Source organism: Paenibacillus sp. 10L310 (assembly GCF_056395745.1).
In genome coordinates, this window is the sequence record NZ_JBFTKC010000007.1 from 173,014 (window position 1) to 230,684 (window position 57,671).

The 57,671-nt window shown below is 46.5% G+C and carries 51 protein-coding genes (1 of these 51 running past the window's edge); 41 read left to right on the forward strand and 10 right to left on the reverse strand.

Going from position 1 to position 57,671, the window contains the following annotated elements; genetic code table 11:
• Positions 1 to 346: the 5' end (the start) of a glycosyltransferase family 4 protein gene (locus AC1DE7_RS17395; protein ID WP_307720256.1), read on the reverse strand. The gene continues 737 nt to the left of window position 1, outside the view; only the first 346 of its 1,083 coding nucleotides appear in the window; its start codon is at positions 344 to 346; the stop codon falls past the left edge of the window.
• A 453-nt stretch (positions 347 to 799) separates the two neighbouring features.
• Here AC1DE7_RS17395 and AC1DE7_RS17400 point away from each other — a divergent pair, with 453 nt between their 5' ends.
• From AC1DE7_RS17400 to AC1DE7_RS17440, 9 genes are all read left to right on the forward strand, one after another.
• On the forward strand, positions 800 to 1,942 hold the full coding sequence (locus AC1DE7_RS17400; RefSeq protein ID WP_477534871.1) for an ABC transporter ATP-binding protein: 1,143 nt from the start codon (positions 800 to 802) through the stop codon (positions 1,940 to 1,942).
• Complete coding sequence (locus tag AC1DE7_RS17405) at positions 1,939 to 2,655, forward strand: ABC transporter permease subunit (RefSeq protein ID WP_017692528.1); 717 nt, start codon at positions 1,939 to 1,941, stop codon at positions 2,653 to 2,655. The genes AC1DE7_RS17400 and AC1DE7_RS17405 overlap by 4 nt, the downstream gene beginning before the upstream one ends.
• Positions 2,656 to 2,659: 4 nt before the next feature.
• A complete protein-coding gene (locus tag AC1DE7_RS17410) occupies positions 2,660 to 4,054 on the forward strand; it encodes a GldG family protein (protein ID WP_127547120.1) in 1,395 nt (464 codons plus the stop codon).
• Complete coding sequence (locus tag AC1DE7_RS17415; protein WP_477534872.1) at positions 4,051 to 5,067, forward strand: DUF4340 domain-containing protein; 1,017 nt, start codon at positions 4,051 to 4,053, stop codon at positions 5,065 to 5,067. Before AC1DE7_RS17410 ends, AC1DE7_RS17415 begins: the two co-directional genes overlap by 4 nt.
• Before the next feature lie 266 nt (positions 5,068 to 5,333).
• Entirely contained in the window at positions 5,334 to 6,323 is a 990-nt protein-coding gene (locus AC1DE7_RS17420; RefSeq protein ID WP_477534873.1) for a YhcN/YlaJ family sporulation lipoprotein, read from the forward strand.
• A 357-nt stretch (positions 6,324 to 6,680) separates the two neighbouring features.
• Entirely contained in the window at positions 6,681 to 7,289 is a 609-nt protein-coding gene (locus tag AC1DE7_RS17425) for a type IV toxin-antitoxin system AbiEi family antitoxin domain-containing protein (protein ID WP_076211329.1), read from the forward strand.
• The gene (locus AC1DE7_RS17430; RefSeq protein WP_100529708.1) at positions 7,289 to 8,209 is read left to right on the forward strand and encodes a nucleotidyl transferase AbiEii/AbiGii toxin family protein; all 921 of its coding nucleotides are present in this window, start codon (positions 7,289 to 7,291) and stop codon (positions 8,207 to 8,209) included. The genes AC1DE7_RS17425 and AC1DE7_RS17430 overlap by 1 nt, the downstream gene beginning before the upstream one ends.
• A 172-nt stretch (positions 8,210 to 8,381) precedes the next feature.
• On the forward strand, positions 8,382 to 8,606 hold the full coding sequence (locus tag AC1DE7_RS17435; RefSeq protein ID WP_017692532.1) for a helix-turn-helix domain-containing protein: 225 nt from the start codon (positions 8,382 to 8,384) through the stop codon (positions 8,604 to 8,606).
• Positions 8,607 to 8,837: 231 nt separating this feature from the next.
• The gene (locus AC1DE7_RS17440) at positions 8,838 to 9,377 is read left to right on the forward strand and encodes a DUF4303 domain-containing protein (RefSeq protein WP_340018364.1); all 540 of its coding nucleotides are present in this window, start codon (positions 8,838 to 8,840) and stop codon (positions 9,375 to 9,377) included.
• A gap of 163 nt (positions 9,378 to 9,540) precedes the next feature.
• On the opposite strand, the gene AC1DE7_RS17445 is transcribed toward AC1DE7_RS17440, so the two are convergent.
• Positions 9,541 to 9,888 carry a hypothetical protein gene (locus tag AC1DE7_RS17445; RefSeq protein ID WP_477534874.1) on the reverse strand — a complete coding sequence of 116 codons (348 nt, stop codon included), beginning with the start codon at positions 9,886 to 9,888 and terminating at the stop codon, positions 9,541 to 9,543.
• Positions 9,889 to 10,033: 145 nt separating this feature from the next.
• Between AC1DE7_RS17445 and AC1DE7_RS17450 the strand changes: the two genes are divergently transcribed.
• From AC1DE7_RS17450 to AC1DE7_RS17470, 5 genes are all read left to right on the forward strand, one after another.
• Positions 10,034 to 10,897 (forward strand): MurR/RpiR family transcriptional regulator, encoded by an 864-nt coding sequence (locus tag AC1DE7_RS17450; protein ID WP_017692537.1) that lies wholly within the window; start codon positions 10,034 to 10,036, stop codon positions 10,895 to 10,897.
• 9 nt (positions 10,898 to 10,906) lie between these two features.
• Entirely contained in the window at positions 10,907 to 11,635 is a 729-nt protein-coding gene (gene nagB, locus AC1DE7_RS17455) for a glucosamine-6-phosphate deaminase (protein WP_076319846.1), read from the forward strand.
• Positions 11,632 to 12,852, forward strand: a complete 1,221-nt coding sequence (gene nagA, locus AC1DE7_RS17460; RefSeq protein ID WP_477534875.1) for an N-acetylglucosamine-6-phosphate deacetylase — start codon at positions 11,632 to 11,634, stop codon at positions 12,850 to 12,852. The genes nagB and nagA overlap by 4 nt, the downstream gene beginning before the upstream one ends.
• A gap of 164 nt (positions 12,853 to 13,016) precedes the next feature.
• Positions 13,017 to 13,388: a hypothetical protein gene (locus AC1DE7_RS17465; RefSeq protein WP_339284117.1), complete on the forward strand. Its 372-nt coding sequence runs from the start codon at positions 13,017 to 13,019 to the stop codon at positions 13,386 to 13,388.
• A 212-nt stretch (positions 13,389 to 13,600) separates the two neighbouring features.
• Positions 13,601 to 14,584, forward strand: coding sequence for a CgeB family protein (locus AC1DE7_RS17470; RefSeq protein WP_477534876.1), 984 nt, complete (start codon positions 13,601 to 13,603; stop codon positions 14,582 to 14,584).
• On the opposite strand, the gene AC1DE7_RS17475 is transcribed toward AC1DE7_RS17470, so the two are convergent.
• Positions 14,577 to 15,200: a polysaccharide deacetylase family protein gene (locus tag AC1DE7_RS17475; RefSeq protein ID WP_164783273.1), complete on the reverse strand. Its 624-nt coding sequence runs from the start codon at positions 15,198 to 15,200 to the stop codon at positions 14,577 to 14,579. The two genes, AC1DE7_RS17470 and AC1DE7_RS17475, sit on opposite strands and share 8 nt — an antisense overlap.
• A gap of 85 nt (positions 15,201 to 15,285) precedes the next feature.
• On the opposite strand from AC1DE7_RS17475, the gene AC1DE7_RS17480 reads away from it, so the two are divergent.
• From AC1DE7_RS17480 to AC1DE7_RS17500, 5 genes are read left to right on the forward strand one after another with little or no spacing between them, the layout of a single operon-like run.
• Positions 15,286 to 16,266, forward strand: coding sequence for a CgeB family protein (locus AC1DE7_RS17480; RefSeq protein WP_373865024.1), 981 nt, complete (start codon positions 15,286 to 15,288; stop codon positions 16,264 to 16,266).
• Positions 16,263 to 16,934, forward strand: a complete 672-nt coding sequence (locus tag AC1DE7_RS17485; RefSeq protein ID WP_477534877.1) for a polysaccharide deacetylase family protein — start codon at positions 16,263 to 16,265, stop codon at positions 16,932 to 16,934. Before AC1DE7_RS17480 ends, AC1DE7_RS17485 begins: the two co-directional genes overlap by 4 nt.
• Complete coding sequence (locus AC1DE7_RS17490) at positions 16,931 to 17,908, forward strand: CgeB family protein (protein ID WP_477534878.1); 978 nt, start codon at positions 16,931 to 16,933, stop codon at positions 17,906 to 17,908. The genes AC1DE7_RS17485 and AC1DE7_RS17490 overlap by 4 nt, the downstream gene beginning before the upstream one ends.
• A 37-nt stretch (positions 17,909 to 17,945) precedes the next feature.
• Positions 17,946 to 18,551, forward strand: coding sequence for a polysaccharide deacetylase family protein (locus tag AC1DE7_RS17495; RefSeq protein ID WP_477534879.1), 606 nt, complete (start codon positions 17,946 to 17,948; stop codon positions 18,549 to 18,551).
• A 36-nt stretch (positions 18,552 to 18,587) separates the two neighbouring features.
• A complete protein-coding gene (locus AC1DE7_RS17500) occupies positions 18,588 to 19,340 on the forward strand; it encodes a glycosyltransferase family 2 protein (RefSeq protein WP_477534880.1) in 753 nt (250 codons plus the stop codon).
• Here the strand turns inward: AC1DE7_RS17500 and AC1DE7_RS17505 are convergent.
• Positions 19,325 to 19,822 (reverse strand): cell wall hydrolase, encoded by a 498-nt coding sequence (locus AC1DE7_RS17505; protein WP_074096282.1) that lies wholly within the window; start codon positions 19,820 to 19,822, stop codon positions 19,325 to 19,327. The two genes, AC1DE7_RS17500 and AC1DE7_RS17505, sit on opposite strands and share 16 nt — an antisense overlap.
• Positions 19,823 to 19,927: 105 nt before the next feature.
• Between AC1DE7_RS17505 and AC1DE7_RS17510 the strand changes: the two genes are divergently transcribed.
• Positions 19,928 to 21,013 carry a UDP-N-acetylmuramoyl-tripeptide--D-alanyl-D-alanine ligase gene (locus AC1DE7_RS17510; protein WP_477534881.1) on the forward strand — a complete coding sequence of 362 codons (1,086 nt, stop codon included), beginning with the start codon at positions 19,928 to 19,930 and terminating at the stop codon, positions 21,011 to 21,013.
• 262 nt (positions 21,014 to 21,275) lie between these two features.
• Here AC1DE7_RS17510 and AC1DE7_RS17515 read toward each other — a convergent pair whose 3' ends face one another.
• The 3 genes from AC1DE7_RS17515 to AC1DE7_RS17525 all read right to left on the reverse strand — a co-directional run bounded on the left by AC1DE7_RS17515 (position 21,276) and on the right by AC1DE7_RS17525 (position 26,059).
• Positions 21,276 to 22,862: an oleate hydratase gene (locus tag AC1DE7_RS17515; RefSeq protein ID WP_477534882.1), complete on the reverse strand. Its 1,587-nt coding sequence runs from the start codon at positions 22,860 to 22,862 to the stop codon at positions 21,276 to 21,278.
• 155 nt (positions 22,863 to 23,017) lie between these two features.
• Entirely contained in the window at positions 23,018 to 23,695 is a 678-nt protein-coding gene (locus tag AC1DE7_RS17520) for a TetR-like C-terminal domain-containing protein (RefSeq protein WP_477534883.1), read from the reverse strand.
• A 1,008-nt stretch (positions 23,696 to 24,703) separates the two neighbouring features.
• Positions 24,704 to 26,059: a dipeptidase gene (locus AC1DE7_RS17525; protein ID WP_076253298.1), complete on the reverse strand. Its 1,356-nt coding sequence runs from the start codon at positions 26,057 to 26,059 to the stop codon at positions 24,704 to 24,706.
• A 215-nt stretch (positions 26,060 to 26,274) separates the two neighbouring features.
• Here AC1DE7_RS17525 and AC1DE7_RS17530 point away from each other — a divergent pair, with 215 nt between their 5' ends.
• From AC1DE7_RS17530 to AC1DE7_RS17560, 7 genes are all read left to right on the forward strand, one after another.
• Complete coding sequence (locus tag AC1DE7_RS17530; RefSeq protein WP_477534884.1) at positions 26,275 to 28,680, forward strand: AraC family transcriptional regulator; 2,406 nt, start codon at positions 26,275 to 26,277, stop codon at positions 28,678 to 28,680.
• Between the two features lie 347 nt (positions 28,681 to 29,027).
• A complete protein-coding gene (locus AC1DE7_RS17535) occupies positions 29,028 to 29,942 on the forward strand; it encodes an ABC transporter permease (RefSeq protein WP_074097016.1) in 915 nt (304 codons plus the stop codon).
• A gap of 12 nt (positions 29,943 to 29,954) precedes the next feature.
• Complete coding sequence (locus AC1DE7_RS17540) at positions 29,955 to 30,842, forward strand: carbohydrate ABC transporter permease (RefSeq protein WP_017692544.1); 888 nt, start codon at positions 29,955 to 29,957, stop codon at positions 30,840 to 30,842.
• Between the two features lie 18 nt (positions 30,843 to 30,860).
• Positions 30,861 to 32,366 (forward strand): extracellular solute-binding protein, encoded by a 1,506-nt coding sequence (locus AC1DE7_RS17545; protein WP_127548220.1) that lies wholly within the window; start codon positions 30,861 to 30,863, stop codon positions 32,364 to 32,366.
• A 33-nt stretch (positions 32,367 to 32,399) separates the two neighbouring features.
• The gene (locus tag AC1DE7_RS17550) at positions 32,400 to 35,852 is read left to right on the forward strand and encodes a glycosyl hydrolase (RefSeq protein WP_477534885.1); all 3,453 of its coding nucleotides are present in this window, start codon (positions 32,400 to 32,402) and stop codon (positions 35,850 to 35,852) included.
• A gap of 17 nt (positions 35,853 to 35,869) precedes the next feature.
• The gene (locus tag AC1DE7_RS17555; protein WP_127548224.1) at positions 35,870 to 36,691 is read left to right on the forward strand and encodes a polysaccharide deacetylase family protein; all 822 of its coding nucleotides are present in this window, start codon (positions 35,870 to 35,872) and stop codon (positions 36,689 to 36,691) included.
• Positions 36,692 to 36,781: 90 nt separating this feature from the next.
• Entirely contained in the window at positions 36,782 to 38,926 is a 2,145-nt protein-coding gene (locus AC1DE7_RS17560; RefSeq protein ID WP_477534886.1) for a glycoside hydrolase family 88/105 protein, read from the forward strand.
• Positions 38,927 to 39,116: 190 nt separating this feature from the next.
• Here AC1DE7_RS17560 and AC1DE7_RS17565 read toward each other — a convergent pair whose 3' ends face one another.
• Positions 39,117 to 39,992, reverse strand: a complete 876-nt coding sequence (locus tag AC1DE7_RS17565; RefSeq protein ID WP_477534887.1) for a DUF72 domain-containing protein — start codon at positions 39,990 to 39,992, stop codon at positions 39,117 to 39,119.
• A gap of 232 nt (positions 39,993 to 40,224) precedes the next feature.
• Between AC1DE7_RS17565 and AC1DE7_RS17570 the strand changes: the two genes are divergently transcribed.
• The 5 genes from AC1DE7_RS17570 (at position 40,225) to AC1DE7_RS17590 (ending at position 44,295) form a co-directional block, all read left to right on the forward strand.
• A complete protein-coding gene (locus tag AC1DE7_RS17570) occupies positions 40,225 to 40,968 on the forward strand; it encodes a class I SAM-dependent methyltransferase (RefSeq protein WP_477534888.1) in 744 nt (247 codons plus the stop codon).
• 27 nt (positions 40,969 to 40,995) lie between these two features.
• Complete coding sequence (locus tag AC1DE7_RS17575; RefSeq protein ID WP_477534889.1) at positions 40,996 to 41,979, forward strand: MBL fold metallo-hydrolase; 984 nt, start codon at positions 40,996 to 40,998, stop codon at positions 41,977 to 41,979.
• 174 nt (positions 41,980 to 42,153) lie between these two features.
• A complete protein-coding gene (locus AC1DE7_RS17580; RefSeq protein ID WP_076329054.1) occupies positions 42,154 to 42,570 on the forward strand; it encodes a hypothetical protein in 417 nt (138 codons plus the stop codon).
• A complete protein-coding gene (locus AC1DE7_RS17585) occupies positions 42,567 to 43,610 on the forward strand; it encodes an FAD:protein FMN transferase (protein WP_477534890.1) in 1,044 nt (347 codons plus the stop codon). Before AC1DE7_RS17580 ends, AC1DE7_RS17585 begins: the two co-directional genes overlap by 4 nt.
• A gap of 31 nt (positions 43,611 to 43,641) precedes the next feature.
• A complete protein-coding gene (locus AC1DE7_RS17590) occupies positions 43,642 to 44,295 on the forward strand; it encodes a ferric reductase-like transmembrane domain-containing protein (protein ID WP_477534891.1) in 654 nt (217 codons plus the stop codon).
• A gap of 160 nt (positions 44,296 to 44,455) precedes the next feature.
• Here the strand turns inward: AC1DE7_RS17590 and AC1DE7_RS17595 are convergent, their stop codons facing one another.
• Positions 44,456 to 45,022, reverse strand: a complete 567-nt coding sequence (locus AC1DE7_RS17595) for a phosphatidylglycerophosphatase A family protein (protein WP_017692570.1) — start codon at positions 45,020 to 45,022, stop codon at positions 44,456 to 44,458.
• Positions 45,023 to 45,294: 272 nt separating this feature from the next.
• On the opposite strand from AC1DE7_RS17595, the gene AC1DE7_RS17600 reads away from it, so the two are divergent.
• From AC1DE7_RS17600 to AC1DE7_RS17640, 9 genes are all read left to right on the forward strand, one after another.
• Positions 45,295 to 46,350: a GerMN domain-containing protein gene (locus AC1DE7_RS17600; RefSeq protein WP_047841205.1), complete on the forward strand. Its 1,056-nt coding sequence runs from the start codon at positions 45,295 to 45,297 to the stop codon at positions 46,348 to 46,350.
• 118 nt (positions 46,351 to 46,468) lie between these two features.
• Entirely contained in the window at positions 46,469 to 47,224 is a 756-nt protein-coding gene (gene rph / locus AC1DE7_RS17605) for a ribonuclease PH (protein WP_017692572.1), read from the forward strand.
• A 1-nt stretch (position 47,225) separates the two neighbouring features.
• On the forward strand, positions 47,226 to 47,849 hold the full coding sequence (locus AC1DE7_RS17610) for an XTP/dITP diphosphatase (protein ID WP_017692573.1): 624 nt from the start codon (positions 47,226 to 47,228) through the stop codon (positions 47,847 to 47,849).
• Between the two features lie 350 nt (positions 47,850 to 48,199).
• The gene (locus AC1DE7_RS17615; RefSeq protein ID WP_477534892.1) at positions 48,200 to 49,042 is read left to right on the forward strand and encodes an STM4015 family protein; all 843 of its coding nucleotides are present in this window, start codon (positions 48,200 to 48,202) and stop codon (positions 49,040 to 49,042) included.
• A gap of 3 nt (positions 49,043 to 49,045) precedes the next feature.
• Complete coding sequence (locus AC1DE7_RS17620; protein ID WP_477534893.1) at positions 49,046 to 50,311, forward strand: STM4014 family protein; 1,266 nt, start codon at positions 49,046 to 49,048, stop codon at positions 50,309 to 50,311.
• Positions 50,304 to 51,089 (forward strand): STM4013/SEN3800 family hydrolase, encoded by a 786-nt coding sequence (locus tag AC1DE7_RS17625; protein ID WP_339185924.1) that lies wholly within the window; start codon positions 50,304 to 50,306, stop codon positions 51,087 to 51,089. The genes AC1DE7_RS17620 and AC1DE7_RS17625 overlap by 8 nt, the downstream gene beginning before the upstream one ends.
• Before the next feature lie 47 nt (positions 51,090 to 51,136).
• On the forward strand, positions 51,137 to 52,525 hold the full coding sequence (locus AC1DE7_RS17630) for an STM4012 family radical SAM protein (RefSeq protein WP_477534894.1): 1,389 nt from the start codon (positions 51,137 to 51,139) through the stop codon (positions 52,523 to 52,525).
• Entirely contained in the window at positions 52,522 to 53,382 is an 861-nt protein-coding gene (locus AC1DE7_RS17635) for an STM4011 family radical SAM protein (protein WP_477534895.1), read from the forward strand. Before AC1DE7_RS17630 ends, AC1DE7_RS17635 begins: the two co-directional genes overlap by 4 nt.
• A 412-nt stretch (positions 53,383 to 53,794) precedes the next feature.
• The gene (locus AC1DE7_RS17640; RefSeq protein WP_477534896.1) at positions 53,795 to 55,492 is read left to right on the forward strand and encodes a methyl-accepting chemotaxis protein; all 1,698 of its coding nucleotides are present in this window, start codon (positions 53,795 to 53,797) and stop codon (positions 55,490 to 55,492) included.
• Between the two features lie 147 nt (positions 55,493 to 55,639).
• Here AC1DE7_RS17640 and asnB read toward each other — a convergent pair whose 3' ends face one another.
• The gene (asnB, locus tag AC1DE7_RS17645; RefSeq protein ID WP_339284081.1) at positions 55,640 to 57,484 is read right to left on the reverse strand and encodes an asparagine synthase (glutamine-hydrolyzing); all 1,845 of its coding nucleotides are present in this window, start codon (positions 57,482 to 57,484) and stop codon (positions 55,640 to 55,642) included.
• Positions 57,485 to 57,671 lie beyond the last annotated feature (187 nt).

Below are 57,671 nucleotides of genomic sequence, written 5' to 3' on the forward strand. Positions count from 1 at the left end.
CCATCTGTATCGTTTCCAGAGCTTGATCGCGTGCTCCGAGTCCCTGGGCTTCAAAAATAATTCGTCCGGTATAACCAAGTCCTCTCAAGCGGCCGGGCATAGCGATGTCTGAAGTGGCAATGATGGCATCATAATGATGAGTATGGATGATATGATGGATATCCTCGTCACTGGACGCGGTGAAAATAGGTGTATCACTGTTGTTCTGCAATCCCGAGCCTGTGCTGAGATACAATAGGTGCGCTTCAATGCCATGGCGTTTCAGAACAGCGGTGCGCAGTCGATTTAACGTATCCACGCCACCGCTCGGAACATAAAACGTGAATAATACTTTCACACGATTCACCCTCTGACTTTTGGTCAGGAGCACATTCTCCTGTACTCTATGTTACGTTGGCTTTAAGCGCAGGGTGTGGGTGTTGGTCAGAATGTTCACATTTTGGACATATATTTTTAAGCTGTCTTTTAAGTGTCATTAAGCTGAGGCTAGGATAGCTCACGTAATATACAAGGAACTTCCCGTGCCATCATCTATTACATAAGTTCAACGTATCATTTACACGATAACGGAGAGGGCAGAAATAACTTGAAGAAGCGAAGCGTTCGCCTAAAAGCTTTCTGAAAAGAAAGCTACATCGGAAGCATACGCTATCTCCGGATTTTTCCTTCTGAGAAGGAATCAAAAAAATCTGGGGATAACAGTAATCGGAAGGTTATTCTGTCATCGGAGTGCAAGTGTAATATTTTCAGTTGAATTTATATAACGAATGATGGTGCACGGGTATTTTAACGGGAAAGGATGAATGATGTGCTCGAAGTGAAACAGGTCAGCAAAGTCTACGAAGGACAACGCGGCGTACATCAACTGGATTTCACCATGGAACGTGGTGAGATTGTTGGCTTTCTCGGACCCAATGGAGCCGGGAAAACAACAACGATGCGTATGATTACGGGTTATGTGCATCCAACCGCGGGTTCCATTATGGTGGATGGAATGTCGGTGCATGAGCAGGGTCAGCGTGTTCGTTCCAAGATTGGGTATCTGCCTGAAACTCCGCCACTCTATCCGGATATGACCGTGCAGTCCTATCTTAAATTCGTAGCCAATTTGCGAGATGTCCCGGCACGTGAGGTTAAGCTGCGGGTCAGTGAGATGGTTAGCAGACTGGGACTTCAGGGTCGGGAAAGGCAAATGGTACGTGGGTTATCCAAAGGATACAAGCAACGCCTTGGGCTGGCAGGAGCCATTATTCACAAGCCGGATCTGCTGGTCCTGGATGAGCCAACATCGGGTCTTGATCCAAATCAGATTATCGAGATCAGAGATCTGATTCGAGAACTGGGGGAGAACCATACGGTCCTGCTCAGTACGCATATTTTGCCTGAAGTGAGCACGCTCTGTAATCGAATGTTGATCATCAATCAGGGACAGCTCGTGTTGGATGGTTCACCTCAGCATTTCGGATCAGCAATGGGGGATCAGTTCAAGGTATCGATTGAAGTGAAGGCCACTGCGGAGCAATTACATAATGTGCTGACACCATGGGAGAAGGTGCGGAGTGAAGTTATTCAAGCGTCGGATGTGAATACCAGCAAAGATACTTCACTTAATTCAGATTCGGCGAATACGGTTAAAATGCTGCTTACTGGAGAAAACTCGGAAGATTTCCGGGAGGAGCTGTTCTACCTTTTGTCAGGTGCAGGATTACCGATACTGGAGATGAAGAAGGAGAACCTGAGCCTGGAGCAAATCTTCCTGAAGCTGACCACAACCGAGGCAACAGACACGGACGCGATTTCGGCAGATGTGGATAAGGTTGTTGGGGCAGAGATGGATCAGGACGTAACTTCGGACATCGACTCGTCGAGTATATCGGGAACATCAGTCGGTACATCAGCCGATACTTCGCCCCAAGTTCGCAAAGGGGAGGACTCCAAATGAGACGAATGATGGCGGTATGCAATAAAGAGCTGCAAGCTTATTTTCTGTCACCAACGTCCTATTTTGCTTTTGCCGTATATGTACTGATGACCAGTCTGCTGTTCTATTCAAGCTTTGTATATTACCAGCCGAGTATTGTTGATTATCGTCTCGTGTTGGGCGATACGTTGTCCATGCTGCTGTTTGTCGTGCCATTGTTAACGATGCGACTGGTTGCAGAGGAATTTAGACAGGGAACGGATGAATTGTTACTGACTTCTCCGGCACGTGTAACAGAAATTATTTTTGGCAAATATCTTGCTTCTCTGGCCATTCTGGTTGTGCTCATCCTGTGCAGTCTGGTGTACCCTTTCATCATGTCATTTTATGGGACATTGGATATGACGACGGTATGGATGTCTGCGCTGGGGTTATTTTTCCTGGGCGGAAGTATGATGGCGATTGGACTGTTCGCTTCTACATTATCCCAGCATCAGATGGTGTCTGCGGTGGCGGGTTTTATTATTTTGCTCGTTTTGTGGATGCTTGATTCATTCGCAGGAAATACAGGTTCTGCTTTGCAACAGTGGCTGGACCCGTTTGCTCTGACCAACCGGTTCGACAGCTTCATGAAAGGTGTGCTTAGTGGGCCGGATATCTTGTATTATGTCACCCTTTCGGGTGTGTTTCTGCTGTTAAGCATTCAAATTGTGGAACGGAAGCGGTGGAGGTGAGAAGATGAAAAAATGGTTAAGTCATACCAACAGTACCGTGCTGTCCGTAGCGGTGATTGGCATCTTTATTTTGCTAACACTGTTCCTGAATTCACTTGGCGGCTTCCAGCTGGATCTGACCTCGAACAAACAATACACGTTATCTGACCAGTCTCTTACTGCGATCAAAAATGTGGAGGATGACGTCAACATTCTGGTGTTAACGGTCGAAAATGCCAACAACACCGTCCTGAACCGTGAGGTGACGGATATGGTCGAGGAATACACGAAACGTAACAGCAAGCTGAAAATAAAACAATATAATCTGACGCAGGAACCTGCGCTTGCATCCAAATATGGCATAACAGGCAGCTCCATTGTGCTGGAGCAGGGAGATCAACACAAAGTGATTGATATCGCCAGTTTGTTTACCGCGACAGGTGACGGCAGTGACGGATCATATCAGTTCACAGGTGAGGAAAAACTTACGCAGGCGCTCATGAATATGTCATCCACGGAGATGCACAAAATGGTCTTTTTGACTGGGCATGAAGAGCTGAGTCTCGCTCAGATGACTACGCTGCAATCCTCCTTGGAACAAAATAATGTGCAGACGGAAGAGTTGCAGCTGAATCAAGCCGGAAAGGTTCCGCAAGATGCAGATGTACTCGCCATTATTGGCCCACAACGCGATCTCAGTGATACGGAAATGAAAGCCATTCGTACATATCTGAGTAATGGAGGCAAGCTGTTATTATCCCTCGGATTTGTGGAAGATATGAAATCCAGTTGGAAAAACATCGATGCCCTCATGGCTGACTATGGCGTCGTTGATGAGCATGCGGTCATGGTGGATAATCAGCAAGCCAGTACGATGGGGCCACTCTGGGTGGTGCCGGAGTATGGTACACATGCAATTACGGACAAACTTGCTGCAAGTCAATTGTATCCGATGTTGTCGTTGTCGATTGCGTTGACCAGCAAAGAACAGGATAAATATACCCTTTCACCGTTAATGCATTCTTCGAATGACAGTTATGGGGAGACGAATATCGGCGGCTTATTGCAGAATGAAACAACCAATGATGCCGAAGAGGACATTCAGGGACCCGTTGAATTAGGATATGCAGCCGATACGACGGATGGTAAACCGAAGGCAGTTATTCTGGGCTCATCCATTTTCATGCAGGATTCGGAAATTGCGAATGGTGGCAATCGGGACTTTATTTTGAATACGGTAAACTATTTGAGTGAGAAAGAAAATGGATTGACGATTCGCCCACGTGTACAAGCTGGGTATGAGATGGCATACCTGAATGGCGAACAAGCCAGAACGATTTTCTTCGTGGCTATTGTAGCATTCCCACTCATCTTTGTTATCATTGGTGTACTCTTATGGTGGAGGCGCAGACGAGTATGAGAAAATGGGTTCCAACGATTCTGGTGGTCATCGTACTAATTGTGGGCTGGGTGTACGCGGCCAGTCAAAATTATTTTCGGGAAGAAGAAGCGGTTCAAGCCAAGTTGCTTGGTATTCAATCCGGGGATGTTCAATCTATTACAATACATGACACAACGGAGGAGACATCCGATGTAGCAGCAACTTCGACTTTAACGCTTGAAAATGGCGTATGGCAGATGGTTGAGCCAAAAGCCTATCCTCTGAACGGTTACAGTGTAAGCAGCTGGCTGGATGCTCTGAGTGGTGCAAATCAGGAACTGGTGGTAGAAGAAGAACCAACGGATCTGGATAAGTACGGATTAGGAACAGATGCTACACGTATGGATATCAAACTCAAAGATAATCGGGAGATCAAACTGGCTATTGGTGGCCAGCTTCCAGCAGATGATGCACGTTATGTGCGTGTTGATTCGGGCCCTGTGGTTGCCGTGCAGACAGAGGCGATTACCAGCATAGCTTTGTCTCGTCGTGATTTGTTGGACACTACACCTTTCAATATGGATGAGACAAATGTTGGGTCTCTGGAGTGGGAGGGTGAGGCAGCTACCTGGATGTTAAAAACGACATTGGAGAACGATGCGGCAGAACAGACCTGGACACTGAGTGGAAAAACGATTGAAGCCACAGATGCCGTATCTCTTATCGGCAAAATCAAAAACCTTTCGACAGCAGATGATGTGCGTAAAGCGTCCGAGCTGAAGAATTCGGTTCCACGATTCACCCTGTCTGTTGAACAGACGGTCAATGGGCAACAAGTTCGAGATGTGTATCGGGGACTTACGGTGCCATCCGAACCTGATCAGATCTGGGTCATTACGCCGGATGGTCAATGGGCATATGGCATGGATGCGACAAGTCTAACGGAAGCCGAGAAATTCCCGGATACAATTAAAGCATCAACAACTTCGTCGGAAGAGTCATCGAGTTCTGCAAATGACGCAACGACATCCTCATCAACAGACGGGAAATGAGCGGGGCGGAAGATAAGTGATATTATTGTGTTGAGATTCAAATATGATTTCGAGGCAGTGCTGCGAACAAGCAGCACTGTTTTTTTATTTTATATAGCGAAGAAACTCACGGTCCACAGATCAAAACCAAAGATCAATAAGCAAAGCCCAAAACCAGAATACCTGAATCTACAGGGTAAGGTACCATATCCTTTCAGCATATCGGTACGTACAGAAGCGCATCCTATCTTTGTGACCAAAACCAACATACATTGGAGGATGAGTACATGCCAGCAGTCAAAAAGGCAACAGCTATTACGTTATCATTATCTACTGCAATCTTTGTAATGGCCGGTTTGACAGGTTGTGGCACGAATCGGGATACCAACAATATGCATACGCAAAGTGTTCGTCAGCAAGCCAACGGCATTAACCGTTATGGTGTGGAAACAAATGGTATGGATGGCATCCGTGCGAAAAGTTATCGCATGCATAATGTCACTGACCTGAAATCCAGTGAAGAGCTGGCAAAACGTATCACGGAGATGAAGGAAGTTAAATCCGCCCGTGTTATGTTAACCGATCGTAATGCTTATGTGGCAGTTCGTTTGGCAGATGGTCATGCAGGCAAGTTGGAGAGCAAGTCCAATGGTCGTACGAGCATGCTGAATGGAACGATGCGTAATCATACCAGTGATACCATGCGTGGGGGCAACATGAATCACGATATGGGTGGTATGCGTGTGAATGGCGGTACGGGCACAATGTCTCCATACAGCACTAGCGGAATTGCTCCAGGACTGAACACAAATTCGGCAACGGATCGCAGCCATATGGGGAATGACCGTAGCATCTATGGAACCATGGGCACAGGCGCCGTTGGCATGATGCGTGGTCTGACAAACAGCGGCAAAGCACGTGGGACAGACGATGGGCATTATGGTATGAAAAGTGAAGGACAACGTGTAGATAGCACGGACGATAACACATCAGCTGAGATTAAGGGTAAGATTTCAGCCAAAATCAAGCAGTTTGCACCAAACATCGAGAATGTATATGTATCAGCCAATCCGGATTTTGTGGAGCATGTCGAGAACTATGCCACAGATATTCGTAACGGTAAGCCCGTTAGTGGCATGATTGATACGTTCCAATCGATGGTGGAGCGCATTTTCCCAACGAACGGAACAGATACGAATAACCGTGATGGCATCCTTGACGATGGCCTGATGAACCGTAATCACAACGGTGGTGTCATGAATCGAATGAATCGGTAGTTTTTTGACATGAACAAGTGTGCCTTTGCGCAGATGGTAACATCCGCTGCAGGGGCATGTTTGTTTTACATGATCTCAACAGGATTCACTTTGAATGTTTCTTCAATAAATTCAGAATATTTGTCTTCCATATAGACTAAATAGACTAACGAAATGAAGTACCATCTAATATTCTTGCGCTCCTAAAAGAATTATGTTCTGCTCTTACGTCTAAGTGCAGAGTTTTTAGTGAATAATAAAGGGGATTGAAATTAGGGTGTGGAATAGTTATGGATTAGAATGAACTTGGAAAGAAAATTCTGAACAGATCCAGATAAGGCAAGAAATGCACGCGCAAATGTGAATGGTGGTGAGTGTATGAACGAGAAAATTGTAGTTGCTGCAATGCGAGTATTTGAAGAACAGCATGGTTTTGCTCGAACAAAAGATTTTATAGAAGCGGGCGTATCCCCTTACTACATAAAAAAACTGGAGTCCGCTGGTGAAATTGAACGGGTAAAACAGGGGATTTACCGACAGTCTGGTCAATTTAATGAACCGCCCCATGAAATGGTTGAGGTATCCAAACTTGTTCCCAAAGGAGTTATATGTCTTCTCTCTGCGCTCTCCTTCTATGAACTGACAACTTACAATCCATGGGAATATCAGATTGCTATTCATCGTGGCGGTAAAAAGCCAAAGCTTCCAGACTATCCTCCTATTAAAGTAATCTATTTGGCAGATGCTCAATACAAAATTGGAATTGATGAAGTCTATATTGATGGCTCGGCAGTTAAAATTTATGATCGTGAGAAAACAATTTGTGATATGGTGAGGTATCGTGAGAAAATTGGAATTGATTTGATGAAGGAAGGGCTGAGGAATTACCTTCAATCCCCCCACAAGAATATAACAAGGCTTGTCTCCTATGCTGATAAGCTACGAATTCGAACGGTTTTGCAAAAGTATCTGGAGGTGCTGATCTAATGAGTGAAATTAAAAATATTCCCGCCTCTGTTTCTGAACGTTTGAAAAATATAGCAAAAAAATCAGGAAAAGCATTTGATACCTTGCTGTTGCTTTATTTTCAAGAGCGTTTCTTATATCGTTTATCCATTTCTGAGTACAGGGATAAATTCATTTTAAAGGGCGGGTTGTTTTTGTTCTCACAAACTCAATTCAAGGCACGTCCAACCAAAGACGTTGATTTTCTCGCCAGACAGATTGCTAATGAACTGGATTTATTAAGAGAGTCGTTTGTCTCCATTTGCTCAATAGCGGTTCCTACGGATGGTATTGCATTTCAGTTGGATGAACTGACAACGGAGAGAATTAAAGAAGATGCTGATTATGAGGGAGTAAGAATTAAAGTAACTGCTCTTTTAGGGCGGATGAGAAAAAGTTTGCAGTTTGATATCGGATTTGGTGATGTGGTGGTCCCGAAGCCCCAGCTTATTGAATATCCTGTTCTCCTGGATATGACAGCACCACAAGTTCAAGCCTACTCGAGGGAATCCGTCATTTCAGAAAAATTTGAAGCCATGATCACATTATCTGTGATGAATAGTCGGATGAAGGATTTTTATGATATTTATACGCTGTTAACAACGAACAACTTTGATGGTCGAATCCTTCACGAGGCAGTGTCCGAAACCTTCCAACAACGGGGCACAATATTTGAAAAAGAGCATCCTCTGTTTCATGAAGAATTTGCTGAAAATGAAGGTCGGACAAAACAGTGGCAGGCTTTTCTGCGTCGTTTAGGGGTTGAAGAACAACTTGCATTTCAGGATGTGATGGATGCTCTTGTTTCTTTTCTTGAACCTGTTTATCATTCAATAATTGATGAGAAAGAGTTTTTTAAGCGTTGGAGTTATACCGAAAGGGCTTGGAAGAACAATAACTGATTAATACATAATTTTTTGAACTATGCACCAACTATTTTAGAGGGATGTATGCAAATTACTGCCCATTTTTCTTATAAAACTGAACCAACGCCCTTGACCTGACATAAGATGAGTTGACTGTATCCCCTTAACCTTGTTACACCAACACAACCCGAGCAAGGAGGGGTGAACATTGAAGGGTATCGATCATAAAAGCAAATTTTTGTTGACCCACCGTGAACGCGAAGTATTCGAATTACTGGTTCAAGACAAAACAACGCGTGACATCGCAGGGCAGTTATTCATCAGCGAGAAAACGGTGCGTAACCATATTTCGAATGTGATGCAGAAACTCAATGTTAAGGGTCGTTCGCAGGCAGTTGTCGAGCTGATTAAGCTTGGAGAACTGAAGATTTAGTTGCGAATTACAGTTAGGATTAAGTAGCAGCATGAAAGCCTTTCTCTATTCTTTGTCATGAAGAATGGGGCAAGGCTTTTTTGCTGTGCTGGATCATGAATTTAAGAAAGATCCGAAACGTAGCATCGCTTGTTTTCATTATTTTAGTAGACCATAATGATTACATATATGAAACAGATAAGGTAGTAAGTAAGGCTTGAAATTGAAACAATGGTAGAAAGGATGATCTAAATGGACCTTTTCTTAAATGAATTTGAAGACCATTTTCGTGCGGGTTTTCTGCCCGATCTAGAACAAACGCTGGCTAAGGTTCAGGATGAGGAAGTATATGCTTGTGCATTTGGAACGGACAGTGATTGGGTAACGCTGTTCATGGCGGTAAATACAGAGGAATCCCTTGCTGGGCATATTGTGAGTATGAAAGAGCAAGGGCTATGTGATAGTGAGGAGGACGAGATCTATTACAGATGGGGCTGCTCCGAATATCAATATGGCGAGGATACACACTTTAACCACATCAGTCGATTGTTGTATGCAACAGAAGATGTCCAGAAGTATAAGGATGAGATCATTCGAATCATCGCCAAAGTTGTGAATGAGACAGCAGATGACGTTTTCGCCCGATATGGACAAACCAAAGCAGACATTACGTTTTTCGTTTCTCTCACAGATGATGATCTGGCGGAGGAGATTGAAAATCAATCGGTCCATCAAATGACAAACCCCAGCTTACTCAGCAAGTTTTTAAAACGATATGATGGCATCAATTAGAACGAGTTAACTTGAGTAGAGACTTGAATTTAATGGAAATTGAATCAAAAGAATTGAATCGTTGTACCGCGAAAGTCTTTCCTATTCTTTCATTCAAAGAAGGGAAGAGGCTTTTTTGTTTTACGTGAAAAAATGAAACAACCGCTCCATAATAATTTATCACCTATAGATTCCTATTCGACTGAATGAAAATTCTCCATCTTTTCTTCGAAAATGGCTGATAAAAGAGCTGCTCCAATTCCTCGAACTGTGCTTCATTCAGATGAAGATGGAGCGCTCTTTTCGCAATTTTGGCGGCAGGCTGGGAAGAAGATTTTCGGCCTCCGGCTTTTCGTTTGATCGGAATATGAAATTGCAGCAGGTCTTCGAGCTGATTCCAGCCCTCCCAACTCAGCCTACCTCCGCGTTTCCAGTCAATAGCATAGAGGGCATAATAGGCATGTCCTTCTGTTTGTTTGGTAGCAATAATCCAGGTGGAAGGAATGAACTTTCTCCGTTGTCTTCGATTCATTGAATTGCTCCTTCTTTTGATATTGCAAAAGTCATGTGAAATTCCTCTTGATTTGCAGGATCGTCTTGATTAGAATGAAGTTATAAAAATGATTTTCTTAATTTATTAAAAATAAATAAAAATAATTTTCATAAGCGAGGTCCTCATGGCAGCCATATTACGTGCGTTGCAGCAAGAACTGAATAACCTTCCGTCTCAGGAGCGACGTATCGCCGAAGTCATTATGCAATCTCCATCGGACATTCCCGGCTGGACGATTAGTCATCTGGCAGAGCAGAGTGGCACAAGTGCGGCGACGGTGACCCGCTTTTGCAAGTCGTTTCATTTCAAAGGCTTTCCTGATTTCAAAATGAAACTCGCCGCAGAATTGTCCCACGCATCTGATGAAACGGCGTATCAGGATATTGTAGCGGGCAATTCCCTATCCAAGATTGTTGAAGCTATCGAAGCCAACCACCTCGCGTCTATTGCAGATACCACTCGTTTGCTGGATTTGGGCAGATTGGAGCAAGCCGTTCAATTATTGTGCCAGGCTCGCCGCATCGATCTGTACGGTGTGGCAACCTCGTCGATAGTTACACAGGATTTCTATCAGAAACTGGTGCGGATCGGCAAAAGCTGTACGGCTTTCTCCGACTCACACATGCAGATTACATCGGCATCTTCGCTCGCAGAGGGAGATGTGGCGATGGCCGTATCCTATTCAGGCGAAACACCAGAGACCATCGATGCCCTGCATTGTGCCAAACAGGCCGGAGCTTCTACGATTTCACTGACTTCCTATGGCAGCAACACGCTTGCAACGGTATCGGATATCCCACTATTCACCTCTTCTCTGGAAGAAGGCATGAGGCGTGGAGATATGGCTTCACGTATTGCACTGCTTCATGTGGTCGATATTTTGTTCACAGGCATGGTAAGTGCCGACTTCGACCGTTTTATCCCCAGACTGGAACAATCCTATCACAACGTGCAGTCCTATCGAGTCCAACACAACGGAGGTGCCTGACAGATGAAGATGAATATACGCATTTTTGAAAATGAAGAAGATTTGAACGCCACGGGTGCTGGCCTCATTGCCAGCTTGTTGCAAACCAAACCACGGGCTGTATTGGGGCTTGCGACAGGAAGTTCTCCTGTAGGCATATATAAACAGCTTATCACGTTATATCAGAAGGGGCTTGTCAGCTTCTCACAGGCTTCTTCTTTTAATCTCGATGAGTATGTGGGACTTCCAACAGAGCATCGCGAAAGTTACCGCAGTTTTATGAATGAACAATTATTCAATCATATCGATGTAGATATTGCTAGAACGCAAGTGCCTGATGGTCAGGCTGCAGATCTGGAACAGGAATGTAATTCTTATGAACAACGGCTGGACGATCGTGGACCGGTAGACCTTCAACTGCTGGGCATTGGACATAATGGTCATATTGGCTTCAATGAACCGGGAACGGAGCTGACTGGACGAACGCATGTCGTGGATTTGAAAGAAGAGACGAGAAAGGCAAACGCACGCTTCTTTGACAGCATTGATGAAGTTCCGGCTCAGGCGATTACAATGGGTGTCGGTACCATTTTGAAAGCCAAACAGATTCTGCTCATTGCCCGTGGCGAGGAAAAAGCCGAGATTATTCGCGAAGCTTTTATGGGCCCAATCACAACGGCCTGTCCTGCATCGCTTTTGCAATGTCATCCAAATGTGGTGGTACTGCTGGACCGTGCAGCAGGGAGGCTGGTGAGATGACCGGAGCGAATAGCCATGAACCTGGGAGCCAGCGTGATGAAAATATTTCTCTTCTTCGGGGCAAGCTACTCCTTTCAAATGAGATATTGGAAGACGGTGTATTAGCTTGGAGGGATGAGAAAATCCTCTATGCTGGGTTACCTGAAGGTCTGCCCGAACAGATTCGAAGAGAGGCTTTGCCGCTGTCTGTACCGGAACGCGGCCTCATTGTGCCTGGATTCATTGATATCCATGTGCATGGTGGGAACGGAGAAGACTTTATGGACGCAAGCCCGGAGGTGCTGGACAAGATCTCTTCTTTTCATAGTACGCAGGGAACAACAGCGATGCTTGCAACTTCCATGACGGCTCCGAAAGAGCGACTGGATAGCGTACTTGCTGAAGTGGACCGCTATCGTTCCGGTGAAATGCCATATGCACAGCTTGAGGGCGTACATCTGGAAGGTCCATTTTTCAGTCCGAAATGGCCTGGTGCGCAAAATCCGGAACATATCATACTGCCTGATGTATCCTGGCTCGAAGCGTGGGAGAAGCAATATCCCGGCCTGATCCGTCAAGTCACGTTGGCACCGGAACGTGAAGGCGCGCTGGAGGTCATCTCGTGGCTACGTGAACAACGGATTACAGCGGCACTCGGTCACACGGATGCGACCTATGAAGAGGTGGAGCGGGCAGTTGAGGCAGGACTACATCATGCAGTACATACATTCAATGCCATGACACCGTTGCATCATCGGCTACCCGGGGCTGCCGGAGCCGTGCTGAGTAATCCGCGCATCAGTGCTGAGGTGATTGCCGATGGTATTCACGTACACCCTGCGGCGATCTCGATCCTCGCTCAGCTGAAGCAACATGATGATCAACTCGTGTTGATTACGGATGCCATGTCTGCTACGGGATTGGATGATGGGGAGTACAAAATCGGCGACCTGCCCGTAATTGTGAAGCATGGCGAGGCCAGACTGAAGGACGGCGGCGCACTGGCGGGAAGCACACTGACAATGATACGTGGTTTCCGTTACCTGGTACAGGAAGTGGGCTTGAGCCTGAACGCTGCATCACGTGCAGCAAGTCTGACCCCGGCACGCCTGCTGGGTATTGATCACCGGACAGGTTCCCTGGCTCAAGGCAAGCAGGCAGATATCGTTTTGCTGAATGCGGAGTTGGATATTGAGGGTGTGTGGGTGAAGGGTAGACGGATCGGCGAGTCATATTAGATTTAGAAAATTAGTATCGTGCTAATAACTCTCATTTGTGATGAATTAGTCTTCGGAGTTAAAACTTGGCTTTTATCTGTGTAGAGGCAACACCTTGCACAATATGTTAAAATAGATCTCAAAAAGACGGGATCTGCGGATCACGCATAACGGAGGCGTGAAACATGGAACGTAACGCTATGCTCGAACATGATCCGTTCATCACAGTGTTGGCGGAGAAGTTGCACATACACGGATATTATGCCTTTTATGGCGAGCATTACAATGAGACCGATATGGAGCTGTACCGCAGGCATCTGTTCACATCATTCAGCAACATCGTATGGGTAGAGCTGGATTCACGCAAAAAGTATATGATTGTCGATCATCGTGGACGCAACACGGTCATGAAACTGATCGAGGGTATGCTGAATACACGTAGAACGCTGCGAGCAAATCAGGCAATGGCAGGTACGGACACCTCTGGAGTCCAGCAGGAGATCGTACATTTATCCAAGCTAGTGCACATGCTGAAATTTACGACTTTCCGCACATAAGTGTGCTTTAACCTATCAAACAAGTTTAAAAGATAGACGGTATTTCTTGATTTTATTAATCAGGATACCGTCTATTTTTTTTTTGTAACAAAGTTATATCTTGTATTTACTGAAAACAGTGCGTGAGTAGGTCATAGCCCAAGCAACTGCCTGATAGATGAATAAGATGTTGGCACCTAAATAAAAAATGTGCTCATGGTTAGGAGATAAAAATGATTATGCGTCGTATCCTGTTTTTGGAGAAACACCCGATGTGGATTTATGGTTTACCCAAAGGATTCGAGAAATTAGGACATAAAGTGAAAATCTGTGCAACAGACCAGCATGCTGCCCGAACCATTCGGAGCTTTAAACCTGATCTAATCATTGCTATGGGATGGACACCTTCTAACAGTACACCTGAGAAACAGCGGCTTATTGCTCGATTAGTTCAAGCATCAAATGCTCCGCTCATATATTGGTCAACAGAAGATCCGGGTTATACGGACGTGTTCTCATTACCATTCATCCGAAGAACGCGTCCTGCTTTTGTGTTTTCCATTCATCGTCCAACAGTCCAACGATTCAGAAAATTAGCCATATCAGCGGCTCACTTAGATTTTGGAAGTGACCCAGATACACATCGCAGATCTAAACAAGTAAAGAAGTATAGAGGGAATGCAGCATTGGTAGCCAATGGATACTCAAAATTGTATCGTGAGAAGCCAGAACATTATCGTTTTAAATCTGTGCAGCGACTTATGAATCCTTTTCTGGAAAAAGACTTAAAAGTAGATATTTATGGGCGAGATTGGAACAAGATGAAGAAGCTGTTCAACCGAAATGTTCCAGCTAAACAGATTCATGGCTATCTTCCATATAAGGAAGCTGTAAAAGTGTACAATTCCGTCGATTTTGTGATTGGTCCGCAGAATGCTGAAGACCGTCTCACTCAAAGAACATATGAAATTCTTTCTTCTGGAGGATTGCTTATCACGGATGACACACCAGAAGTACGCAGATGGTTTCGTCCAGGCAAGGATTTGCTCGTATCTTCATCTGAGCGTGAGACAAGGAAATTGATTGCAAAATATCTGCGTTCTCCCCAGAAGCGAGAGCGAATCAGGGACAATGCGGTAAAGGTGGCAGCTCAACACTCCTATAAGAAGAGAGCAGCTTACATTCTCCGTACTTTGACGAAAAAAGGGATCATCTAGTACGCATACTCAGTAGTTCAGATACAGTGACAAATACAAATCCCTGACGGCGAAGCTTGCGGACAATAAAAGGAAGTGCCCTAGCTGTCTGACGAGCCGAATCGCTTGCATGCAACAACAGAATATCACCGGTTTTTACTCCATTAGTGGAATTACGAATGATTGTACGAACTCCCGGATTTGTCCAGTCCATAGAGTCTTTGCTCCAGTGAATAGTTGAATATCCAAGAGAGCCGAGCAATTGAATGACACGCTGGTTCATATCGCCGTTTGGTGTGCGGATGAGCTTACATTTAACCCCTGTGGCCTTCCGAATGGTGGTTTCTGCGGCTTTGACCTCACGGGTGATCCAACGATTACTATGCTCCGTGTAATTTTGATGAAGACGTCCATGTGAGCCAATTTCATAACCATATTGTTTAATTTTTCGAGCTAACAGCGGGCGCTCCAACACCCATGTACTAGATAGAAAAAAAGTCGCTTTCTTAACTCCATTGGCTGATAGAGCATCGAGGACAGGTACGGGTACTTTACCTCCCCAACCGATATCAAATGTCAAAGCTATACATTTTTTGAGCGTATTCACGCGATATGCCGCTTCGAATCGTGGATTCATCGAATGCCTCCTTTGCAACATATATATGTCAACCGGAAAGATTTGATTATGCACTTGTCATTGAAAATATAGGACGGTGGTTCTATTGAGAATATTATTTTTAGAGCGGGGAAAGTTGTGGTCGTATGGTCTTCCGGATGGTCTGCGAGATCTTGGCCACCAAGTACGAGCATCCGGCCCGGTCCAAGAGCGAACGCTTCGTCAACAATTACGATCTTACAAGCCACATTTGCTGGTGTCCGTAGGATGGGGACCTGATCATACTCGAAAGCAACAAAGATTAGTTAGCAGGTTAGCGACAGAGTATCGTATCCCACTCATTTATTGGTCAACGGAAGACCCTAATTTTACAGAGGTTTTTACTCTTCCTCTTCTTAAACGGATGAAGCCTGATTATACGTTTACCATTTCGGAGAAGACGGCATACAGATTTCAACAGATGGGTTATCCGGCAGCGTATCTTGATTATGCTTTTCACCCCAAGGTACATTACCGAACTCGTATGAAAAAGAAATATCAGACAGATATTGCAGTTGTAGCCAACGCCTATCCGGATGTTCTCAAGAAATATCCGAAACTTTATCGGAATAAATCCTTGCGCATTCTTGTACGTCCCTTACTTAAGGAGGGTTATCGTATTCACTTTTATGGGCACAACTGGTCGCGCATGAAATCTATTCTGGGATGCGATATTCCGTCCAAATGGATTAAGGGGCACATTTCCTATAAAAATGCAAATCAGGTATTCAGTTCAGCGAAAATCATGATCGGATTACAAAACTACACTGATATGCTAACTCAGCGAACATATGAAACCTTGGGCTCATCCGGTTTTTTCCTGACTTGTGATACACCTGCGGTCAGGGGCATTTTGAAGCCGGGAAGAGATGTAGCTGTAAGCTCTACTCCAGCGGAGACATTGAGGAAGGTACGTTATTATCTGAAGAATGAGAGCGAAAGAGATCGAATTAGACGTAATGGACGGTCGGCGATTGCACGTCATAATTACACTGCCCGTGCACGGTTCATGTTGTCTACTTTGAGAAAAAAGGGAGTGATCGAATGAAGGTCAATACCCATTCGACACACAGAAGGCACGATAAGATAGCATATCTGACATTTGATGATGGTCCATCTACGTATACGAATCAAATATTAGACATTTTGAAGCAGCACAACATTAAGGCTACGTTTTTTGTAGTGGGTAATACAAGTCCTCATGGGTTGAGAATATACAGAAGACTAAAAAAATTAGGTCACAGCATAGGAAATCATACGTACTCACATCGTTTTGAACGTATCTACCGCAGTCAAGCGGATTTCCTTGCGGATTTCTACCGTATGGAGCGATTCATACAACGTGTCATTGGGATCAGGACACGTTTGTTCCGTTTTCCCGGTGGTTCAAATACTGAACGTGGGTACAACATTGGCGGACGCAGAACGATGGTGTCCATTAAAAAGAAGCTTAGTGCCAGAGGCTACCGGTACTGTGATTGGACGATTGATTCTCAGGACGCATTGTTCCCCGAGCGTACACCTGAGGAAATAACCGCCAAAGTGCTACGTGAGAGTAGAAACCGTCGGCGTTGCATCATTCTATGCCATGATTTCTCTGATCGCAGTACGCTAGCTTTACCCTTCATCATTCGTGGATTGAAGAAGCAGGGGTATCGATTCGATAAGCTCTCTACACATTCCTATAACTATCAAATTAAGGAGGAGCATTCGTGAAAATATTGTTCCTTGAAAGTCACCCTATGTGGATACACGGTCTTCCCAACGGATTTAAGGACGCAGGTCATACAGTGAAAATTTCTGGTTCCCTTACCCGAAACAAGTTGTCCAGATTGATTAAGGATTTTAAGCCTGATCTCGTCATAAGCATGGGCTGGACGCCTGAGCATACGGTCCACAAGCAGAAATGGATGAGAAGATTTATCGGAGATACTCGCATCCCCCATGTGTATTGGGCAACAGAGGACCCTACGCATCATGAATCATTCTCACTTCCATATGTCCATGTAGTCAAACCTGACTTTGTATTTACCATATGCCGATCCATGGTGAGAAAATATAAACGTATGGGCATAAAAGCAGCACACATGGACTTTGGTTATCATCCTAAAGTGCATCGTAGAGGAAAAATTGTTCCTCATTTAAAAAGTAATATTGCAGTGGTGGCCAACGGTTATTCTAGAATTCTCAAGCTGTACCCGGAGCATTTTCGCATTAAATCGTTACATCATCTTATTCGTCCGTTGGTACAAGATGGTACGCGAATCGATTTTTGGGGAAGGCAGTGGGATGAGATGAAGCCTGTTCTGGGAACTCGTATTCCACGCAGTTGGATACATGGTTACCTAGAATACACCGATGCACGTAAAGTGTACAGTTCGGCTAAAATTGTCATTGGTCCGCAGAATCAGCTTACTCAGGTGACACAGAGAACTTATGAAATTTTGGGTTCAGGAGGATTTCTCATTACAAGTGATACGCCCGAAATTCGTCGTCTGTTCACTCCTGGTCGGGATCTTGTTGTTTCGGATTCTGCTGGCCAGACTCGCAAACTTGTCCGTTACTACCTCAAGCATCCCAAAAAAAGGGAAGAGATTCGCAAGCATGGCCAACGCACCGCTCGGAAACATAATTATAAGTCACGTGCTCAATACATGATCCGGCAATTGAAGAAACATAACATCCTTTGAATATACGATCACTTTAAAAGAGAGGTTGGACTCAGTAATGAAGAATCAACAGGTTCTCAGCCGAATTCCCACGAATCAAAAGCGGATTGCTTTAACTTTTGATATTGCTAACGGTCATGAAGTACCCCAGCGGATGTTGCCTCTTTTGCAAAAGCTTGGAGTATACAAAGCTACATTTTTTATAACAGGCATTTGGGCTGAGGACCACCCACAGATCGCGAAGCGGATTAGGCAAATGGGTTACGAGATTGGGTCGCATGGATATAGGCATCAGGATTACAGGAAACACAACAACACATGGATCGAGAATGAAGTGAGATTAGCTCAGAAGGCGATATGGCGAGCGACAGGAGTGTGGCCTCGACTTTTACGTACACCCGGAGGTGATATGGACCGGCGTGTCATTCAGAAGCTTCAGTTAATGAATAAGACTATTGTACATTGGGATGTAGACTCGTTGGATTGGAAGCTCCGACGAATTCATACCATTGTAAAACGGGTTGTTCCGTATACGCGTCCAGGTTCCATTATTTTGCTACATGCGAATGATCCTTGGGATCAAAGTTTGAAGGCAGTGCCTATTATCGTTCGTAAACTAAGACGTAAGGGCTACCGATTTTCAACGGTCTCAGAGCTGTTGTAGCAGTGACAAATTTTGTGGGATTCAGGAGCCAATTTAATGAAGATAACTCGAGAAGAAAATCGTGCAAGACAATTTCAATCAGAAGATGTGTCCGTTATCGCTTGCACAAACCGTGCAGAGCACTTTAATAGATTGCTTGCAAACTATAGTCGGCAAAAGTATGTTGCCAAAGAACTAATCATCATACTGAACAAGGATTCCATGGAACTGAAAGATTATATGAAAAAATCCAAAACAAGAAGCGATGTCCGGCTGTATCAAGTCCCCGAAAAAAAGTCACTTGGCCATTGTCTGAATTATGCTGTTAGTCAGGCGAAATATCAAGTCGTAGCAAGATTTGACGACGACGATTATTACTCACCCTATTATCTGAACACAATGATGTATACATTGAAACAATCCAAAGCAGACATTGTGGGAAAAAGAGCTTGTCTCGTATACCTTGAATCCAGTTCTAAACTGTTATTACGTCATCCAAAGGAAAAGAATCGTCCTGTAGACCAAGTTTCCGGGGCCACGTTGTTATTCCGAAAAAAGGTATTTAACAAAGTTCGATTTCATTCGGTGTCGCTTGGAGAATGTGTAGGGTTTTTGATACGGTGTAAGCGGAGTGGTTACAAGATATATGCATCGGATTGTTCCCATTACGTCATCAGACGTCGTGTCCATAAATCAAGCCACACATGGAAAATCAGTGATCGAAAGTTACTTGCCCAGAGTGTTGAGCTAAAAGGAAGTGGTAGAGATTACAAGAGATATGCTTTATTTCAATATTATGCAAATAAATGACGCCCGATTCTCAATTGGGGGCGTAGTCTCTTCACCCATGTTGAGGTGGATTTGTCAGGATTGAAGAAATAGAGAGAACCAGATGAGGGATCGCGTCCCTTTAGCGCTTCCTTTGCGGCTCGATAGGCTCGTTGGTCAGGCCTAAGCCAGAATTGACCATTGCTAACTACAGTAAATGCAAGAGGTTCAGTAATAACTTCGACAAGAGAGTTGGGGAATTCGGGTGATTTTAACCGATTCAACACAACTGCACCGACAGCGACCATTCCACGGTACGGTTCACCTCTAGATTCACTATAAATTGTTCTAGCTAATAGATTTAACTGGAGGTCTCCGGATGTTAGTTCTTTCAGACGAGGTATGGTCAAGCGATGTAATTCTTGTTTAGGACTTATTTTGAAATCATGCTGAAATGCAATCAAATTGGCACGTAACGTTTTTTTATTATATCCCAACAACATCAATCGTTCTTTATGCGTCATCACACAACCTCCTAAATAAACTTGGAATCTTATATGATTAATCTATGAAAAGGAAAAGCATTGCGAACCTCCCTATACCCATCTTCAGTCCAAAGGAGGAAGAACATGAGTAAGCCAATCATTGCGATTACAGGCAGTTCGGGTAAGACTACAACGAAAGAGATGATTGCATCCATCTTGCAAACTCGTTGGAGGACATTCAAGTCTATAGAGAATGGGAATGATACCTGGTTTACCTCTCAATATAAAAAACAAATCAACTCCTACTATAAGGCCGTTGTCTTAGAGTATGGGATGAAAAAGAGAGGGGATATCAAACGCCATTGTGAGCTAATTCAACCGAACATCGGAGTAATCACTAATGTAGGTCGTGCCCATATCGCTCATTTTAAAAACGGAGTGCGTGGTATTGCGACAGCTAAATCGGAGCTTATTACTGGGATGAACCGTAAGGGGATGCTATTTCTAAATAAGGATGATCACTATTCCAAACTACTGAACCTTAAGTCTTTCCAAGGCCAAATGATAACAGTAGGAATACGAAACAAGGCGGATTTCAACGCATGGCATATTCGATACAGCTCAAAAGGGATGATTTTTAATGTTCGGTTAGGCCAAAAGGAGCATACGTTTCATATTCCTTGTTTTGGAAAATGTAATGTATACAATGCTTTATTTGCTATCGCCGTTTCGCATCATCTTGGTTGTTCGGTTACAGAGATAAAACGAGGATTTTATAATATGAAAAATCCCTATGGTCGCCTGTCTGTGAGCAAGATTCGCCGTAAAATGATTGTGATTAATGATAGTTTCAATACGAAGCCTGAACTTGATTCGGCGCTTGATGTTTTGTTACATGTTGGATCAAATGGGGGGAGAAAGATTGCAGTTCTGGGTGACATACGGGATCTGGGGGAACATGCTAAAAAGATTCATTTGGCACAAGGCCGCAAGTTGGGAACGAAGAAGCTAGACTTGTTATATACGTACGGTCTTCACTCTAAATACCTAGGTATTGGAGCACAGCAAACAGGCATGTCAGCACAACAAGTGAAGCATTTCACTCGAATATCCTCATTAAAAAGAGCGCTAGCTATGCAAAGAAGAACAGGAGATTCTTTTTTGCTAAAAGGTTCGACCAATGGTCATCCTGTCAAATTGATGCATCTGGCGGAATGGCTTATTCGCTAATCATGAAACTATATATCGTAGAACATAAATAAAACAAAAGAAAGGAAAAAGGTACCTTTCTTTTGTTTTGTCTTATCATAATATCTATATTCATTAGCATCGCTTTAAACGAAACACATCAAATAATACTATCTCTTATGGTTCATTATTTTGGCTTTTTCTGGATAAATAGTATCTGGATTGCAAAAGGAAACAAACATGTAAATGAAGTTTGATTCCTCTCAATTCCTCTGCATTCTGGATTGATTTATGGATAAAGCAATTATCTAAACGAAGTTACAAAGCTACTGAACAGCGTCCGGACATCATACTGATACTGGTTGATCGGCTCAATTGGACGATTTTCTCCAAGTAAAGTGTATACCGCGATTCGTGCTGCTCGGACCGAATATTCTTCTGTGAATACCACGTCATCGGGAATCTCGCAGAATTGGCTGATAAAGGCCAGGTTGGTGGAGCCTTCAGGTACAACCTTCGGTCTGTCGCTGTTTAGTCTAGGCATGAATTGCGCTGTAATGTATGGCATCATGCATGGAATGCAGTTGGCGGTCGCCATGATCTCCTCTTGATGTTCCTGAAAATGAAGATGGGCGATCAACTCCTGCATAATTTCTTCGCCAGTACAATCACACATTCTTTTCTTCACGTAATCGCCCACGTTATCCGGGTATAATCCGTATCCCCAGAATACGTTGACATGCTCCGGCTGACCGCGGAAATGCGGTTGAAAGGCCAGAACGACAGACATGAACCAGCTGGAATCCTTGAAAGTAACCAGAGCACCGGTACCTGCCCGGTTACGTGTGAATTTCTCCATCAGATCAAAGAAGACCGAATCCTGGAAGGTGACCGTAAACGATTCCCATTTGGACTCATCCACATGATCATTAAAAGAAGAAGGGTTGCCCAGCAACGGTTTCTTGGCGGCAATGTTCTCCCACAGCTTCCATGAGCTGCCCTTGCCGTTCAGTTTCGGTGCGGAAGTCATGGAGCCGATATCGGCCCCTTCGGTCATCGAACCGTTTGTGACAATGACGAGATCACCTTCGAGGATGTCAATGACTTCCTCTTCACCTTCCCTGAGCACATGCATCCGACTTACCGTAATGCCGTCTCCGTCTTTGAAATCCAGATCGGTAACCGTACATTTCAGCGTGAAATCTACGCCAAACGGCTCCAGGTAGTTATGCAATGGCAGGATAATCGAGTCATATTGGTTGAACGGTGTTCGGGTGACACCTTCCAGCGTTTGAATTCTTGGGAATTCGTGAAAAAAGCGAAGCATGTATCTTTTGAATTCCACGGCGCTATGCCAAGGCTGGAAAGCGAAGGTGGTCGCCCACATATACCAGAAGTTTGTTTTGAAAAAGTGAGGGCCAAACCAGTCGTTGATTCGCAATTTACCCAGCGTGTCTTCAGGAGTAATAATCAGTTTGCCCATCGCCAACCGGTCCGCCATATCAAAACCCATGGAGAGCACATCTTCGACCTTGCCGTCACGGTTGATGAGCCGCGCATTGGAATGTGTGGGATTGGCATCGTCAAATTCGGTGATTTCCTGTCGGACAGATATGCCCGGACGGTCGATGGAAGGGATGGAAGCCAGCAGCTCCCATAGATTCTCATAGGCCTCGTCATTGAGCATCCGTCCGCCACGGATGATATATCCTTGATCGGGATTACCAGCACCGTCATTGCTACCGCCGAGAATCGGCATTTCTTCGATAATGTGAATATGTTCTCCAGGAAAGCCACAATCTCTAACCAGATAAGCTGCACCCGCCAAAGATGCAATGCCGCCGCCTACAAAATAGACCTGTTTATTACCATGTTCTTTCTTCACGATCATTCGCCTCCAAAAGTTACTGTAATCACATCCCTAATGTAAACCTTGCAGGTTCCGTAAGGTATGATCAAAAGAAAGGGAGTGTCCAATTTTTGGTCACTTGTAGTAAAGTGTCTAAAACCTAGGCATAGATCACATGTGAAAAAAGCAGCGCATCCTTAAGTGGATGGCAGCTTATTCTCATACCTGTGCAGTGCTCTCAGGACATTGCCTTCGATTAGCTCACTAAGCTTCTCAATAATCTGTTTTGGCGGTTCTTGCATGTTGCCCCTCATCCATTGAATGATCAGCCCGGTGAAAGCCAGGGTATAAAAGTTGGCGACAAACTCTTTGTCTTCACCGCAGACCTTAATCCCACAGGCCAGCTCATCAATAACACCCATGATCAGATCATGGGTTACTTCATAGAGGTATACATCCAGGTGGGTACGCCCGAGCGAGTTGAGTGTGTTGCAGCAGAACGTTTTGTTGTTCTCGATGTAACAAAAGATTTTATAGAATCCGTCCGTCCATGTGCTGTAGCTTCGGTACTCCGTAAGACTCTCCACCGCTTCAGTCTGATAGATCCACCCAAGTAGCGCGTAAATATCCTGAAAATGATAATAAAAGGTTTGCCTGTTCACTCCGCAATTCTCCACCAGATGTTTGACCGTAATCTTGTTCAATGGAGTATGCTCCATCAGTGATTTAAGCGAGTGAGCCAGCGCATTTTTGGTCAGGTGAGAAGTAGACACAACATTCACCTCATCATTTTGGATTAGCTTGCCGGGGCGCAACAGCAGGTAAACACTCATGGCAAAGTCCCGCGCCGAAGTCGCTGAACATAAGCAAGTCAAAACGCAGGAATCCCGAAAGACCCTCCCATCCACAAAACCCCTTTAGCTATCAACATCTTCGTTACCCGATCCACATCATACTCCATAAGGTTCATTCTAAGTACTGAATATACTGAATATCAATCGATTCAAACAAACCTCCAAAGGCCAACGCTTGAGTTATCTCTATCAAAACCCTTAAAAGTTAGCCGTCGTCTAAAACCAGTCACAATAAAGCAACCGCTGTAAAAGCTGAAACCTAGTGAAGGAGACCGAATCAAAAAAGACTATAAGGTCGCGTATGTTATCTCCCATACACTAAACCATTAAAACCGAGACCTCGTCTATAAAATCAGTCATAGGAACAATGATAACGAAGTTATCGAGAAAAAAATCGAAAAAGTGTTCAGTAGCCCATCGTTAAGGTAATCTATCACACTAACCCATCAAAGTGAGACACAATCCTTCGAAGCAGCCGGGATAAGGCTCCAACGTAACGATCGCGACAAAATCAAGAAACGGCCTATAGGGCTACCATGTTGTTATCACTAATACACTAACCTTTTTAAAAGTAAGCCTCCATCGTCTCCATCATAAAAAGCAGCCATAAAAAAATTAAAATCTCACCAAAGAACCAAAGAACCAAAGAACCAAAGAACCAAAGAACCAAAGAACCAAAGAACCAAAGAAACAAGAAACAAGAAACAAGAAACAAGAAACAAAAAAACAAAGAAATAAATTAAATCAAAAAAGACGACCCGAAGGCCGTCCTTTGTTCTCCCCATTACACTAACCATTCAATAGTTAGTCTCAATCCTAAAATCAGTCATGCAAGAAGCTGCAACGTAGTGAAGGGGACGAAATCGATTCTGAAGAAGCGGAGCGTTCGCCTTTATCACCGGATTTCTCCCTTTAGAAAGGGAATCAAGGAAATCCGGGGATAACAGCGATCGAAAGAACGATTCGGCACCGGAACGTCCACTCAGCACCTTGCCCAGCACTTATTTTAGTAATGTTGAGCCCGAACTATTACAAACTCTTCAGAAATTGAACAATCGTCAACAACCCTTTATCAAAGTTCTCCAGGTTGAAGTGCTCGTTCGGTGCATGCAGGTTCTCATCCGGCAAGCCAAAGCCCATCATAACAGCAGGGATTTCGAGTACACGTGAGAGTTTCTCAACAATCGGAATGGAGCCGCCATCTTTGGTAAAGAGGGCACGAACGCCATACACGTGCTCATACGCGTCTGCTGCTTTTTGCAGAATTGGATTGGAAGGATCGGTGTTGAAAGCAAAAGCTTTTTCGATCTGTTTCACATGCAGCGTTGCACCTGGTTGAACGTGAGCGCGCAGATGTGCTTCGATACGATCCAATACATGTTGTGGATCTTGATCCGCCACGAGGCGGCATGTAATTTTGGCATGAGCTTCCTTCGGAATAACCGTTTTGCTGCCTTCGCCCTGGAAACCACCCCATACGCCATTCAGTTCCAATGTTGGACGAGCGCCAACACGTTCCACGAACGAGTAACCTTCTTCGCCGTACAATTGCTCCAGCCCAAGGTCTTGACGAAGCTGTTCTTCATTGAAGCCCTGTTTCACAAATTCTTCTCTCATCTCAGGAGACAGTGGCAGTACGCCGTCGTAGAAACCATCTACACTTACACGGCCTTGCTCATCATGCAACGAAGCGAGCAGTGATACGAGTGCGTGCAGTGCGTTAGGTACACCACCACCAAATGAACCGGAGTGCAAGTCGGTATTGGCTGTGTTCAGATCCACGTGAAGCGAGCAAAGGCCTCGCAGGCCAGTGGAGATAGCCGGTTTACCTTTTTCAAGTAGAGATGTATCCGAGATCAGTATCATGTCTGCACGTAGCTTGTCTGTATGTTCATTCAGATAGATGGGCAAGTTCGGGCTGGAGATTTCCTCTTCGCCTTCAATGCAGAACTTGATGTTAACTGGCAGTTCTTTGTTTTCGGCGAGAATGGCTTCTACTGCCTTGATATGTAGGAAGATCTGTCCTTTGTCATCCGTTGCACCACGGGCATACAGCTTGCCATCACGAACGGTAGGTTCAAAAGGAGGTGTCTCCCACAGGTTAAGTGGATCAACAGGTTGTACATCATAGTGTCCATAGATCAGAGCCGTTGGTTTGCCGGGTGCATGCAGGTGATCTGCATAGACAATCGGATGTCCAGCCGTTTGAATGACCTCTACGTTTTCCATGCCTGCACGTGTGAGCGCATCTGCTGCCCATTGTGCTGCACGGTTAATATCCTCTTTATGCTCTGAAATGGCAGAGATACTTGGAATGGACAACCATTCATTCAGTTCTGCCAGGTGTTTTTCTCTATTTTGTTCAAAATAAGTCTGTTCTTTCATTAAAAAGGCCTCCTTCATGTTTGCTATATCTCATTGTAATCCATTTTGTCATGTTAATAAAACATTGGTTAAAAAAATGATCGGTTACAGATCGTTTCATTCACCTGAGGAATGTGCGTATAATACAAGAAAAGGATTTCATCCATATATTCTCAGGGGAGTTGAGGAAGTTTCCATGACAGTCAGACTCGATGCAAGCAGGCAGGTGAGCAGCGATGGAACCGACTAGGAGCGATCGAATATTTGGCAGATTCAAGCGGTTATCCGAGTTGAAGGCTGGAAGGCATAAAGGACGATTTTATCGAAACAGCCTCATGCTTATTTTACTCATTGCCAGCATTCCCGGACTAATCACAGGTATCGTCATGTATCAACAGGTTGTTGGCCGGATGGAAACCGAGTTCAATCAGATGCACCAGAACCAGATTGAGAACCGGGCACGTAATGTGGATGACCAGCTGGCTTATCTGGAGATGAACTTATCCCATTGGGCTTTTGAACCGAGGTTTGGCAATGCACTGCGAACGTTGGATTTTGTATATTATTTCAATGAAACGCAGGAGATTGTGACTACCTTATACGTATTACAAGGTTCTCATCCACTGATCAAGTCAGCACAGCTGTATTTGCAGGAACCGAAGCCAATCTTGTTTAATCGGGATTATACCGAATTGAACGATGAAGCGAAAGTACAAGCCTATGATCGATACCTTTCCATGGGGAACCACGTGTACTGGACAGACTGGGTTTCCAGCATCAACAGAGACACCGAACCTTCGACCAACGATAGTCCACTGCATACGGATGCAGGCAATGCACTTGTTCTAGTACATAAGATACCGGGGGAGAGCATTAATCCGTTTGGTGCACTGATCATCACGCTGGATAACGAGAAAGTCGCCAGTTTATTGAAAACGCTTACTCCTTATGACGAAGGTTTGACGTTCCTTATGGATCAGGAAGGAAACACACTGGTTACCGGGAATCCGGGAACGGCGGGAGAGACTTCTGCTTTTGAGCAGCAGCTAAAAGAAGAAGTAGCCCTGCATGCGGGCAGCCGCTCATTCCTGTTCCGATATGAGGATCAGACCTATTCTGTCTCATACGGTTCATTGAGCCGGATCGATTCAGACTGGACTTATGTCTCCGCAGCACCTCTGACCTCAGTCACTTCGCCAGTCAAACTGGTATCCAAAATCATCGTCATTGCGAGTGCAGGCAGTCTCATCCTGGGATTATTGTTATCCTGGTTTGCTTCCCGCCGCATCTATTCGCCTGTAGCACGGATGCTGCATCTGCTTACGCCTGGCAGAAACGAAACAACACCAACGGATGCCAAGCTGGACGAGTTTAAGCTGCTGGAGCAACAGTGGAACGAACTGACCTCCCGCAGTGTCACGGCACATCGCCAATTGCAGGAACAGCTTCCTCATCTGCGCGACAGTTTTGTCTTACAACTTGTGCAGGGGCATCTATACGCCTATAACGAGCAGGATCTCCAGCAACGCATGCGTCATCTCGGATTTGAGTTGGAGGGCCAGCAGTATTTGCTGGTGCAGATGTATTTTACGGGGTACGAGCAGCTGCAAGGCAGATTTGGAAGCCAGGACACGGGATTAGTCACCTTTGCAGCAGTGAATATTACACAGGAAGTTGCGAAAAATTATTTCAGGCAGATCAGTGTCATGAACTTTCATGACCTGTCATCCGCCATGCTTGTGATCGCTCCCCAGGACGAACCTGTGAAGTCACAAGCGTTGTTATGGGGACAGGAACTGGTGGAGGTCATTGGACGTACGCTCAAAATGAAGGTGACCTTGATGGTCAGTCGCCCAGCGGCTTCACTACAGGAACTGCCCGGACGATTCGTCGAGATGGAACAGGCCGTGGCTTATCGCAGTGTGGAGGAAGGAAGTCAGATTCTCGATCTGGAGGATGAGGCATGTTTCTGCAGAAACGAAGCAGCTTCCTATCCGCTTGGGCTGGAACGGGAGTTGTTACAGGCGGTCAGGCTGGGCAAACAAGTCGAAGCAGAACGTGTGCTGGAACAATTCATGAGTGAGATTACGCGGACGGGCAGTACCGAATTTCAGGTGCAACAGATGATGCTTCAATTGCTTGGCAGCATTCAGCACATGATGTTGCAAACGGGTGTCACACCTTATAAGCTGTTTGGTGGTTACAACATGTATGAGCAACTATCCGGTATTCGTGAACCTGTACAGATGAAGCAATGGATGATGAATGAGGTACTCATACCTTATATACAAGAGGTTGAGGTACGATCGCAGGAACCACTGAAACTGGTGGTGGAACGAACGATGTTGTACATCGATACACATTACCGCAACGACATCTCGCTGGAAAACTGTGCTGACGAGGAGCAGATGACACCTTATGCACTGAGCAAGGCATTCAAACAGGTATCGGGCATCAATTTTATTGATTATCTGACACGTGTGAGAATGGATGCGGCGAAGCAATTGTTACGGGAGACAACGATGAAAATCAATGATGTTGCGGCAGCTGTGGGATATCAGCATAGTTATTTTAATCGGATCTTCAAGAAACAGGAGGGAGTTACCCCGAGTCAGTATCGCGATCAATGGTTTGGACAATAAACTTTTATATCTTTGTCATTTCAGACCGGCATTCAGCTTTAGCGAATGTTGGTTTTTTCTTTTTTTACCGTGATACAAAGAAGGATAAACCCGCAAAAATGTGCAATTCTACCCGCTACGTTATGTGCAATTTCTTGTGAAAATGGCGTTATAGTGGGCTTTTCGGCCATCATGTCGTAGCAATGCAAAAAATGAAGGTTGCCGGAAACCAGGCGTCTGTATAGTCTGAATAACAGGTTAATTGATAACGCTTACATCATTGAGGGAGGGGAGACATGATGAACGGGAAGACGGACTGGAATACCAACGGCACTGCAACCACCCAAGCGGATAGGGCCACAAGGCCCATGAGACGAGAGTCCAATTGGAAAAGGCAGATCAAACGAAACAAGTGGTTATATGTGCTTGTGCTTCCCGGCTTTTTGTACTTTGTCATCTTTAAATACTTGCCCATGTGGGGGATCATCATTGCCTTTCAGGACTACCAGCCTTTCCTGGGCATCCGGGAGAGTAACTGGGTAGGGCTAGAGAACTTTACGAACTTTTTCTCCAATCCGGACTTCTTCCGACTATTACGTAATACGCTGGTCCTTGCCCTGTATGATCTCATCTTCTTTTTCCCGGCACCAATCATTATCGCTTTGTTATTAAATGAAATTCGGGTCGCTTTCTTCAAAAGAACGATTCAAACGCTGGTCTATGTACCCCATTTTGTATCGATGGTTATTATCGCGAGTATCACGTACGTGTTCCTGACCCCGCAGGGCGGGGTGTTATACGACCTGATCGCCTGGATTACAGGCAAGCCCATTGATGTACTCTCCAGCCCGGGTTCGTTCCGCCCGCTCATTATTGTTCAGATGATGTGGAAGGAGATGGGTTGGGGCACAATCATTTTCTTGGCAGCCCTCGCAGGTGTAGATACGGAACAATATGAAGCCTCCATTGTGGATGGCGCTGGACGATTACGGCGGATGTGGCATATCACACTTCCAGCCATTCGTACGACCATAGTTATTTTGCTCATTCTCAGGCTGGGGAACTTCCTCGATACCGGATTTGAGCAGATCTATCTGATGACCAACTCCCTCAACCGGGATGTGGCGGACGTATTTGATACGTATGTGTACACGGTGGGGATTACGCAAGGTGCATTCAGTTACAGTACCGCTGTGGGACTATTCAAGTCTGTGGTGGGGATCATTCTGGTACTTGGCAGTAATAAACTTGCGAAAAAATTCGGCCATCCCGGAATTTATTAAGGAGGAGCGCCCATGAACAGCCGTCTATACAACAGCCCTGCCGGCAAGGTATTTGATATCTTCAATTACGTCATGCTGGGGATTCTGGGCATATTAACCGTCCTTCCGTTCCTGTATATTATAGGGAATTCTTTCGCAACGGAAGCCGAGATCACCGAACGCAGTTTTTTCCTCATTCCGAAGGTGTTTTCCTTCAGCGCGTATGAGTACATCTTTTCATCGTCCACGATCTTTCGCAGCATTGGTGTTTCCATTTTCATCACGGTGGCAGGTACACTGGTCAATCTGTTCTTCACACTAACGATGGCCTATCCACTATCCAGAAGTGACTTCTGGGGTCGTAACGTCATGATGAACATGGTGATTTTCTCGATGTTATTTGGCGGTGGCATGATTCCAACGTATCTCGTCATTCGTGGACTGGGACTGCTCGATTCTTACTGGGCCCTTATGCTTCCTGGCGCGATCAGCGCTTTTAACTTAATAGTTGTCAAAAACTTTTTTCAGCAAATGCCGCCCGGGCTGGAGGAAGCGGCCCGCATCGATGGCTGTTCGGATTTAGGCGTGCTGTGGCGAATCGTTCTGCCTTTATCCAAACCGGTCATTGCCACGTTTGCTTTGTTCTACGCCGTAGGCCACTGGAACAATTTTTTCTCGGCACTGCTGTACATTTCCGACAGTGACAAATGGCCGCTGCAAGTCATGCTGAGACAGATCGTGTTACTTTCGCAAGCCAGTGTCGGAGATATGGCAAACATGGACCCCAATTTTGTACAGCCACCAGAACAGTCAATCAAAATGGCGGTGATCGTTGTAGGTACCATTCCGATTTTGCTGGTGTATCCGTTTTTGCAGAAGCATTTTGCCAAAGGTGTCATGTTAGGTTCAATCAAAGGCTAAAGCCAAGGGGGAGAACGTATGGGACAAAAAACGGGATTCAAAAAAGGTGCACTGTTACTCTCTGCGTCACTGGTATTGAGTACAATTCTGGGAGCATGCTCCACGGATAAAACAGGTTCAGGGAGCGCTGCCGGTGGCACAGACGAAATTACCATTATGCTTCCGAACTTCGAAGCGGAGAATCCGCCGGAGAACAGCCCGGTCATCCAGAAGCTTGAAGAACTGACCAAGGTGGATGTGAACTTGCAGTGGGTGCCGAGCAGCTCGTACGAAGACAAATTCAACATCACACTGGCCTCGGGAAAGCTTCCTCAGATTATGGTGGTCTTAGGGAAGTCCCCAAGTTTCATTAATGCGGCCCGAACCGGGGCTTTCTGGGAGCTGGGTCCTTATCTGAAAGATTATCCGAATCTGAGCCAAATGAATGAAATCATCACTAACAATGCTTCAATAGATGGCAAAACCTATGGAATCTACCGGGCACGCGCCCTGGGACGTAATGGGGTCACAATCCGCAAAGATTGGCTGGAGAATCTGGGGCTGGAAGAGCCAAAGACGATTGATGAATTTTACAATGTATTGAAAGCGTTCACGAAGGATGATCCAGACGGTAACGGCAAGGATGATACGTACGGTCTGGTTGCCAGCAAGTTCACGGGTCCATGGGATAACATGCAGGTATGGTTCGGTGCACCCAACAAATGGGGAGATGATGGCAGCGGAGGTCTGATCCCGGCGCATGAGACACCAGAATACATGGAAGCCCTGAAATTTTTCCGGCAAATTTATAGCGAAGGTTTGGTGAACAAGGACTTTGCCGTGATGGATGCAACGAAACTGCCTGATCCATTTGTGAATGGGCAAGCCGGTGTCATGGTGGATGTAGCAGATAATGCGCAGCGGATGGATCAAAAAATACTCGATAAAGACCCCAATGCGACAGGACGCGTGGATGTGCTGCAAGCGATGGAAGGTCCAAAGGGATTGCGTGATATGCCAACGTCTGGCTACTCTGGCCTGATTGCGATCTCCAAAAGCAGTGTCAAAACGGAAGAAGATCTGAAGAAGGTACTGAGCTTTCTGGATCAGCTGAATGAACCGGAATTGCAGGCATTGTTGTACAACGGACTGGAAGGCAAGCAGTATGAGAAAAAAGAAGACTACATCATACCAAGCACTGACAAGCTGGCGCTGCGCGACCTGCAGGGTTTAAATCAGATTTTGATGTTTGTGCCGGAAGACAGAACGCTTCGTGTCCAACAGACACCTGTCCGCGAAAAGGTTGCACAGGTGCAGAAAGCCAACGAAGAGATTGTCATTGCCAATCCTGGCGAACCGCTGATCTCTGATGTTTACGCTCAGAAAGGACCGCAGCTGGACAATATCATCAACGATGCGCGGATCAAATATATCGTGGGTCAGATTGATGAGAAAGGATTCGAAGATGCTGTTGCCCTGTGGAAGAATAACGGCGGAGACGATTATGTGAAAGAAGTTAATGAACTGTACGCTGCACTGAAGTAGTTGGAAATTATGACTTCCTGAATATGGTTTTTGATGTATAATCAAATCGAAAAAAACCTATTTGAACTGAAATGGACATTATTGGTAAAGCTGGATACCACACACTCTTGGACACGCAGGGAGGAAGGCAACATGTGGAACGGGGATGCTTTTGAAAATCCCGAGGCGCAGTACAGGGTCCATCCCTTTTGGTTCTGGAACGGGGATATGGAAGAAGAACAGATTAAGCGGCAAGTGGCTGAGATGGCGGCGCAAGGTGTAGGTGGTTTCTTCATCTGTCCACGTCAGGGACTGCAAATTCCCTATCTGTCGGAAGCGTGGTTTGATAAGGTTCGGATTGCAGTGGAAGCGGCGGATGCTCACGGCATGCAGGTATGGTTATATGACGAATATCCATATCCAAGCGGGATGGCTGGTGGGGAAGTGACCCTTGATTTTCCTGAAGCGAAGCAACGTCAGCTCGTGCATCATCAGTTGGTGGTTCAGGGCGGAGAAGCTGTGGATCTGGAGTTGCCATGGGGAAGAGTCTTGGTTGCCAAGGCGATTCCCAAGGATGAACAGGGCAAACGGTTGTGGCATGAATCCATTGACTTGCGCAGCAAAATCGGCAATATCCAGACCGATCAGGTGTATCAGGAGACCGGACTCACATCGTATAACCGCAAGCGGTTCTTCACCTACCGAACAGCGTTCCGCTTGTTGTGGGATGTTCCCCCAGGTGATTGGGAGTTGATTATATTTCAAGAAATGGAGATCGACGATTTCAAATATTACGGCAACTTTGTTGATCCTTGCCACAAGGAAGCGATGAGTCGTTTTATTGAACTGACACATGAGCGTTATAAGTCAGCGGTTGGAGATCAATTTGAAAGCGTAATCAAAGGCATGTTCTCGGATGAGATTGCACCGCTGGGCCGTATTCCCTGGTCACCACAGCTTCCCCGTTATTTCAGCGAGCGTTGTGGTTATAGTCTGATCGATTCGCTACCGGCCCTGTTATATAGTGATGTTCCGGACGCGCATCGGATTCGGTATGACTACTATCAGTCCCTACACCTGCTTCTCAGGGAGTCCTATCACAAACAGGTGCATGACTGGTGTGAGGAAGCAAGAATCCAGTACGCGGCAGAGGTGCCTGGCGTACGGATGACCACCCAGTTGTTCAGTCATATGCCAGGTGGTGATTCGGCCCATGAGAAAATTGGGCGATCCTTATCGTGGATTCTGGAACGGTATGGTCAAAAGATGCGTGACAATCCCAAGATGGTCAGTTCGCTTGCCCGGCAATTGGGCCGAAGCCGCAATCTGATTGAATGTTTTCACAGTGTAGGCTGGTCGATGACGCTACAGGATGCGAAATGGATGATTGATCGAATGGCCGCCATGGGCACTAATTTCTATAACTTTCATGCCTTTTTCTATACGATTGGTGGGCTTGCGAAGCATGACGCACCACCGTCTCAATTTTTGCAGAATCCCTACTGGAAGCATTTCCGGCAGTTAGGGGATTACACCGGACGGTTGAGCTATCTCATGAGCACCGGAACAGCAGACATTCGTATTGCCGTGCTTGACCCAACGACGACATTCTGGAGTCTGATGGGTAATCCGCTGCATGGATTTGAGTATAGCGGCGAGGACGAAGCAGAACGGGTACAACTGGAGCGCCTGACGAAGGACTGGATGAGGATAACGACACTTCTGCTCGAAAACAGACGTGACTATGATCACCTTGATCCCGAATTGTTGGCTGAAGCTGACTTAACGGATGGTATCATTCAGATCGGCGTTGCCCGTTATGACGTATTAATTCTGCCACCGATGCTGAATCTGGAGGCCGTGGCCTGGGAACAGGTGAAGCGATTTGTTCGGCAGGGAGGAACTGTCATCTCTGTTGGGATGCCTCCGCATATTGCCATTCAGCAGGGAAGTCCAGAGGGAGATGAAGCTGCCCAGTTCTTTGGTGCGGGCGAGCAACCGCAAGAGGTGTACTGGGGCCGTAGCGTGACAACAGATCACGATAACCGTGAAACCATGTGGCATCAGGGTGAGGGGAATGCTTATTTTCTACCCGCAGGAACAGGACAAGGAGATGACTTTTCGCTGGGGCTAATCTCTCTCCTGCTCGATCAGGTATTGCCGGAACCCATCTGCTGGATCATGGAGGAGGAAAGTGCCTCCCTGCTGATGCACACCCGTCAATTGTCGGCTGGAGAGCACATGGTTTTTTTGACCAATCAGGAGGGTCAGGACCTGAAGGGTCAATTGAAGCTGGTCGCCAGACAGCTGTGGGAAGGAGCGGATCTGACAGAGGGCGCTTGTCTGGTGGCAGAACGACTTGATCTGGAGACAGGGCAGCTTCAGACATTGCCGTATACGAGCAGTGGTGGGGAATGGTGCATTTCACTAACACTGGCGCCTTATGAAGCGCATGCTGTTCGTCTTACTTTACAACCTGCGAAGGAAGAGGCATCAACAACGAAGGTGGATGTAGCAGACAAAACGGGTTCGGCGTTCGTAACGGATGTATTGGCAGGAGCTAATCAAGCCTGTAAGATCAAGGTCCCTTCGGAAGGGCCATGGCGACTGGAAACGGTGCAACCTAACATTTTGCGAATGGGACAATTCCATCTTCAGGCTTCCAATGTTAATGGTGTGATTCTGGAAAGCCAGCATGTAGCTGTAAAACCGTTTATTGATCAGGCGGCAGAATTATCGGAGCAGCAGCATCTGCCAGTCCAGTTTAATCAGATATTTGGCACACCGAAAAAAGCATCCTTAGCCTATCCCATCGAATGTCGATATACGACTACATTTGAGCTAAGAACGGCATTGCCTGCATGTTTGTTATTTATGGACAGAGCGGCGATTTCGGGCACTTGGTCGATGGAGATTAATGGGCAACCACTTGGAAAAGAACAGTTCGATCCAATCGAAATAACCGACCACAATAACATCGCTTGTGATATCACGGAGTTGTTGCACAGCGGTCTCAACGAAATGACGGTGATTGTACAGGTAACGAAAGATGAGGATGGCATCGTGGATCCCTTGTATCTACAGGGAAGATTCGGCGTGGAGTTCCATCATGAAGGCATGGTTTCACTCGTACGGGAACCGGACACGGCCCTTTGCATCGGACCTGAACCGCAGCCGCTGTATCCCCATTTTGCCGGGGAAATGAGTTATAAATGCACGTTCTGGCTGGATGAGTCAGGGGAAGATATTACCTCGTTTGAACTGGAATTTAGCGATTGGCGTGTGCAGGATGTGGTGGAAGTGCGGGTAAACGGACATAGCCTGGGTGTAAGATGCTGGTCTCCGTATCGTTGGAAGGGAGAGACCTCCTGGTTGCGTCCGGGAGACAACGACATTGAAGTGCGGATTACCAACACATTGATCGGCCTGCTGGAAGGTACGTATTTTGATTCGGAACATCATCGATTACAGGATGCAGGTCATGTACCTGTTGAAGAATTGGGATAAAGGAGTGGAAGTAAGGGATGGGACATCGTATTCAGTTCGACCGCTATCCAGGTGGTGTGATGAAAGCGTTAACGCTCAGTTATGACGATGGAGTGGTGCATGATCGCAGACTGGTGGAAATCTGTAATCGGTATGGTCTACGGGGAACCTTTAATCTGAACTCCGGTACCCTGGGTAATCCAGGCCGCATTGAGGCTGGGGAAGTCGCTGAACTTTATACGGGGCATGAAGTAGCCGTTCACACGGTTACTCACCCTACGCTGCCTTATGTTCCGAATGAACTATTGACCGAAGAGATTATCGAAGACCGAAAAGCATTGGAGCAGCTCGTCTGTTATCCGGTACGAGGCATGGCTTATCCCAACGGAGGGTACGACCGTGCGTTAAGTACAAAGCTGGAGTGGCTTGGCATTGATTATGCCCGTACCGTTGAATCACATGGCAGATACACGTTGCCAGATCGGCCGCTTGAATGGCATCCGACGTGTCATCATAACCATGATCTGGCGGGGCATGCCAAACGTTTTATCCAACATTCCAAAACAGGTACGCCACTATTACTCTACGTCTGGGGTCACAGTTATGAGTTCAATGACAACGACAATTGGGAGATCATCGAACAGTTCGGTGAGCAGATTGGCGGCAGGGACGATATCTGGTATGCCACGAACATCGAAGTGATTGCCTATTGGAAAGCGGTGCAACGATTGGAGTGTTCAGCAGATCGCTCCATCATCCATAATCCGTCTGCCATCCCGGTTTGGTTCACGGCTGACCAGCAGGTTGTTGAAGTGCAGGGTGGAGAAACATTGCGGCTAAGCGAACGAATCAAGGTATAAGGAAGGGAGCTGACGATCATTCGTTATTTTCATGAGAACGAGGCGATTGCAGGCAAGGTATACGATTCAATTCCGGATATATTAACTACGGTGGCTCAGCGTTATATTGGCGATCATCCGAAACATTCCTTTTTGTTCAGAGCTTATCATCAGGGAGGTTTTCGTAGACTTGGAGATTATCGTTACGACCTGAATCTGAATGAGAAATGCGTTGGGGCGCATGCAGGGCAGTACGTGTATGTATGGGGCAAGTTATGGAGCGAGCAGAATACAACGTTAAATACGGGCTTGAACTGTTATAGTCCGGTGACGATTTACGTGAACGGTGAAGAGGTATTCAAGTCTGAGCTGTTGCAGGAATTATTTCCCGAGCGAAGAACCCAGATTCCGATTTCCGTGAACTATGGCTGGAATGATGTATTGCTGTGTTTTGTCAAAACAGAAGTGGGATTCGGCGGTATCTACGGAACAGCCTCGTTCAAAAATTTCCCGCTGCACTTCCTCACTCCTGGGGTAGATCGTCAGGGTCAGGAGGGCTGGTTATATTCGGAACCCGTCGATGAACCTGTAGTATCTCTTCCTCGTGACGGCATGACGGAAGAAGAAACGGGTCTTACCTGGTATCCGCGCAGGGGCTGGACAGATGAGGAGCAGAGCATGGGTTCTTTTGCCCGCATCTTTGGTACAGAAAAGCCCGCTGTTGCCTACGCATGGTCCAGATTGGATGTAACTTTGCCAGGAACATCACCAGTTATTTTAAAAGGTCGTCATGATGGAGCTTTGACTCTGTATGTGGATGGTACGGAAGTATACTCTGCTGGAGGTAGCGGTAACTTCCGAGTTGAACTCGCACGCCGTTACGGTTCATCCGATCTGGTCGCGAAAGGTGAAATCCAGGCAGTAGGCGGTTCATGGGGATTCACGTTGGAAGATGCCGAGCGTTCGGATTCCAAAGGCTGGAGACTGAAATCGCCTCATCCGGTTGCGGGATGCTCTGACCCCTGGCTGTACACGGGTGTGTTTGCTCCCGGTGCTGAACCATCGCATGCCGACATCGTGCGAACAGATACCGTATTTGATGATGGCGCACAAGGTGTGTATTGGCGGGTAGATCTTCCCGACACCCATGTTCGTCCTTACCTGGAAAATACACATTACGGAAAGTGGAATTATCCACTTGGCGTTACCCTGCTTGGACTGCTACAGACGGGACAGGAATTGGGACGGGATGATTACATTCAGTATGTGCGGCAACATATTGAACTGAGTACTTCATTTGATCGCTATGGTCTGTGGGATCGGGAAGGGTACGGTGCGGCAGGGATTAATAATCAGCTGTCTGCCATCGACAGTCTGGATGATTGCGGTTCGTTTGGATCTACACTGCTCGCTGCGATGGAGCTGGGCGATATTCGTGGGGGAAGAGATACCGCGGATCGGATTGCGGGCTACATTACGGATGAGCAGGAACGTTTGGAGGATGGTGCCTTTTACCGGGTTCGCGGCAGCGGAGAGATGCGTCAGGAGACGATGTGGTGTGATGACTTGTACATGAGTACACCTTTTCTGATGCGTTATGGTCAGTTGACAGGAGATGCGACGTATTGGGATGATGCGATCAATCAGTTCCTGATGTTCCGTAAATACCTCTATCTTCCCGATCAACAGATCATGTCCCACGTGTATGATTTTGTGCGTGGTCGGGCGACAGGTATTCCATGGGGACGGGGGAACGGCTGGGTGCTATTTTCATTAACCGAATTGTTATCCATCCTGCCACATGATCATGTGAAACGGTCGGAACTATTACAGTTCTATCGTGATTTAAGTGAAGGTTATTTGGCGTTGCAAGGGGAAAATGGACTATGGCATCAGGTTCTGAACCGCCCGGATTCATATGAAGAAACCTCCTGCACATCGATGTTCGTCTACGCCTATGCCCGTGGTATTCGGGAAGGCTGGCTGGAACAGCCAGAGCCCTATCTGGAGGCAGTACGCAAAGGATGGTACGGCATGACACGTTTGTCGATTGACTATAAAGGCAATATATACGGGGTATGCCGGGGTTCCGGGTACTCGTTTACCGCCTTGTATTATCGCGATGATCTGGGCTGGAATCTGAACGATACCCATGGGATCGGCATTGTGCTCTTGGCAGGCATTGAATTGTATAAAATGAACCAGAAGCTCCGTGAGGCGCATATCGATTCTTCGGTTACAGCCGCGCAGCGCTGATGTTTGACGCAACTGAACGGATATTTGTGGATAGCCTTCTATAGGTAGATTACCAGCTAAAGAAAGCGGCAAAGCCCCCGGGCTTGCCGCTTTTAGTTTGTTTCCAATTTCGAATCCGCTCTGCATAATAGCAATGATAAATACACTTACCTTCACCCAATAATATGAATAACTCCGTTTATAGCACGTATTAAAATAGCTCTAGCTGCTCCGGTCCTTCTTCCTTCTCCGGTTCAGAACGGTCAGGGAAAGGCTTCACTGGCTGGTCCAGCAGGTCCATCATCATCTGGGCATTCGCTGCTGCATCGCCACCGGAGTTGTTATTAAAAATAACATAGACATCCTTGCTCTGCTCCTGCAATTGCTCCAGATACCCTTTCCATTCCAACAATTCTTCCTTGTTGTAACGGTATAAATAACGGGTCTCGCGCCAATTGGGCGCACCATTCTGATGCCACCCGGACACATTGCGTCCGTGCATGCGAACCAGTGTCATCTCGGAATCTGTCGCCTGTGGCACGATGGGGATAGAACCTAGACCTGCCTGAGGTTCGTCACAGACGCTGTGAATCCAGCCTTGCTCTTTCAGGAACGAAAGCGTGCGCTCTCGCATGTCACCTTCATACCAGCTACGATGACGGAATTCGAGGGCACACGGAATACCTTCCATTCTCAGTTTCACTTCACGAAGCTCTTTCACGTTGTCCTTATTGCACTCAAACCAAGGCGGATATTGAAACAAGGCTGCCTGCATCTTGCCGGCTTCAATGACCGGTTCCAGTGATTCCCGAAAAGCCTTATACATCTCCGACGTGCTGGTGAAGTATGGTTTGCCTCGCAGATGTCCGGTCATTCCCTGATAGGCTTTGATGATAAAAGCAAAGGATTCGGGCGTCTCGGTAGCCCACCGTGCCATTCGATCCCGCGGCTGAACGGCGTAGAAAGAACTATCCACCTCCACGGTGGAGAAGTACTGTCCGTATAGACTGAGCTTGTCCTTGGCTTTGGTACGGTTTGGATAGAGATCTTCCTGATCCCCCCATCCGGTAAGTCCGATGCGAATCATAAGAACACCTCCTGTTGCTTTTTGAACAACCTCTTATAATTAACCGATTTGCAGGCATATGTCTAACATTATATCGTGTGCATTTTGGCTCTTCAATGTTGGAAAATTACTGGGATTTTTTGAGTTTGCAGAATAAAGACGTTACAATACATTAAAGCTAGGGGAAATGATCAGGCTTGTACAACAGTGACTATAGATAGAGAGCCAGTGACCAAGTGGAGGGCGAGAATGGATGACGGAATGGTATAAAAAGAGTTTTGGAGAAGATTATCTGCTCGTATACAAGCACCGGGATGTGCAGGGTGCCCATCAGGAAGTACATAAAATGATCAATTGGTTGAAGCTTGAGCCCAATGCTGAAGTATTGGATCTATGCTGCGGTATGGGACGTCACTCCATGGCACTTGCTGATGCAGGATTGCGAGTGACCGGAGTTGATCTGTCCGATGTGCTTCTACATGAAGCGCGCCTAATGGACACCGAACATCGAGTATCGTGGTGTCATGCGGACATGCGTGAACTGCCGCTGAAAGGTGGCTTCGACGCTGTAGTTAATCTGTTCACATCGTTTGGTTATTTCCTGGAGGACGGAGAACAACTGAAAGTATTACGTGCCATTCATCGCATGCTTCGCCCGGGTGGCAGCTATATTATTGATTTTATGAATACGGCTTATGTGACTCGGCATCTGGTACCGCACTCCGTCCGAGAGGATGAAGGACAGCGAATTGAGGAGTTCCGCAAGATTGAGGATGGATTTGTGCAAAAGGAAATTCGTATTACGGATACTGCATCCGGACATGAACCGCGGGTATATCAGGAACGTGTGAAGTTGTATACAAAGGATCAACTGAGTGAGCTGTTAAGTAAAGCTGAACTTCACGTAGATCAGGTACATGGCGGCTATGACGAAGAGAAATATGACGAGCAGACTTCTCCGCGTATGATTTTTGTTGGTCATCGTCCTGTGGAGTGAACAGAGACAGTCTGGAAGGGGGATAACATGAAGCGCACAGAAGAGATGCCCATGACAGAGGGTATACACCGGGTTAAGATCAGCATGTCGTTTCCCTTACGATGGGTGAACAGTTATGTGTTATCAGAATCGGATGGGAAGATAACTATTATAGATCCGGGACCGCGTAATTCGGAAACAGAACAGGAGTGGAGTGAAGCGCTGGCAGATCTCGGCCTGACCTTTAGCGATATTCATCAAATTGTACTCACCCACCATCACCCCGATCATCTTGGGTTGTCGGGTTGGATGCAACAGATGACGGGGGCACCCGTTCGAATGTCCACACGCTCCCGCCAAGAGGCCGACTATATGTGGGGACCTGATTCACGTATTAATACATTATTACCTGATTATTATGGAAGCCACGGAATGCCGGAAGACAAGACTGAGCAGATACATGAACATATGAAGGCATTTAATTCGCAGATCACTCCACTTCCGAATGTCACACCCATTGAAGATGGCGAGTGGCTTAATATGGGCGGGAAACGTTGGGTTGCTGTGGAGACGGGGGGACATGCCCCAGGCCATTTATCCTTTTATGCGCCGGAGTCCATGGAGATTCTGTGCGGAGATGCAGTTTTGCCACAGATTTCACCGAATATTAGTCTGCAACCCGGCAGTGACCCTCAGCCATTATTGTCTTATATGGAAGGATTGCAACGTCTCGGGGGGCTAAATGTCAAACAGGCGTATCCAGGGCATCGGAATCCTTTTGCCCAGTTCACCGAACGGACAGTACAATTGCTCGCTCATCACGAGGAACGTCTTCAGAAGATGACGGAACGAATTCAGGAGTCACCGGCGAATGCTTATGACATCTGTGTGCACATGTTTGGCAATCGGCTGGGTACCCATCAACTGCGGTTTGCCATGAGTGAGACGTTAGCCCATTTGCAGGAGTTAATTCGACGCGAACTAGTGAAGCAAGAGCAGCAACCGGATGGGACGTTCTATTTTCAAATCTAAACGGAATGATGATATCGATATGGAATGATAATACGATCTTATATAGAGGCTCGGGACAGGAAATTCACCTGTTCTGGGCCTTTTTAGCCTCTCTTAACGGTTCATTCATCTATTTTTAAGCCAGCGCGCCTATGATACATCTATGAACTTCGCTAAAGAAAGCAGGGAAGAGCGATGACCAGAAGAAAACGGAATCAATGGAGAAAATGGCAAGCTTCAGCGGCAGCAACGTTGACTGTGGCTGCACTTTTTCAATATGTAAGAACTTCGGATGCCTTTGATGTGGCCTATGCAACAGCAAATGGCACAGATACAAGCGTTACTGCTTCAAGCCAAGTGGATACGCATGATGATGTGATGGATGAATGGATCAACAGTACAACGGACAGCAACAACTGGAACACGCAGGACAATGACAATAATGATAGTCAATATAATGGAACATCCGATAGCACACAAGCAGCTCGGCCAGATCAGAGCACGAGTAACGAGGGGAATTATTCAGATTCTCAGCGTATCGGGCAAAATAACCAGGGTACAGACTCCGGATACAGCAGTGGCAACTATCAGTCACGTACAGGTGCATCATGAGCCGCACGGAGCAAGTTGCTCGTCCGCTCCGATTTCAATTCCGTGCGATGAACACGGATGTTGAAGTGCAACTGTCCGCTGGGCGGGAAGAAGGTGAACATGCAGCAATCGTCGTGAAGAATTGGTTTGAGACGCAGGAGCAGCGTTTCAGCCGATTTGTGGCAGACAGTGAACTAAATCGTCTGAATGGTTCAACCGGATGGATGCCCATCTCCGCTGCGATGGATGAAGTTTTGAGTTTGGCCTATGGATATATTGGCCTGACCGAAGGGATTTTTCAACCGGGTATCTCGCAGGCTCTTCAGGCTTCGGGATACGATCTAAGCTTCGAGAAGGTGCAGCAACGACAATTGAAACGTCCATTAATTGAACGCATATTGCGAACGAGAACACCTGAATCATCAGGCTGGATGGAAGATCGATATGACCACAGCCGTCCGAGCTGGATTCAGCGGGAAGGTAGCCGGATGGTTCATCTGGACCCCGGAGCTGAGTTGGACCTGGGAGGCATTGTTAAGGGCTGGGCAGTAGAGCGTATCGCAGACTGGTTGCAGCGAACATTGCATATTCCAGCGGGGTTGATTAACGCGGGTGGAGATATTCAAGTATGGGGTTCACCAGACCATTCCCAATGGACCTTGCAAGTAGCAGATCCTTTGCAGAATCAGGGTGCTATGTCGGGAGCGATCCGTTTACAGCGAGGAGCTGTTGCCACTTCGGGTATTTCCCGCAGACAATGGCAAAATACGGACGGAAGCCTTGCACATCACCTCATTGACCCCCGGACGATGGAGCCCGCACATACGGACGTATTGCAGTGTACCGTTATGGGACAGCATGCTTCGCAATGCGAGATCATTGCCAAGACGGTCTGCATTCTGGGGAGTGCCGAGGCGGTGGGCTGGTTAAACCGACATTACGATCGGCATGACGTCCTGTGGATGACACGGGATGGGAGTATTTATTTTAGAGGGAATACGGATACGCTTGCTGAGCATTGGCCCGGTTTTGATCCGGATCATCGCTTCAGTCTGATCTAGGACAAGTCTAACAGATATGGGGGAGCCGGTTATGGCACAATGGATTGTAGATTACCTGCCAACGTGGAATATCATTCGAATTAGTGGAATTGCTGCTTATGTGCTGCTCTTTGCCGGTGTGTTTCTGGGCATTGCGCAAGGGATGCCTCTGGCCAAAGGCAAACCAAAAGCAGCCATGTTCAAATGGCATACCCGAACGACCTGGCTCGCCTTCGGACTTGGACTCGTGCACGCATTAACGTTATATATTGATCACCACAGCCCATTTACCTGGGGAGAACTTCTGATTCCTTTTACCGCCTCCGTGCATCCGATCGGCAGTGGTCTGGGAACGTTAGCCTTCTACGGATTAGTGATTGTCCTGTTATCCAGTGATCTGCGGAACAAGCTGGGCCGTAAATGGTGGTTCATGTTCCACATGTTGTCCTATCCAGTGTTCATTGGTCTGCTGGTTCACGGCATGGTTACCGGAACGGATTCTGGCAACATCATCATGCGGATGATATATGTATTTACCGGACTCAGCATTCTCGGTATCACCGTGCTACGTGGCATGTTGCGAGAGCGTAAAGGCCCGGAAATCACGATTGGACCGAAACGTGCAACATCTGGTTCACCTTCCGAGCAGAATTGGGTTGAAGGTTTTGGTTTGGTGGGAACGGTACGACCTAAACATCTGAAATAATAAAATGTGGATTATCCAATATGTATCGTTACACATGCAAAAAAGCGGCCATCAGGCCGCTTTTTCCATGAACAGTTATTTTATTGAACAGTCATTTCACGAAGCATCCATACACATGTCCAATGTTCCACATGGCTTCATTTATGAAACGATTTACGCATTATACGGCGTCATCACTAACAGGTTTTTCTCCCAGTGCTTCTTCAAGCTCGGATTGTTTGCGATGGGCGATCCGACTGCTCGCTGCTGATGCAATCGCACCGACAATATCATCGAAGAACGTGTGGACAGGGCCCAGGCTCTTGTCATTCAGTCGTTCAAGCACCCCTGGTTTTAGCTTGTCCACATAACCATAATTCGTAAATCCAATACTGCCATATACATTGACAATTGAGAATGCCAAAATCTCATCCACGCCATACAGTCCTTCATCGTTCTCAATCATCTCCTGCAAAGGAGATATGAGTTGCCCCTGTTCTGCCAGAATATCAAGCTGAATCCCGGTCAGAACAGCATTCTGTACCTCACGTTTACGGAGAACCATCTCCACATTTTCGATACATTCTTCCATCGTAAGACCTGGATAATACTTTTGTTGCAATAACATGACCAGCTCTGCGATCTCAGGGATCGTGACGCCCCGCTTATGCAGCCATTCCCTTGTTGCCTCCGCCACCTTGCGGCTATTCAGGCTGTAAGGGATTTTTTCTTGCTCAGGATGTTCCATGGGCGATTCCTCCTCTGAAGTTAGCAATGTCCCTACTCTTGCTTCCTAATACGTTATTAACCTGGTTTACGTTTCTTTAAGATAATAAAATTATAAGTTTCAGTGAAGTTGAACAATTCGATTAACACATGAAAAATTTCAGCTAAAAACGGTCTGCCTTCCGTGAAAGTGCGTTGATAGACATTTTTCTTATTATCTTTTAGTTATTTTTTGGACAAAGGCTCGTATACATGGTAGTACAAACTGTAAAAATGATGAGGGGGAACGTGATCATGAGAAAGATCCATTCTTTGCGTACGGTATCGGCAGCAGCGCTGCTGAGTATTCCTATGGTATTGTCAGGCTGCGGCATGTTTGGAGCACAGTCTTCCGAAGCTGTTGATCCACCACCGCCCATCCAGGAAGCAGCTATGATTCAAGCGGCCGAAGGGAATGGAGCACTCGCAATGCTCCCGTTAACGACGGTATATCTGCAAGACCAGCAGGGGCTGCTCGCTCCGGTATCCCTGACACTTCCTTCTGGAACAGACGCAAGCAGTCCAAAGACAGCTCTGGATACACTTGTCACAGGCGGGGCCTATGCGGGTATGTTGCCTGAAGGATTCCAGGGCGTTCTCCCGCAGGGAACGGTTGTGCAGAATGTAACGATTCACGCGGATGACAAGCTGGCGGTCGTTGAGTTCTCGGGTAATTTTGCCAAGTATGATGCAAAGGAAGAACGGAAAATGCTAGAAGCTGTCACGTGGACATTGACGGGAACACCTGATGTGGAGAATGTGCAGATCTGGGTGGATGGCAAAAAGTTAACACAAATGCCTGTGAACAGCACGCCGTTGCCTGAACCGCTGAATCGGGCTGTGGGAATCAATCTGGATCTGGGTGATACGTTTGTGACCAACAGCAGCCCGGTAACGGTCTATTTCTCCGCTGCTTCGCCAGCGGGCATCCAATATTATGTTCCAGTGACACGTCTGGTTACACCTGGTGAAGATCGGGTGCAGGCAGCATTGAACGAACTGATCAAAGGACCTGACAAAGGCGGAGAACTGGAAGAGGTCATGACAGGCGGAACGGAGCTGCAATCGGTCAAAACAGCAGAGGATGGCACGGTCACGGTTGCCTTGAAAGATGATATGTTTGCCGAAGGGGATATCGTGCCAAGCGAGCTGTTACAATCTGTCGTATTAACCACTGCGGAGAACACAGCCAGCAAGGATGCCAAAGTACAGATCGAGTGGAACGGCCAAAAAACGGTCATGGGTGACGACAACAGGGATTACAGTGCGCCGGTTTCCAAGCCTGAATATATCAACGAAATTCCGATTTAATGAGCAAGGAATGCTTAAGGATGCTTTTAACCGAACTCTTTGGTAAAATATAAGGGATTCGTAAAAGTGTGAATAAGTTCAACATTACAGGATGCTTAAGTCGTAGGAGGCAGAAAATATGAGATCAAACGGACGAACCAGCGAACAGCTGCGCCCGCTGAATTTAACAGTGAACACGAATAAATACGCCGAGGGCTCTGTACTGATTGAAGTTGGAGATACAAAGGTGATCTGTACAGCTACAGTAGAGGAACGTGTACCACCCTTTATGAAAGGGCAGGGTAAAGGCTGGGTAACAGCTGAATATTCCATGTTGCCACGTGCAACACATACCCGGAACCAACGTGAAGCCAATCGTGGCAAATTAACTGGACGCACCATGGAAATCCAGCGTCTGATTGGTCGGGCACTGCGCTCGGTAGTTAATCTGCAGGCTCTTGGTGAGCGTACGATTACCTTGGACTGTGATGTTATTCAAGCTGACGGAGGCACACGTACAACGTCCATTACCGGTGCATTTGTAGCGCTGGCACTTGCCGTGAACAAGATCTCCCAACAGCACAAACTGCAAGTATTCCCGATTACGGATTTCATTGCCGCAGTAAGTGTGGGTGTTGTGGGTGAACAGCCTGTACTGGATCTGAACTATGATGAAGATTCCAAAGCCAAGGTAGACATGAATCTGGTGATGACAGGTGGCGGTAAATACGTCGAGCTTCAGGGAACAGGTGAGGAAGCACCATTTGATCGCCGTGAGCTGAACGCCATGTTGGAACTGGGCGAGCAGGGGATTTTGGAGATGATTGAGCGTCAAAAAGAAGTGCTTGGACCGATTGCGCTCAAGATCGGCGCGCGTGGATTAGGGGAAGCCTAAGATGAGTTTGGACAGCCCAATCCTCATTGTTGCAACCCGCAATGCGGGGAAAGTCCGTGAATTCGCTCATGCTTTCGCACCGCTTGGCAAAGAGGTTAAGAGCATGTTTGACTATCCGGAGCTGCCGGATGTGGTAGAAGATGGCGTAACGTTTGCGGAGAATGCCTGGAAGAAAGCCAAAGCGGTTGGTGATGCGCTTGGTTTGCCCGTTCTGGCAGATGATTCAGGTTTATGTGTAGACCTGTTGGATGGTGAGCCAGGGGTATATTCAGCGAGATATGCAGGCGAAGGAGCAACGGATGCACAGAATAATGCGAAGTTGCTGGAGACGCTGGAATCGTTGAAATCCGGTGAGGACACCGAGCAGCCGCTACTAAGTCCGGCTCGTTTCGTTTGTGCGCTGGTCCTGTACGATCCGACAACAGGTGATAAGTATGAATCAGAAGGCACTGCGGAAGGCTGGATTACGGCTCAAGCTGCAGGTGCTGGCGGTTTTGGATATGACCCACTCTTCTATGTACCTGAATACGAGATGACGATGGCAGAGCTGACGCTTGAGCAAAAACAGGCGATTAGTCACCGTGGTCATGCGCTGAGAGCGCTTGTATCCAGACTTGAAGGCTAAGACTAAATGAAACAACTTGATTTAACTTCATGATATGTGAACATCAAAGCGTTAATGGAAGGACAGAAGCATTCCGATGGGATGCTTCATCCGCCATTAACGCTTTTTCTATGAAATGAAGTGTTTGATCGGGTTCGGTGAAGGTCCATCCATATACCTAATTAAAGATAGCTATTTCTGCGACTACATATCAGAACGTATGTTCTTGTACCTACATGAGAAATGGTTTACATTGCACGATTGGGAATCTCATTGGGACTGGAGTTGGAAGAAGTTGCAAGCCTTGTGTGGTATGGGTTAACATTCAAACTAATGAATCACATATGAACCTTAAACGGAGGGATCTACTCATGCAAGAAGTGAAGCTTGTTGTATCTTACGATGATTATGAGGACGGCATTCGTATGGAAAAATTAATTAAGGAACTGGCAGCTAAACCGGAGGCTAGCTCATTGGAAAGTCTGGTCATCGGAGATTGGGGACAGGCTTATGAAAATTCGCCTGACGAGTTCATAGGTACGCTTGTCGAGTCTGCTCCAAGCTTTCCGTCATTGAAGAAACTGTTTATTGGAGATATGGGATTCGAAGAATGTGAAGTATCGTGGATTATCCAGACAAATCTCACACCACTGTTAGGTGCCTTTCCAGAATTAAAAACATTCTCTGTAATGGGCAGTAGCGGCCTCAGTCTGGAACCACTCCAGCATGCCAAGCTTGAAGAATTGATTATTATATGTGGTGGTCTCCCGAAAGAAGTCTTATCTTCAATCACCCATGCCAAGTTGCCTGAATTGCGTAAATTGGAACTGTACCTGGGTGTGGATAATTATGGTTTCAATGGATCACTTGAAGATGTACTCCCTTTGTTAGAAAAAGGATTATTTCCAAGGCTGGTTTACTTGGGTCTGAAAGACAGTGAAATTCAGGATGAGATTGCCAAAGCAGCAGCTGAAGCACCTATTCTGGATCAACTTGAAGTACTGGATCTATCGCAAGGAACGTTGTCCGATGAAGGGGCTGAAGCGTTACTTGCCAGTGACAAAATAAAGAAACTGAAACATCTTGATCTAAGTTACCATTACATGACCAATGAAATGATCAGTCGCTGGAACCGATCGGGTATATCTGTAGATGTTAGCGACCAGCAACAGAGTGATGAGGATGACTGGCGCTATCCATCGTTAACGGAATAGTCGATGTCAGGCGTAAAGGAAATGAATGAAAGCCTGCACCAGCCAATAGATGTACCTGATCTAACGCAAGATCAGCCCTTTTTATTGATCGGAAACCCTGATAACCGACGAACACAAGGGCTGCAAGAGGCTAGGCATAGATTGGGTTTGAAACCTGCGGTCGTACTGCCATATGCTCAATTGCTGCAGAATTGGAGACACGGACGAACCATCGCGGATACAGTAGATTTCAATCTGCCTGTACCCCTGATTCGGATTGATGCTCCTGGTGAGGATTGGGACGTGGAGCGTGAACTACTGTTCCTTGGAGCTATGAATGATTCGTCAACATTAACGGCTGGGATGGGTACAGAAGCATTTTCCGCAGAACAGGCACTTGCGCTGGAACAGGAGTGGGGAAGAATCTACGCTCCCGCCCAGTGGTTTCGTGGCTGGAAAGCATGTTTGGATCGAATCGGCCGTGAGTCTCGGGAGATATGGTCTGAAGTCCGATTCATGAATGATCCCGCCGATATCCAATTGATGTTTGACAAGAGAACTTGTCAGCAACATCTATCTTCACATGGAGTTTATGTACCTCCGGCGCTGCAATTTTCGCGGCCAATCCGTAATTATATGGACCTGCGTAGCTCAATGAAGTCTGCCGAGATGCATCGTGTGTTTGTGAAGCTTGCGTGCGGCTCCGGGGCTTCAGGAGTTGTTGCCTATCAAGTCAATCCTCGAACGGGTGATGAAATCGCTGTAACAACGATGGGGATGGAACAGAGACAGGGCAAGACGATTTTCTTCAATGAAGGACGTCTACGCAAGTATACCCGCAGTGAAGAGATTGCTACGCTGATGAACTGGTTATGTGCAGAAGGTGCACAGATTGAACGATGGATGCCAAAAGCCACGCTTGATCAGCGGGCCTATGATATTCGCCAACTGGTTGCAGGTGGACAGGCAGGTCACGCGATTATGCGGCTGAGCCGTACCCCGATTACCAATCTGCATCTGCGCAATGAGCGTATGCTGCCTGCTGAAGCAGGCCTGGATGAACAGCGGATGTCGCTGGTACGGTTGGCAGCGCAAGCAGCCATGTCTGCATTTCCCAACTCGTGGTCAGCCGGGATTGATGTGATGCTTACTAGTGGTTCGAATCCGCGTGCCTATGTGCTGGATGTGAATCCATTTGGAGATCTGTTATACAGGGTCGAGCATCATGGCCTCGGAACCTATGAGTGGGAAATGGAACTTTTACGAAAGGAGCCTATTCAACATGCCTGATATGAACACCATTGTGGGCTCCCATGATCTGTTAATGATTACGCTGGATACGTTACGCTATGACGTAGCCAAGCTGGAAGAGGAGAATTGTCCTAATTTGTGTGGTTCGGGTCCGTGGGAGAAGCGTCATACCCCAGGCAGTTTTACATATGCGGCACACCATGCTTTTTTTGGTGGTTTTATGCCGACTCCTGCCAATACAGATAAGGCATCTCATGTAAGGCTATTTCATTCCCGAAATACTGGGCTCAAAACACATCCGCACACCTGGCTGTTTGATACACCGGATATCGTATCCGGGTTCGCAGCTGAAGGTTACCGTACCATCTGTATTGGCGGCGTCATCTTTTTTACGAAAAAAAACCCGCTTGCGAAAGTATTGCCTGGATATTTCCAACACAGCTACTGGAGAATGAACTTTGGGGTAACCAACCCCAAATCAACAGAGCATCAGGTACAGCATGCATTAAAGTTGCTTGAACAGACAGCGCCGGATGAAAAGATATTTATGTTTTTGAACGTGTCTGCCATTCATGGACCCAATCGTTACTTTGTAGAAGGAGCCAAGGAGGACTCGGTGGAGACTCAGCGAGCTGCACTTCGATATGTAGATGAGGCTCTTGGACCATTGTTTGAGGCGATGAGAAAACGCGCCCGGCCTGCCTTTTGTTTAGCTTTTTCCGATCATGGTACAGCTTACGGTGAAGACGGGTATCAAGGACACCGGCTCGCACATGATGTGGTGTGGACGGTGCCTTACCGTGAATTTTTAGTATAGAATGTATTGATCTTATGAGGACAACAACCGGAGACAGGAGGAAACCGATGGAGAAACATATACAACATACAACAACAGGCCATTCCACACAGTCCGGATCCGATAAAGCTACAAGTCTCAGTGAAGTACTGGCATTCCCTTATCGTTCTTACTTATACTCGTACCCACACAAGACCGCCTATCGGGAGCTTGACCCACCACTGCCGTTAGGGCCACTGTGGGAACGAGAGAATACCGATACGTATTTTTTATATATGCATATTCCCTTTTGTGCTGCTCGTTGCGGATTCTGTAATCTGTTCACACTGCCGGATCGACGGGAAGATACGCATGAACGCTATGTAGATGCGCTGGAACGTCAGGCGAAGCAGTGGGCACCTATTACATCTCGAAGACCGTATTCGCGGTTCGCGATTGGTGGGGGAACGCCTACATTATTAAATGAGGTTCAGTTGAATCGTCTGTTTGATATTGCTGAACATGTGATGGGGCTGGACCCTGCACAAGCATCGATTTCGGTGGAAACGTCGCCGGATACCGTTACGGAAGCCAAGCTGGCCATCATGAAGGAACGAAGTGTGGATCGTGTCAGTATGGGCATCCAGAGTTTTATTGAAGCTGAAGCATCTGCCATCTATCGTCCACAAAAACCGCAGGAAGTTGAACGAGCGCTTGAGAAGCTTACTCGGTATGATTTCCCATTGTTAAATCTGGATCTGATCTATGGTTTGCCGGGTCAAACGGTGGAATCGTGGATCTATTCATTGGAAAGAGTTCTGGCTTACGAACCGGGCGAAATTTTTATCTATCCCTTGTATACACGGGAAAATACAATCGTGAAACCTGATGATATTCGACGTCAGGGACCTGATATTCGGATGGAACTGTATAAAGCTGCACGTGAGACTTTAAAAAGTAAAGGTTATGTGCAATATTCCATGCGCAGATTTGCCAAAGAACAGTCGTCCTCGAAAGCACTTCTGCCTTATAGTTGTCAGGAGGAGGGCATGGTTGGACTGGGATGTGGCGCACGATCTTATACGAGTGAAGTACATTATGCTTCCAAGTATGGCGTGAGTTACAAGGCTACACAGAGCATCATTGCCGATTATGTGGCAACCGAGCGCTACGATGTGGCGGATTATGGCATCGTGTTAAGCCGTGAGGAACAGAGACGTCGCTTTATTCTGAAAGCCTTGCTGCATCGGGAGGGATTGACGTTGTCTGACTACCAACAGCGCTTTGGTACCGATGTGATGTCCGACTATGTCTGGTTGGCTGAACTGTTGACAAAGGGCATGGCGGAGTTGGAGAGTGATGAGGACAAGCAGGTGCTGCGTCTGACAGAAGAAGGACTAGGTTACTCCGATGCGATTGGAGATTGGCTTATATCTGCCGAAATCCGTGAACAGATGGAAGGGTTTGTTTTCTCATGAGAGCGACTTTGTATTATCGGGGGAAGTTGTCTTCCTGTAATTACGACTGTCCATACTGCCCTTTTAGCAAAACCGTGGATTCCAAAGAGACGTTGGAAGTGGATGAACAACAATTGCGTCAATTTGTGAATTGGGTCAGGGAGCAAGAGAGTGCCGGGCATCAATTTTCGATTTTCTTCAATCCCTATGGTGAAGCTTTGGTGCGTCGGTGGTACCGGGAAGCGATGGTTGAGCTGTCACATATGCCACGTGTGGATAAAGTTGCAATTCAAACCAACCTGTCCGTCAAACTGGATTGGGCGAGGGAGTTGGATGCGAATAAAGCAGCCTTTTGGGCGACGTATCATCCTCGTGAGACAAAAGAGGCTTCTTTTGTTAAACAATGTCTGACCTTGCGTCAGATGGGACTTGCTTTTAGTGTCGGTACTGTCGGACTCCGTAGTGCTTTCCCCGCAATTGAGTCCATGAGACAGGCTTTGCCGGATGATGTGTATATGTGGGTTAATGCCTTCAAAGATCGGCCCAAGTATTACACGCCGGAAGAGATTCAGTTTTTACGTGGGCTTGATCCGCTTTTTGAAGGTAATCTGCAGGATTATGAGAGCTTGGGCAAACGATGTGCTGCCGGTTCGGAAGTGTTTTATGTACAGGGGTCCGGGCATGTGAAGAGATGTTACAAGGATCGACGAATCATTGGACATCTATATCGCGATGGTTTGCAGGCTTTGGCTGAGGATCGGCCTTGTCGCATGAAAAAATGTGGCTGTTACATCGGTTATATCCATATGGAGGATTCCCCGTTCAGAGAAACGTTTGGCAGCGGGCTGCTTGAACGCAATCCGGTATTGATTCGTTGACCGGCATTTCATATTTAGCTATTCCACTGGGGAGCTGGAATATGTTTATCCGTTTCTAAACCACATATCAGCGTAACTTCAAACGCATCTTTTAGTATAGGCAGGATCAGACCTTTGGTTTGGACTTGCCTTCTGGAAGGTGTTTTTTTTGTTTTACCGGACTAGAGTTAGTGTTTGTGTTCTTTATTAAAAGGGCCTTGACAATTTTGAAAAATAATATTTTTAAGTTTATGATTCAAATTTTATATTTTATGGGTTAGTATGAATAGGAAAAAAGACCCTGTTATGAATAGTATTTGTACATATAATCGCGAATTATATTTTTAATTGGGTCTAAAGTCTTAATTTAATTGAAAGGAGGGTGGATGTAGGAAGTATCATGCACGTTATCTGAACTTTCGGGGGAGTACACATGAAAAAAATCTCAATTAGCCGTAAATTACTTATGGGTTTCTCATCTGTGCTGTTATTATTGGTGGCTATAACGGTTATAACATATACGCAGTTTATAGCCGTTGAGAAAACGTATACAGAATTAATTAATGATAGAACAAGCAAACTATTACTCATTAAAAATATGTCGATTGATCTTAAATCACAGCAGATTGCTTTGAGAAATTATATTCTGGAAGACAGTGCAGAGAACGAACAGGCATTTAATAAAGCTTATGAAGATTACATAGCGTTAAATGAAGAATTAAAATCAACAGTTACAAGTTCAAAGATGAAAGATTACCTTTCACGATCGGATGAAGCGATGAGCCAATATTATGAACTTGCGCAGCAGATTATGACATTGACAAGACAGGGGAATAACAGTGAAATCTCAAGATTACTGAAGGACACAGCCCCAAGTCTGATCTCTGAATTTGAAGCAATTGTGGAAGGTATGGAAACACATCAACAAGATGCCATGAACTCAGGCGTTGTGGAGGCTAATCTTCAGATTGTGCAGGTCCTTAGGTGGATTGCAATTATTGGAGTGGCTTCTCTTCTAATCGGGGCACTTGTGGCGTATGTCATTGGCAGAATGATATCCTTGCCTGTTGCTGCTATTGCCCAATCCGCGAGCCGGATTGCAGACGGAGATCTGACTGGTGAGCCTATTGTGGTCCGTAACAAGGATGAGATTGGTGATCTCGCCCAAGCCTTTAACATCATGTCTGCAAATTTGCGTACACTCATTCATCAGGTAGGAGACAGTGCAGAACGGGTAGCTGCCTCTTCAGAGGAGTTGACGGCAAGCACCGAACAGACAGCAACCGCCACAGAGCAAGTGGCCATCACAATGGGTGAGATTGCAACAGGTATGGATACACAGGTTCGAATGGCGAGTGATGGATTCCAGACGATGAATGAGTTAACGACAGGCTTTCAACAAGTTACGGAGAACACACTCCATATGTCTGAAGAAGCTACCAAAGTCTCCGTAAAAACAATATCGGGTAGCGAGTCAGTTCAGTCTGCGATAGGTCAAATGAATTCTATACAAGGGACGGTGTCGAATCTGTCGGTCGTGATCCAGAAACTGAGCAGACACTCTCAGGATATTGTGAAAATGGTGGACAGCATCTCGGAAATATCAGCACAGACGAATCTCCTATCCCTTAATGCTGCTATTGAGGCTGCACGAGCTGGCGAACAGGGAAGAGGGTTTCAGGTTGTTGCTACAGAGGTTCGGAAGCTGTCTGAGCAGTCTGCGCTTTCTGCTAATCAAATTGTTCCATTGGTGGCATCGATTGAGAAGGGAATGCGAAATGCTGCTGAATCTATGGTGGTTGTATCCGCAGAGGTTCAAGAGGGGATTACACTTGTTCACCAGGCGGGAGCCACATTTGATGAAATTCGTGAGGCGGTTGGGGGCGTAGCGGGGCAAACACAGGAAGTCTCTGCTTCAATTGAGCAAATGTCAACAGGGGTAGAACAGATTAATAGGTCTATGAAAACAATCATGGAAGTGACCGAAACGGGGGCCGCTGGAACAGAAGAAGTGAGTGCATCTTCAGAGGAGCAGTTGTCTGCGATGCAGGAGATTGCTTCCGCAGCCAATGATCTCTCCTTGATGGCAGAACAGTTGCAACAGACCGTCAGTCGTTTCAAAGTGCAATAAATCGAACTGAGTGGAATGTGGATGAAGAACGAGCGCATATGTACAGAGATTCTTATAAAAAAGTAATAAAAGGGTGTCCAAACACAGTAGTTACTGTTTGGGCACCCTTAAATAATTCATCATGCTGAATCAATGCATAACTTGATCTTAACGAATAGCGACTTTATATGTCCGCAACCAGGTATTGATCTGAGTCAGATATGCAAATAACTGTGGCCCAGACATTAACTGTCCGAACCAGGGAAGATTGGAAGCTGCATCTGGTGAAGACGCAAGATTCCGGATCTGAGTTTTGTCGATCAAAGGCAAAATCGGCGAAGTGGGATCATCCAGGATATCAAGTACCTGCTGTTTGACCGCGGCCAGATATTGCGGATTATGTGTTTTAGGATACGGACTCTTTTTGCGATATAACACATCGTCAGGCAGGACACCTTCGAGTGCTTTACGCAGAATACCTTTTTCCCGTCCGCCCGTTATTTTCATTTCCCAAGGGATGTTAAACACATACTGGATCAGACGATGGTCACAGTAAGGTACCCGCACTTCCAGTCCTGCCCCCATGCTCATCCGGTCTTTGCGATCCAGAAGTGTAGGCATGAAACGTGTAATATTCAGGTAGGACATCACCCGCATTTGTGCAGCTTTACCTGTTTCCCCATCCAACAGAGGCACTTCAGCCACTGCATCCGAATAGCGGTCTGCCAAATAATCGAGTGGCCGAATCCATTCCCGAATATCCGGGGATAACAACGCTGCTCGCATATCAGGTGCTACAGACCACGGAAACGTACCGGAGTTCAGCATATCTTCTCGATGGAACCAGGGGTAACCGCCAAACACTTCATCCGCTGCTTCGCCTGAAATGGCAACGGTGGCCCCTTTTTTGATTTCTTTACAGAACAAATAGAGCGAGGAGTCTACATCTGCCATACCTGGCAGATCCCTGACTAACATGGCCTGTGTCAGTGCATGAATCAGTTCTCCGTTCTCAATTTCAATCCAGTGATGGTCGGTCTTGAGTTCATCCACCATTCGCTTAATCCAGGGTCCATCTGCACCCGGCTGAAAGGAATGCGCCTGGAAATGCTTGGCGTTATCCACATAATCGACAGAATACGTACTGATTTGGCCTTGCCCGGTTCGCTTGTAATAATCAACGGCTAATGCAGACAAGGCGCTGGAGTCCAGTCCTCCTGATAAAAGAGAGCATACTGGAACATCCGAAGCCAACTGGCGCTCCAGTGTATCTTGCAAGAGAGAGCGTACCTCTGCTGCCGTCTCTTCCAGGTTCTGTTCGTGGTTCTGGCTTTCCAGTTTCCAGTAGGCATAGGTTCGGATACCGTTTCGGTTATAGATCAGCGCGTGCGCAGGCTTGAGTTCGCTTAGTGAAGAGTATACGCCGTGTCCTGGTGTCCGTGCAGGCCCTACGATAAACACTTCGGCCAATCCTTCCGGGCCAACAGCGGCTTCCACATCAGGGTGAATAAGCAGAGCTTTGGGCTCTGAACCAAATACGAGAGTGTCTTTGTTATTACTGTAGAACAGAGGTTTCACGCCAAGGCGATCTCTTGCGATAAAAACTTGTTCGCGTCCCCCATCCCATATGGCAAAAGCAAAAATACCGTTAAACCGGTCAACACATGCCGGTCCCCACTCAATATAAGAGGCGAGCAACACTTCCGTATCACATTGCGTGCGGAACTGATGCCCCCGCTGGAGCAATTCCTTTTTCAACTCGGGTGCATTGTATAGTTCTCCGTTATACACGACGGTATAGGAGGTATCTCCCTGTAACGCATGCATGGGCTGTGCGCCGTTCTCGGGGTCCATTACACTAAGACGCCGATGTCCAAAGGCACAAGGATTGGAGATCCATGTACCTGAAGCGTCGGGCCCCCGGTTCGACAAGCTATCCGTCATACGGACCAGCAGCTCTGATTCCTGGGTCAAATCCCGATTCCACTGTATGAAGCCGGTAATACCGCACATGGTTTGTTCATCCTTTCTTGGTCGAGTCATTCATCCGTATGGCTGCTTAGTTACTGGCAACCAGCAAATGTTGTCTTTTCGTCAGAGGTCGTAACAAATATATGCCGAAAGCAGGCATAAAATGTCTGTCCTCTTCGGAAACTAGTTCTAGGGACAACGGCCTCAACATGCCTGTGAAGGAGAGAAC

What these genes read in the sequence shown, in the direction of transcription:
- AC1DE7_RS17400 (WP_477534871.1), top strand. Translation starts at nt 800, where the DNA reads ATGAATGATGTGCTCGAAGTGAAACAGGTCAGCAAAGTCTACGAAGGA.
- AC1DE7_RS17405 (WP_017692528.1), top strand. Translation starts at nt 1,939, where the DNA reads ATGAGACGAATGATGGCGGTATGCAATAAAGAGCTGCAAGCTTATTTT.
- AC1DE7_RS17410 (WP_127547120.1), top strand. Translation starts at nt 2,660, where the DNA reads ATGAAAAAATGGTTAAGTCATACCAACAGTACCGTGCTGTCCGTAGCG.
- AC1DE7_RS17415 (WP_477534872.1), top strand. Translation starts at nt 4,051, where the DNA reads ATGAGAAAATGGGTTCCAACGATTCTGGTGGTCATCGTACTAATTGTG.
- AC1DE7_RS17420 (WP_477534873.1), top strand. Translation starts at nt 5,334, where the DNA reads ATGCCAGCAGTCAAAAAGGCAACAGCTATTACGTTATCATTATCTACT.
- AC1DE7_RS17425 (WP_076211329.1), top strand. Translation starts at nt 6,681, where the DNA reads ATGAACGAGAAAATTGTAGTTGCTGCAATGCGAGTATTTGAAGAACAG.
- AC1DE7_RS17430 (WP_100529708.1), top strand. Translation starts at nt 7,289, where the DNA reads ATGAGTGAAATTAAAAATATTCCCGCCTCTGTTTCTGAACGTTTGAAA.
- AC1DE7_RS17440 (WP_340018364.1), top strand. Translation starts at nt 8,838, where the DNA reads ATGGACCTTTTCTTAAATGAATTTGAAGACCATTTTCGTGCGGGTTTT.
- AC1DE7_RS17445 (WP_477534874.1), bottom strand. Translation starts at nt 9,888, where the DNA reads ATGAATCGAAGACAACGGAGAAAGTTCATTCCTTCCACCTGGATTATT.
- AC1DE7_RS17450 (WP_017692537.1), top strand. Translation starts at nt 10,034, where the DNA reads ATGGCAGCCATATTACGTGCGTTGCAGCAAGAACTGAATAACCTTCCG.
- nagB (WP_076319846.1), top strand. Translation starts at nt 10,907, where the DNA reads ATGAATATACGCATTTTTGAAAATGAAGAAGATTTGAACGCCACGGGT.
- nagA (WP_477534875.1), top strand. Translation starts at nt 11,632, where the DNA reads ATGACCGGAGCGAATAGCCATGAACCTGGGAGCCAGCGTGATGAAAAT.
- AC1DE7_RS17465 (WP_339284117.1), top strand. Translation starts at nt 13,017, where the DNA reads ATGGAACGTAACGCTATGCTCGAACATGATCCGTTCATCACAGTGTTG.
- AC1DE7_RS17470 (WP_477534876.1), top strand. Translation starts at nt 13,601, where the DNA reads ATGATTATGCGTCGTATCCTGTTTTTGGAGAAACACCCGATGTGGATT.
- AC1DE7_RS17475 (WP_164783273.1), bottom strand. Translation starts at nt 15,200, where the DNA reads ATGAATCCACGATTCGAAGCGGCATATCGCGTGAATACGCTCAAAAAA.
- AC1DE7_RS17485 (WP_477534877.1), top strand. Translation starts at nt 16,263, where the DNA reads ATGAAGGTCAATACCCATTCGACACACAGAAGGCACGATAAGATAGCA.
- AC1DE7_RS17495 (WP_477534879.1), top strand. Translation starts at nt 17,946, where the DNA reads ATGAAGAATCAACAGGTTCTCAGCCGAATTCCCACGAATCAAAAGCGG.
- AC1DE7_RS17500 (WP_477534880.1), top strand. Translation starts at nt 18,588, where the DNA reads ATGAAGATAACTCGAGAAGAAAATCGTGCAAGACAATTTCAATCAGAA.
- AC1DE7_RS17505 (WP_074096282.1), bottom strand. Translation starts at nt 19,822, where the DNA reads ATGACGCATAAAGAACGATTGATGTTGTTGGGATATAATAAAAAAACG.
- AC1DE7_RS17510 (WP_477534881.1), top strand. Translation starts at nt 19,928, where the DNA reads ATGAGTAAGCCAATCATTGCGATTACAGGCAGTTCGGGTAAGACTACA.
- AC1DE7_RS17515 (WP_477534882.1), bottom strand. Translation starts at nt 22,862, where the DNA reads ATGATCGTGAAGAAAGAACATGGTAATAAACAGGTCTATTTTGTAGGC.
- AC1DE7_RS17525 (WP_076253298.1), bottom strand. Translation starts at nt 26,059, where the DNA reads ATGAAAGAACAGACTTATTTTGAACAAAATAGAGAAAAACACCTGGCA.
- AC1DE7_RS17530 (WP_477534884.1), top strand. Translation starts at nt 26,275, where the DNA reads ATGGAACCGACTAGGAGCGATCGAATATTTGGCAGATTCAAGCGGTTA.
- AC1DE7_RS17535 (WP_074097016.1), top strand. Translation starts at nt 29,028, where the DNA reads ATGAGACGAGAGTCCAATTGGAAAAGGCAGATCAAACGAAACAAGTGG.
- AC1DE7_RS17540 (WP_017692544.1), top strand. Translation starts at nt 29,955, where the DNA reads ATGAACAGCCGTCTATACAACAGCCCTGCCGGCAAGGTATTTGATATC.
- AC1DE7_RS17545 (WP_127548220.1), top strand. Translation starts at nt 30,861, where the DNA reads ATGGGACAAAAAACGGGATTCAAAAAAGGTGCACTGTTACTCTCTGCG.
- AC1DE7_RS17550 (WP_477534885.1), top strand. Translation starts at nt 32,400, where the DNA reads ATGTATAATCAAATCGAAAAAAACCTATTTGAACTGAAATGGACATTA.
- AC1DE7_RS17555 (WP_127548224.1), top strand. Translation starts at nt 35,870, where the DNA reads ATGGGACATCGTATTCAGTTCGACCGCTATCCAGGTGGTGTGATGAAA.
- AC1DE7_RS17565 (WP_477534887.1), bottom strand. Translation starts at nt 39,992, where the DNA reads ATGATTCGCATCGGACTTACCGGATGGGGGGATCAGGAAGATCTCTAT.
- AC1DE7_RS17570 (WP_477534888.1), top strand. Translation starts at nt 40,225, where the DNA reads ATGACGGAATGGTATAAAAAGAGTTTTGGAGAAGATTATCTGCTCGTA.
- AC1DE7_RS17575 (WP_477534889.1), top strand. Translation starts at nt 40,996, where the DNA reads ATGAAGCGCACAGAAGAGATGCCCATGACAGAGGGTATACACCGGGTT.
- AC1DE7_RS17580 (WP_076329054.1), top strand. Translation starts at nt 42,154, where the DNA reads ATGACCAGAAGAAAACGGAATCAATGGAGAAAATGGCAAGCTTCAGCG.
- AC1DE7_RS17585 (WP_477534890.1), top strand. Translation starts at nt 42,567, where the DNA reads ATGAGCCGCACGGAGCAAGTTGCTCGTCCGCTCCGATTTCAATTCCGT.
- AC1DE7_RS17590 (WP_477534891.1), top strand. Translation starts at nt 43,642, where the DNA reads ATGGCACAATGGATTGTAGATTACCTGCCAACGTGGAATATCATTCGA.
- AC1DE7_RS17595 (WP_017692570.1), bottom strand. Translation starts at nt 45,022, where the DNA reads ATGGAACATCCTGAGCAAGAAAAAATCCCTTACAGCCTGAATAGCCGC.
- AC1DE7_RS17600 (WP_047841205.1), top strand. Translation starts at nt 45,295, where the DNA reads ATGAGAAAGATCCATTCTTTGCGTACGGTATCGGCAGCAGCGCTGCTG.
- rph (WP_017692572.1), top strand. Translation starts at nt 46,469, where the DNA reads ATGAGATCAAACGGACGAACCAGCGAACAGCTGCGCCCGCTGAATTTA.
- AC1DE7_RS17610 (WP_017692573.1), top strand. Translation starts at nt 47,226, where the DNA reads ATGAGTTTGGACAGCCCAATCCTCATTGTTGCAACCCGCAATGCGGGG.
- AC1DE7_RS17615 (WP_477534892.1), top strand. Translation starts at nt 48,200, where the DNA reads ATGCAAGAAGTGAAGCTTGTTGTATCTTACGATGATTATGAGGACGGC.
- AC1DE7_RS17620 (WP_477534893.1), top strand. Translation starts at nt 49,046, where the DNA reads ATGTCAGGCGTAAAGGAAATGAATGAAAGCCTGCACCAGCCAATAGAT.
- AC1DE7_RS17625 (WP_339185924.1), top strand. Translation starts at nt 50,304, where the DNA reads ATGCCTGATATGAACACCATTGTGGGCTCCCATGATCTGTTAATGATT.
- AC1DE7_RS17630 (WP_477534894.1), top strand. Translation starts at nt 51,137, where the DNA reads ATGGAGAAACATATACAACATACAACAACAGGCCATTCCACACAGTCC.
- AC1DE7_RS17635 (WP_477534895.1), top strand. Translation starts at nt 52,522, where the DNA reads ATGAGAGCGACTTTGTATTATCGGGGGAAGTTGTCTTCCTGTAATTAC.
- AC1DE7_RS17640 (WP_477534896.1), top strand. Translation starts at nt 53,795, where the DNA reads ATGAAAAAAATCTCAATTAGCCGTAAATTACTTATGGGTTTCTCATCT.
- asnB (WP_339284081.1), bottom strand. Translation starts at nt 57,484, where the DNA reads ATGTGCGGTATTACCGGCTTCATACAGTGGAATCGGGATTTGACCCAG.